The sequence below is a fragment of the Paenibacillus oryzisoli genome, assembly GCF_001653565.1.
In the GTDB taxonomy this organism is placed as follows: Bacteria; Bacillota; Bacilli; order Paenibacillales; family NBRC-103111; genus Paenibacillus_E; species Paenibacillus_E oryzisoli.
Genome location: NZ_LYPB01000046.1, coordinates 1 through 57,671 on the forward strand (window position 1 = coordinate 1; position 57,671 = coordinate 57,671).

At 45.8% G+C, this 57,671-nt stretch carries 42 protein-coding genes (1 of these 42 running past the window's edge); 7 read left to right on the plus strand and 35 right to left on the minus strand.

Translation table 11 applies throughout. The features are described 5' to 3' along the window. Positions 1–220: 220 nt before the first annotated feature. The 6 genes from A8708_RS03745 to A8708_RS03770 form a co-directional block, all read right to left on the minus strand. Complete coding sequence (locus A8708_RS03745; protein ID WP_068662180.1) at positions 221–1,030, minus strand: transporter substrate-binding domain-containing protein; 810 nt, start codon at positions 1,028–1,030, stop codon at positions 221–223. Between the two features lie 181 nt (positions 1,031–1,211). Continuing rightward, positions 1,212–5,183, minus strand: coding sequence for an Ig-like domain-containing protein (locus A8708_RS03750; RefSeq protein ID WP_068662181.1), 3,972 nt, complete (start codon positions 5,181–5,183; stop codon positions 1,212–1,214). Between the two features lie 129 nt (positions 5,184–5,312). After that, the gene (locus A8708_RS03755; RefSeq protein ID WP_068662182.1) at positions 5,313–6,407 is read right to left on the minus strand and encodes a SurA N-terminal domain-containing protein; all 1,095 of its coding nucleotides are present in this window, start codon (positions 6,405–6,407) and stop codon (positions 5,313–5,315) included. 833 nt (positions 6,408–7,240) lie between these two features. Beyond that, positions 7,241–8,938 carry a type 2 periplasmic-binding domain-containing protein gene (locus tag A8708_RS03760; RefSeq protein ID WP_068662183.1) on the minus strand — a complete coding sequence of 566 codons (1,698 nt, stop codon included), beginning with the start codon at positions 8,936–8,938 and terminating at the stop codon, positions 7,241–7,243. Between the two features lie 113 nt (positions 8,939–9,051). Further along, positions 9,052–10,668, minus strand: coding sequence for a response regulator transcription factor (locus tag A8708_RS03765; protein WP_068662184.1), 1,617 nt, complete (start codon positions 10,666–10,668; stop codon positions 9,052–9,054). 26 nt (positions 10,669–10,694) lie between these two features. Further along, entirely contained in the window at positions 10,695–12,407 is a 1,713-nt protein-coding gene (locus A8708_RS03770) for a sensor histidine kinase (protein WP_068662185.1), read from the minus strand. A gap of 114 nt (positions 12,408–12,521) precedes the next feature. Between A8708_RS03770 and A8708_RS03775 the strand changes: the two genes are divergently transcribed. The 3 genes from A8708_RS03775 to A8708_RS03785 all read left to right on the plus strand — a co-directional run bounded on the left by A8708_RS03775 (position 12,522) and on the right by A8708_RS03785 (position 15,316). Then, positions 12,522–13,472 carry an ABC transporter permease gene (locus A8708_RS03775; RefSeq protein ID WP_082927251.1) on the plus strand — a complete coding sequence of 317 codons (951 nt, stop codon included), beginning with the start codon at positions 12,522–12,524 and terminating at the stop codon, positions 13,470–13,472. A gap of 27 nt (positions 13,473–13,499) precedes the next feature. Further along, complete coding sequence (locus tag A8708_RS03780) at positions 13,500–14,378, plus strand: carbohydrate ABC transporter permease (protein WP_068662186.1); 879 nt, start codon at positions 13,500–13,502, stop codon at positions 14,376–14,378. 83 nt (positions 14,379–14,461) lie between these two features. After that, the gene (locus A8708_RS03785; RefSeq protein WP_068662187.1) at positions 14,462–15,316 is read left to right on the plus strand and encodes an EcsC family protein; all 855 of its coding nucleotides are present in this window, start codon (positions 14,462–14,464) and stop codon (positions 15,314–15,316) included. A 288-nt stretch (positions 15,317–15,604) separates the two neighbouring features. On the opposite strand, the gene A8708_RS03790 is transcribed toward A8708_RS03785, so the two are convergent. The 9 genes from A8708_RS03790 to A8708_RS03830 all read right to left on the minus strand — a co-directional run bounded on the left by A8708_RS03790 (position 15,605) and on the right by A8708_RS03830 (position 30,270). Further along, the gene (locus tag A8708_RS03790) at positions 15,605–16,405 is read right to left on the minus strand and encodes a serine/threonine protein kinase (RefSeq protein ID WP_068662188.1); all 801 of its coding nucleotides are present in this window, start codon (positions 16,403–16,405) and stop codon (positions 15,605–15,607) included. A 49-nt stretch (positions 16,406–16,454) separates the two neighbouring features. Beyond that, positions 16,455–17,660, minus strand: a complete 1,206-nt coding sequence (locus A8708_RS03795; RefSeq protein WP_239696518.1) for an MFS transporter — start codon at positions 17,658–17,660, stop codon at positions 16,455–16,457. A 166-nt stretch (positions 17,661–17,826) separates the two neighbouring features. Beyond that, complete coding sequence (locus tag A8708_RS03800) at positions 17,827–19,089, minus strand: MFS transporter (protein ID WP_068662190.1); 1,263 nt, start codon at positions 19,087–19,089, stop codon at positions 17,827–17,829. Positions 19,090–19,933: 844 nt separating this feature from the next. Beyond that, positions 19,934–21,142 (minus strand): SGNH/GDSL hydrolase family protein, encoded by a 1,209-nt coding sequence (locus tag A8708_RS03805; protein WP_167355847.1) that lies wholly within the window; start codon positions 21,140–21,142, stop codon positions 19,934–19,936. A 74-nt stretch (positions 21,143–21,216) separates the two neighbouring features. After that, on the minus strand, positions 21,217–22,872 hold the full coding sequence (locus A8708_RS03810) for a type 2 periplasmic-binding domain-containing protein (protein WP_420848527.1): 1,656 nt from the start codon (positions 22,870–22,872) through the stop codon (positions 21,217–21,219). A gap of 122 nt (positions 22,873–22,994) precedes the next feature. Further along, positions 22,995–23,891 (minus strand): carbohydrate ABC transporter permease, encoded by an 897-nt coding sequence (locus A8708_RS03815; RefSeq protein ID WP_068662192.1) that lies wholly within the window; start codon positions 23,889–23,891, stop codon positions 22,995–22,997. 14 nt (positions 23,892–23,905) lie between these two features. Continuing rightward, a complete protein-coding gene (locus tag A8708_RS03820; protein WP_239696519.1) occupies positions 23,906–24,871 on the minus strand; it encodes an ABC transporter permease in 966 nt (321 codons plus the stop codon). 652 nt (positions 24,872–25,523) lie between these two features. Further along, entirely contained in the window at positions 25,524–27,824 is a 2,301-nt protein-coding gene (locus tag A8708_RS03825; protein ID WP_068662193.1) for a helix-turn-helix domain-containing protein, read from the minus strand. A gap of 127 nt (positions 27,825–27,951) precedes the next feature. Further along, positions 27,952–30,270 (minus strand): glycoside hydrolase family 95 protein, encoded by a 2,319-nt coding sequence (locus A8708_RS03830; RefSeq protein WP_068662194.1) that lies wholly within the window; start codon positions 30,268–30,270, stop codon positions 27,952–27,954. Between the two features lie 421 nt (positions 30,271–30,691). On the opposite strand from A8708_RS03830, the gene A8708_RS03835 reads away from it, so the two are divergent. After that, the gene (locus A8708_RS03835) at positions 30,692–32,137 is read left to right on the plus strand and encodes an S-layer homology domain-containing protein (protein ID WP_068662195.1); all 1,446 of its coding nucleotides are present in this window, start codon (positions 30,692–30,694) and stop codon (positions 32,135–32,137) included. Between the two features lie 1,178 nt (positions 32,138–33,315). On the opposite strand, the gene A8708_RS03840 is transcribed toward A8708_RS03835, so the two are convergent. From A8708_RS03840 to A8708_RS03890, 11 genes are all read right to left on the minus strand, one after another. Then, complete coding sequence (locus tag A8708_RS03840) at positions 33,316–35,907, minus strand: glycosyl hydrolase-related protein (protein ID WP_167355848.1); 2,592 nt, start codon at positions 35,905–35,907, stop codon at positions 33,316–33,318. A 24-nt stretch (positions 35,908–35,931) separates the two neighbouring features. Further along, a complete protein-coding gene (locus A8708_RS03845) occupies positions 35,932–36,687 on the minus strand; it encodes a glycerophosphodiester phosphodiesterase (protein ID WP_068662197.1) in 756 nt (251 codons plus the stop codon). Positions 36,688–36,802: 115 nt separating this feature from the next. After that, positions 36,803–37,522, minus strand: a complete 720-nt coding sequence (locus tag A8708_RS03850; RefSeq protein WP_068662198.1) for a ThuA domain-containing protein — start codon at positions 37,520–37,522, stop codon at positions 36,803–36,805. 30 nt (positions 37,523–37,552) lie between these two features. After that, a complete protein-coding gene (locus tag A8708_RS03855) occupies positions 37,553–38,611 on the minus strand; it encodes a Gfo/Idh/MocA family protein (protein ID WP_068662263.1) in 1,059 nt (352 codons plus the stop codon). Positions 38,612–38,624: 13 nt separating this feature from the next. Beyond that, positions 38,625–39,671 (minus strand): LacI family DNA-binding transcriptional regulator, encoded by a 1,047-nt coding sequence (locus A8708_RS03860; RefSeq protein WP_068662199.1) that lies wholly within the window; start codon positions 39,669–39,671, stop codon positions 38,625–38,627. Positions 39,672–39,705: 34 nt separating this feature from the next. After that, positions 39,706–40,275 carry an HAD family hydrolase gene (locus A8708_RS03865; RefSeq protein ID WP_239696521.1) on the minus strand — a complete coding sequence of 190 codons (570 nt, stop codon included), beginning with the start codon at positions 40,273–40,275 and terminating at the stop codon, positions 39,706–39,708. After that, positions 40,268–41,287 (minus strand): ABC transporter ATP-binding protein, encoded by a 1,020-nt coding sequence (locus tag A8708_RS03870; RefSeq protein ID WP_068662200.1) that lies wholly within the window; start codon positions 41,285–41,287, stop codon positions 40,268–40,270. The genes A8708_RS03865 and A8708_RS03870 overlap by 8 nt, the downstream gene beginning before the upstream one ends. Next, on the minus strand, positions 41,280–42,335 hold the full coding sequence (locus A8708_RS03875) for an ABC transporter ATP-binding protein (protein ID WP_068662201.1): 1,056 nt from the start codon (positions 42,333–42,335) through the stop codon (positions 41,280–41,282). The genes A8708_RS03870 and A8708_RS03875 overlap by 8 nt, the downstream gene beginning before the upstream one ends. A 23-nt stretch (positions 42,336–42,358) precedes the next feature. Further along, a complete protein-coding gene (locus A8708_RS03880) occupies positions 42,359–43,504 on the minus strand; it encodes an ABC transporter permease (protein WP_082927254.1) in 1,146 nt (381 codons plus the stop codon). Between the two features lie 2 nt (positions 43,505–43,506). Further along, positions 43,507–44,568, minus strand: coding sequence for an ABC transporter permease (locus A8708_RS03885; protein WP_239696523.1), 1,062 nt, complete (start codon positions 44,566–44,568; stop codon positions 43,507–43,509). Positions 44,569–44,603: 35 nt separating this feature from the next. After that, entirely contained in the window at positions 44,604–46,604 is a 2,001-nt protein-coding gene (locus A8708_RS03890) for an ABC transporter substrate-binding protein (RefSeq protein ID WP_239696525.1), read from the minus strand. A 417-nt stretch (positions 46,605–47,021) separates the two neighbouring features. Between A8708_RS03890 and A8708_RS03895 the strand changes: the two genes are divergently transcribed. Further along, positions 47,022–47,615: a TetR/AcrR family transcriptional regulator gene (locus tag A8708_RS03895; protein ID WP_068662202.1), complete on the plus strand. Its 594-nt coding sequence runs from the start codon at positions 47,022–47,024 to the stop codon at positions 47,613–47,615. Positions 47,616–47,637: 22 nt separating this feature from the next. Here A8708_RS03895 and A8708_RS03900 read toward each other — a convergent pair whose 3' ends face one another. The 4 genes from A8708_RS03900 to A8708_RS03915 all read right to left on the minus strand — a co-directional run bounded on the left by A8708_RS03900 (position 47,638) and on the right by A8708_RS03915 (position 50,907). Then, the gene (locus A8708_RS03900; RefSeq protein WP_068662203.1) at positions 47,638–48,654 is read right to left on the minus strand and encodes a DJ-1/PfpI family protein; all 1,017 of its coding nucleotides are present in this window, start codon (positions 48,652–48,654) and stop codon (positions 47,638–47,640) included. Between the two features lie 13 nt (positions 48,655–48,667). Then, complete coding sequence (locus tag A8708_RS03905) at positions 48,668–49,309, minus strand: DUF2306 domain-containing protein (protein WP_068662268.1); 642 nt, start codon at positions 49,307–49,309, stop codon at positions 48,668–48,670. A gap of 364 nt (positions 49,310–49,673) precedes the next feature. Further along, a complete protein-coding gene (locus A8708_RS03910; protein ID WP_068662204.1) occupies positions 49,674–50,516 on the minus strand; it encodes an RMD1 family protein in 843 nt (280 codons plus the stop codon). 76 nt (positions 50,517–50,592) lie between these two features. Beyond that, positions 50,593–50,907, minus strand: coding sequence for an RNA polymerase alpha subunit C-terminal domain-containing protein (locus A8708_RS03915; RefSeq protein WP_068662205.1), 315 nt, complete (start codon positions 50,905–50,907; stop codon positions 50,593–50,595). Positions 50,908–51,122: 215 nt separating this feature from the next. Here A8708_RS03915 and A8708_RS03920 point away from each other — a divergent pair, with 215 nt between their 5' ends. Further along, the gene (locus A8708_RS03920; protein WP_068662206.1) at positions 51,123–51,446 is read left to right on the plus strand and encodes a hypothetical protein; all 324 of its coding nucleotides are present in this window, start codon (positions 51,123–51,125) and stop codon (positions 51,444–51,446) included. 104 nt (positions 51,447–51,550) lie between these two features. Here A8708_RS03920 and A8708_RS03925 read toward each other — a convergent pair whose 3' ends face one another. The 3 genes from A8708_RS03925 to A8708_RS03935 form a co-directional block, all read right to left on the minus strand. Further along, positions 51,551–51,730 (minus strand): aspartyl-phosphate phosphatase Spo0E family protein, encoded by a 180-nt coding sequence (locus tag A8708_RS03925; RefSeq protein ID WP_068662207.1) that lies wholly within the window; start codon positions 51,728–51,730, stop codon positions 51,551–51,553. A 153-nt stretch (positions 51,731–51,883) separates the two neighbouring features. Further along, the gene (locus A8708_RS03930) at positions 51,884–54,154 is read right to left on the minus strand and encodes a polysaccharide lyase 8 family protein (RefSeq protein ID WP_068662208.1); all 2,271 of its coding nucleotides are present in this window, start codon (positions 54,152–54,154) and stop codon (positions 51,884–51,886) included. Between the two features lie 266 nt (positions 54,155–54,420). Beyond that, on the minus strand, positions 54,421–55,257 hold the full coding sequence (locus A8708_RS03935) for an AraC family transcriptional regulator (RefSeq protein WP_068662209.1): 837 nt from the start codon (positions 55,255–55,257) through the stop codon (positions 54,421–54,423). Positions 55,258–55,408: 151 nt separating this feature from the next. Here A8708_RS03935 and A8708_RS03940 point away from each other — a divergent pair, with 151 nt between their 5' ends. Beyond that, positions 55,409–56,542: a glycoside hydrolase family 88/105 protein gene (locus tag A8708_RS03940; protein ID WP_068662210.1), complete on the plus strand. Its 1,134-nt coding sequence runs from the start codon at positions 55,409–55,411 to the stop codon at positions 56,540–56,542. Positions 56,543–56,850: 308 nt separating this feature from the next. Here A8708_RS03940 and A8708_RS36730 read toward each other — a convergent pair whose 3' ends face one another. After that, complete coding sequence (locus tag A8708_RS36730; RefSeq protein ID WP_275667864.1) at positions 56,851–56,979, minus strand: hypothetical protein; 129 nt, start codon at positions 56,977–56,979, stop codon at positions 56,851–56,853. A gap of 24 nt (positions 56,980–57,003) precedes the next feature. After that, positions 57,004–57,671, minus strand: the 3' portion of a protein-coding gene (locus A8708_RS03945) for an ABC transporter permease subunit (RefSeq protein WP_068662211.1). 127 nt of this gene lie beyond the right edge of the window; 668 of the gene's 795 nt are visible here — the last part of the coding sequence; its start codon lies beyond the right edge, outside the window — the gene reads right to left on this strand; the stop codon is at positions 57,004–57,006.

Sequence of the window (57,671 nt, forward strand, 5' to 3'; positions counted from 1 at the left end):
TAGCTACAAAGGTGGCCTGGCCCCTCCCTTGGTTGGACTTTCACCAACTAGATAATGCGTGCCTCTGGGCACGCCACACAAAATAAACGGCTACGCCGTCCTTTGAAGGACAGGAGCGTTTATCTAGAAATTCAGCATAATTCAGTAAGTAAAACATATAAATTCTGATATTTTAAAAAAATAGCTTGCCGATTTCTCGGCAAGCTATTTTCTCATATGATCAAGTCTCATGTTGCAAGTCGTGTTCCACTTCTTTTTTGATTTTATTCGGCATCATTTTGGGTTTGCTCGTGAACCACTTCGTATACAGGTCTTCGTAAGTGCCATCTTTGGATACGGATTGAAGCGCCTCGTTAATTCTTCCGATGTACTTGTTCTTCTTTTTGGCAAGAATAGCAAGACTATCTTTGTTGAACGGCTCTCCAACTATTTTCACGGCCCCTTGCGCTGTGTTCTTCATAAAATCCTGGGCATTGCGTTCCTCCACGATAACGGCGTCTGCTGTATGACTTTTTAACTCGGCATAGGCATCGGAGATTTTTGAAAAACCGTGGATTTTCGCCCCCTGAATTTCACTCGCATAGTAAAACCCTGGTGATCCATTTTCGGTTGCTATCGCTTTGTCGACTAAGTCATCTTTCCCTTTGATAACCGAGTTCTCGGAAGCGGTCAGAATCACTAAGTTTGTTTGAAAATAAGGATCCGAATACTCAAGATCATTACTGCGTGCATCCGTAATTGTCTTCCCCGCAATCGCCAAATCAATAGCACCAGACTTCAATCCTTTATTCAATTCCCCCATTTCCATGGGAACTAACTCATATTTCAATTTCGACTTTTCGGCGATCGCTTGCCATAAATCCACCTCAAAGCCCTTCTTCTCGCCTCCATCAATAAACGTATAGGGGCGGAAATTTTCCTCGATGCCGACTTTGACCGTTTTATTCTGCGTGCATCCTGAAGCGATCAGGGCGATTAATAGGGTGATCCAGAGGACAATTCCTCGTTTACTTCTCCAGCCTTCATTCATTGCATCCATACCCTCCTCATTAGGTAAACATAGGTATTATTTGTAAATAGGCGGAGGGTTATACAGCTTCTTCACTCGGCTTTAGCGTTTTCAAAAAGAGGCCGATTGCTCGTACACGTTCATGTACATGCAATCAACCTCTTCTGCTTACTCATTCATTGTTGCCATGCACTGAAACAGATCAAGGACTGACCTGAACAAGCTCCAAGTCATCAAAATAAACTTCACCAGGCACGACATGTTTGTACATAAATATCGTCGCACTAGTATTCGTGCTTCCTGTAGTGAACGTGTATTCTTTCCTTGTATAATCCACAGAATTCACATACACCTGACGTTGGTAGCTGCCGAAATTTCTAACGCCGAACTGCGCACTGCCCCCATCCACTATTTTGGCCCATGCTGAGATTGTATACGTTGTGTTTGGCGTTAGTCCCGTTACGATTTGCTCGATCCCCCCGTAAGCAGTTGCCAGTTTGGCTGCGTATGTCCCTGTGTGGGTGTTCGTATTCACAATGGCTGATTGGTTAAAATGCGATGGCCAACTCGTGAAATCCCCAGACTCAAATCCAGGGTTGTTCAGCAGATTAATTGCTGGAATTGCAGGCACAACCTCCACAACGCAAAGGGCCGTTTTGGTGCCATCAACAGTCGTCACGGTAACCGAAGCAGTTCCCACGCCAACAGCCGTTACGACGCCACTCGCATTCACAGTCGCCACTGTAGGATTGCTTGAGCTCCAGCTTACCGCTTTATTAGCAGCATTGGCAGGCGCAACAGTAGCCAACAATGTAGCTGCCGCGCCGATGTTGAGACTCAATCCAGTATGATCCAGTGAAACCCCGGTTACCGAAATGGGTGGCGGCGTAGTCGGCGTGCTATTCTGGACAAGTTCGAAATCGTCAAAATAGGCTTCGCCAGCAGCTGCACGTTTGTACATGAGAATGGTCGCGCTTGTGTTTGTGGCTCCTGTCGTAAACGTTATTTCATTCTTCGTATACGCCGTCGAATTAATATAGACCTGGCGTTTGTAACTGCCGAAATCCCTGACGCCGAACTCACCATTGATCCCCATGGACCATGCAGACAGTGTATACGTTGTATTTGGTGTAAGTCCGGTTACGATCTGCTCGATCCCGCCGTATGCGGTTGCCAACTTGGCAGCGTAAGTTCCTGTATGGGTGTTCGTATTTACAACGGCTGCCTGGTTAAAATTAGATGGCCAGTTACTGAAATCCCCTGCCTCAAAACCCGGGTTGTTCAGCAAGTTACTCGCAGACACAACCTCTACGAAACAAACGGCCGTTTTGTTACCATCTACTGTGGTTACAGTAACAGAAGCTGTTCCCTCACCCACAGCCGTGATGATACCAGCCGCATCCACCTGCGCTACGGCGGCATTGTTCGAGCTCCATGTCACCGCTTTATTGGCAGCATTAGAAGGAGATACGACTGCTGACAATGTGGATGTGCCGCCGACTTTCAGACTCAATGCCGATTTATTCAACGTGACGCCAGACACCGCGACAGGTATAGGCGGCGGTGGGGGCGGCGGTTCCGTTATACCGCTAGTTGCAATGTGGAAATAGTCAAAGTTCGCAGTAAGTCCAGTTCCACCACAGACAATGAGACCGATTTTGGGATCATCAAGACTAGTAATTACGGTGTTACCTATCTGGGTATAAGCTACTCCGTCTACCGAATAATAGCCGGCATACTTATCTCCGTACTTAACAATGCGAAGATGGGATACCGTCGACCCGATCGTATCGGGTACCTCCATATGCGTACGCACACCGCCAACCTTAACGTCAAACTGCAACTGATTGCCGCTGCCATACAACCGGGTCATCCGGATATAGGTATCGTCATTTACATAGACGACCAGTCCGCCTTGCGACCATTGCGAATTCGGCTTGCCTTCAAGCTTCGTATCGATCGCCCAGTTTCCTTCAGGCGCACCTGTTAGAAGGATGTTCTTGGCATCGGCACTTCCGCCCGCGATGTCTCCGTTCTCACTGACAATTCTCATATAACCCGGGTTCGTGCTCAGCGACCATTTCGCTGGGTTCTCTCGGGTCCAGTGCCATTGTGAATGGAGTTCGGCCTCATTAAACTCATCATCAGAACCTTCCGTATAGACGGGATCAGGTTCAACAGGTCCGCCTGGCGATGCGCTATACTGGATTAATTCCAAGTCGTCGAAGTAAACGTCCCCGCCGCCACCGCTTTTATATAAATATATCGTAGCGCTTGTGTTGGTACTGCCCGTCGTAAACGTAAGCTCTTTCCTCGTATAACTGGTAGCGCTCATGTGCACATCTTTGGAGCTGCCACCATAATTTTTGACGCCAAATACGGCATCACCACCGCCAACGCTCTTGCCATTTCCATACAATTTGTAGATCGTATTCGGATACAATCCACTGATAGTCTGCTCAACGCCCGCAGTATTCCCTGTCAGCTTAGCTGCATAAATGCCCGTCAGCGCATTGTTGCTCTCAATAGTAACCCCATTGTAATGGGTAGGCCAATTGGTGAAATCTCCTGTTTCAAATCCCGCATTCTTTAATAGATTCTCTTCAACTGGCGGCGGTGGGAGCGGAGGAAGATTGTTAGGATCCAGTCCTGGACCTTGGTAAGCGCCAATGTTCGGCACTTGCACGGCCGACACCGGGTTGCCGAAGTAGTCCTTGCCTCCATTGTTCGACATCAATTTGCCCGCTCCAATAGCCGGGGATGTAGAAAGAAGCTGGTATCCGACAACCGTATCTTTCCCTATACCTCCCGAACCCGGAGAGGCAAGCAGCGGATCCGTGATAATCTTATTCGCATCCGCCGGTTCGCTGGCTGGATGATTGCCATAGAACAGGTTGTGATCAAACACATTATTCGTGCTCCCAGCGAAATTGTAACCGCCCGTTCCGAGATTCGTGATGATATTGTTGGTGAAGTACGTATTCTTGGCATACCCGCCCCAGTTTAAATAATCCACCACTTTCGCGTTCGAATATCTAGGTAGATATACCGTGTTGTTATAGATATGGGTAGTATCCGGGGTTCCGCTAAAATTGAATACGGCACCGCTGTCATTCTGGCTAATATTATAGCGGATTGTCGTGTTGGTATTGGCGTTGCTCGCAACCGTACCATCATTGACAACCAAGAAGGCACCGCCTGCATTGTTATGGCTGTAGTTATATTGAATAATGGTTCCGTCGCTCTTATAATCCGCATCATAAGCCATAGCGTCTCCGCCCGGCGCTGTATTGTAGACCTCATTATTCTGAATCAACGCATCCTTAGCTGAGAATACCCACAGCGGAACATGATAGCCGCTGGCTCTTACATGCGTGTCATGCACGATGTTGTTTTCGATCAGCGCATTGGTCGTATCCAAGATGAACGCGCCATCAGCGCCAACATCGTAAATGACGTTGTTGGTCACTTTGGAGTCAGCCGAATATTTCTTCTGCGCCCCGTAAATGTAAATGCCCACGCTGTCTACGGAATAAATCTTGCTGTTATTCACCACAACATCGGATACGTGATAATCCCAATTCGTTCCCCAGACGATAATACCGCCATTATGGGCGTAATCGGTTGCCGTATCTCCCTTCACATTGTGGATCTCCAAATTTTCAAAAAGAAAATGCTTAAACACTCTAGGATTGCTATAGCCACCACTGGTGCCGTCCACATGGATTCCTCTGCGTACTGCCTTCGTTGCCGCATCATTGGTGATTTCCAGATTTCGGACTTCCCACTGCTCCTGATTGTTGAAATAGACAGCTGCTGCTGCGCCAGCCCCGGCGATCAATGGCTTGCGGCCGGTACCATACATGTCGATCGAAATGGGATTCCCCTCTGTCCCTGAGCCTTGGGGAGAAAGCGTACCTGTCCATACACCGTCTGCTTTGAACATAATAGTGTCGCCAGGCTGGAAGACGGTACTGTTAACTTTACTCAGCGATTGCCAAGCTGATCCAGAAGCCGTTCCAGCATTCGCATCATTGCCGTCTATCGCATCCACATAATAAACGGAGCCTGATGCATAAACCGTTGCTGGTGCGGCTACTGGTACGAATCCTGCTACCAAGATAATGATTCCCAGAATCAAACCTACAAGCCTGAATCTTTTCGTTTTCTTCATTACATATCCTCCTTATCATTGATTTAACCAAACTAATCGCATGAGAATAGTACGGTTAATATTTATCTTAAAAAACGGCCACTTCCCTCGAGTTCAAGTAACCGCTTCCAAGAATGATGTGAAAATCGTTCAATCCATGTGAATCTTTTTATAGGCGCTCGCATCGATCTTCACTTTCGCTTCTCGCATGCATGTATCCAAATAGTCACCATAGACGGTGTCCACATAACTCCTCCACACATTTCGTCTGCTCTCTTCATAACTTTGATAGCCGCCAATTTCCCTATCCACCACCTTAACAAGGACGTATTCTCCCTGCATAGTCTCATCGAAAACAGAGCTCACCTGATTGATACTCATGTGATGAGTAAGTACGGAATAGAGAATGGCTTGAGACTTGAAATAGGTGCCGGCCGTATCCTTATTCAAATTCTCCTCGGTAAAGCGAACCACGAACGGATCCTTCTCATCTTGCAGGTTGCTAATGACGCTCCCCATCTCTTCCCCTTGATCCAAAAGGAGTTTTATGTCTTCCATCCGTTTCTGGATGGCTTGCTTCTTTGAATCGTTCACGTTTCCTTGTTCATCTTCCCTATACGAAACGGAGACTTTTTGAAATCTGATCCTGTCCTCTACGGTAAACAACGTATCCTTGAGAAGCTCGTAATGCCGCTTTAGATCCTCTTCCGTCACGTTCAACTCATTCTCGGATAGCCTCTCCTTCAATTGCATCCGCAGTTTGCTTATGTAATCGTTCATAAACGTGCTCTCATCCAATTGGACAGGCCCGTAAATGGGTTCACGAGCTTGCACGGCGGCCAGCCTTCGCTTATTCTCCCTATCCATCTTATGGAGCAAATCCTCATAAGAGGTCCCTTGGATCAGACCCTGCCGCTCGGCAAGTTCCAGTTCAATCTTAAGCCTAGTAATTTCATCTAGGGCTCTCTTCTTTGCTGTCTCTTCTGGATTCTCGCCCTGGTACTCCATCTTCCAGAAATTTCTACCATAGGCCACACCTTTTGACCGATAGAAATAGTCGATAACCGGTGTTCTTTGTTTCTCCAACTCACGCTTGAATTCTTGCATGGTGATCACGCTGCCATTCACCGTCGCAATTGAAGTCTGACTCGAATCAGCACCCACTGAAGCATACAAGACGACGGCTCCGACAATCGTGAGAACTAGAACCGTCACTACAACGATTATCCTCTTCGTAAACTTCACTAGGATCACCCCTACTTCATCTTATTACAGCGCTTACATGTGAGATAGAGATAAAGTTTTAAGATGACCTAGGAATTTGTTAAGATTTCCACATAATGAACGTTGCCCCCATTTGGAGATTAACTGGATTTCCTACATCTATTTCTACTTCTGATACTACTTTTACCTCTACCTTCTGAGCACAAACTCTCCACCGCCACGAACAAATTAGATGGATTTTATGTTATTATTTCTGCTGATTTCCGCCCATTTGAAGCAATAGATGGATTTTCTACAGCTAATTCCCTCTACAAGCCACCAATACGATAATCTATCTTATATTAGATGTACTTTTTCCATTTAATTACTAAATCCCCGTCAAAACGGCTAGATTAGCTGCATTTTTTACATCTATTTGAAAGCTATCTACTCAATTGAGCACTACTCCTGCTCCTGCTACCACTTTTACTTCTACCTCTACCTCTACCTCTACCTCTACCTCTACCTCTACCTCTACCTCTACCTCTTCATTCTAAGCACAAACCTTCCTCCACCACCCCAAACAAATTAAATGGATTTTATGTTGTTTTTTCTGCTGATTTCCGCCCTTTTGGAGCAATAGATGGATTTACGAGTCAATTTCAGAATTTGAAACCTTTGACACATAAGGACTTTTTGGGTTAAAAATATTATCACCTCCCCAATAGCTAACTTCAGGGTTTCATAAACAAATGATTAGCCAGCAAAAAGATGCTAAAATTATCGATTCTAGTGGATAACTTTATCTGTTGAATAATGAAATTAGCTTAAGCGGGCGCCAAAAAGCCCGCTGATTACCAGCGGGCCCCATTCAACTATTTCTTCATTTTTGAATACCAATCATTAACTTCCTTGGTCATATCATCGCCGCCTAGGCTCTTCCACTCTTTCACGAAATTATCGAATTCCGTAACAGGTTTCTTGCCATAAATAATATTGATAAATGTATCCCCCTCCAGTTTGACGAGAATACCACCCTTGGATTGCATCGCAGGCGTATTCGCACCTGTATACGCTTGAGGAATATAGATGCCGGCTTTCCAGCCATCATCGACAATCTCAGCAGCCTTCAGGCCATCCTGACCGCTAACTGCAATTTTCTTCTCACTCGGCGTGACTGGCGCTTTCCCTCTGCTTACGTCTGCTCTTAATTTCATCCCGATAAATGGATCCTTCGGTTCGATTAGCAAATATTTAGCTGGGCTTACTTTGCCTCCCGGAATATCTGCTTCGGTCACAGAGTAAGTGCCATCCGCTTTGATTGTATAATCGTAATCCTTCGCCCACCCATTCACAAACTCGCTGCCCTCTTCAGGGTTTACAGCACCAAAGATCCGATTCAAGTATAGGAATAGCGCATCAACATGTTCGAAATCCTTTTTAACTAATAAGCCGCCTCTTAAGTAAGTCGTGTCACGGGCTTCAATTTTGCCATTCAGCGTTGGCAGCGGATACGGCTTCATGATGGATCCCGCCACGTTCTTCTGCATGTCCGTGTTCGGCCAGCCTGACATCCACGAAGGAGCCACGACGATACCTACGCGACCTTGAGCAATCAATTCCGCTAATTTATTCTCGTCATGAAGGCCCGCTTCTTTGGAAAGATAGCCTTTATTGTACCAGTCCCTAAGTTTCGCCAAACCATCTTTCATCGCTGGAAACGTCGATCCGTGGACCAATTTCCCATCCTTCACCAACCATTGATAAGGTACCGTGCCTAAAGCCCCGAACACCCAAGAAGTCTCTCCAAGCCAGCTAGTGAAGGGATTAGGAGATGAACCACCAGAACCTAGGCTTGCTCCAAGCGGAATCACATTGTCAGATCCGCCAGGCTTTTTGTCCAAGAATGCTTGCATGACAGCTTCCAGCTCTTCAAATGTCTTAGGAGCCTTCATTCCAAGTTTATCTAACCAATCCTGTCTAACCCACATGACCGGGTTGTCATTCCCAGCAGTAGCAAAGTTCGGAATGGCCATTTTCTTACCGCCGTATGTGACTTGGCTCCAATTCAATGGATTCGAGTTGTAGATTTGTTTCATCTTGGGAGAAGCATACTTCTCAAAATCTGCTGTGATATCTCGATACTTGCCCGATTGAATCAATTCGTCCAACAAAGTCATATCCTGCGTAGTCAGCACATCAGGCAATGATTCATTGGCTGTCAGCATCAATCTCAACTTCGTATTGAATTGTTCGCCAGGTACTTGCCACAGAACTTTCAGATCCACACCTAATTGATCGTGTGCCCACTTGGTATGCACATTGTTCTCCATGGTCTCACCGTTCTTGAACTTCATGGTGGCGTCAGTGGCTTTGACCGTCGTAATCGTTACCGGTGTTTCAAACTTGTATGTTCCCTTTTGGATGGCGTCGGCAGAAGCGCCCTTCTGCGCTGCAGACGTTGGTGAATTTTCCGCTCCCTTTTCACCGGAGTTGGCGCTTTGCGAACAAGCGGTAACAAGAGAGAACACCATCATCCCTGCAAGAGCAAGTAGATATCGTTTTTTACTCATTTTCTATCAAGATCCTCCCTTTAAGCTGTATTACGTTGCACCTTTATATTAATACAGCGCTTTCAGCGGGGTAAGTGATAAAGTTTTAAGATGGTGTATGAAATTGTTAAGATTTAGGTGATGTGCCGATCCCGGTATTCTTGTGGCGTAACCCCGTAATAATTTTTGAACAGTTTGCTAAAATAAGGCGGGTTTTGGAAACCCATTTGACTTGCTAGCTCGTAAATTTTAATATCTGTTGAACCCAGCAGAACGGCTGACTTTTCCATCCTATACCGCATGATGAAATCACTGATATTTTCTTTCATTTCCTGTTTATACATAGAGGACAGGTAGACTGGATGCAAAGTCACATGATCTGCGATCGTTTGCAGTGAAACATCTTGTGCAATATGTGTCTCAATAAACCGATGAATCTTTGAAATTAGCTGGTTTTTACCGTCCTTGAATTCGCGTATGCTGCCAGATTCCATGCTTTCCAGTACGCCTTCTGCCCACGCCATGACTTGGTCCGCTCTGTATAACATTCGTGGATCTGGCGACACGTCCGCCTCCATCCCCGATACTTCCATCAATGTTTTGCCTTGTAGATGCGCGATATACAGAAATGCATTCATCAAGGTATAAGTAACTTCCATCATGTTTTCTTCCGTATCCATTTTCTTGGCGTTCATTTCTTCAAAGACATCACGCAATTTCGTGCGCACATCCCCCCACCGTCCAGCTTCTAATAGCTGTTGAATGCTTGGCGGACTATATAAGGATTGCAGAGACCTTGATTGCACGCGAGGCTTCCCGGACATAATCATGACTTCCCTGTCGCTTCGCGGAACTTTGCGAAATTCATTCAATGATTTGCGGTAATACAGCGCGAGTTCATCTGGAAATATCCCCTCATCGCTTATCAAGACGGATACTTGCCCTTTCAGAAAGGCTGATACTTTCAACTGCAGCTCATAAGCCGATTTCTCTAGCTTTTGATCACCTACTGGTTCGAAAGATCCTCCCATGCCTTTGTCCTGCACCAAAAAGCATAAATACCCGAAGGTATCCCTACAGTACCAGACGTGGTAATTCGCTTCTAAAATCTCGCAAGCGATATTATGAACGGCATATTCGAATAACAAAGAGTCAGCCTCCGCCTTATCCCCGAATCCATCATCCATTCTCACTAGAATAAAAGAACAGTCCTTTCCCGGTTCAAATGGAAGCTGGTACTCTTTCATTCGTTCAGCGAGTGTAGAAGAAGACATGGAGCTCCCCGTTAACAAGTTAATTAATAAATTGGATTTTAATAACGGCAGGTGAACATGAAGTGTCTGACGAGCCCTTTCCAAGGAGCCTACATGCTCCCATTCCTGCTGGAAGAGCGTTTTGACACGGGCAACCTCATCCATTAACTCTTCGTCCTTAATCGGTTTCAGCAAATAATTCACCGTGCCGTACGTAATTGCCTGACGCGCGTAGTCGAATTCACCGTAGCCCGAAAGTAGAATGCATTTGGTCCGGGGATAGTGATCGCGTATAAATTTACATAATTGCAGCCCGTTCATGCCCGGCATCCGAATATCCGTTACAACAATATCAATGGGTGTTTTCCCCAGCACATCAACGGCTTCCAACCCAGAGGCTGCCTGAAAAACAGTTTCCACACCGATATGTCTCCAATCATTCTCTACCATGCTCTTTAATAACATGGGTTCATCGTCAACCAGCAGAAGCTGAACCATCGCTACCAAGCCTCCCTACTTTCTTCTCATTTCCAACGAAGTGCTACGCTGAGACCTGACAACTGCTTGGAAGAAGTTATGCTAATGCCTGCATCAGGACCAAATCGTTGAACTAATCGTTGATTCACATTCCACAGTCCGCAGCCTGTATGTTCATCCATAGGACGTTCTAAACTCTGCACATAGTCCGCGATCTCCAGATCCGTCATTCCCACACCGCTATCTTCGACAACAAGCACATTCCAATCCGACTCCCGATGACCCGAGACCATGATCGTTCCTGGTCCTGGTTTGGGTTCAATGCCATGTACAATCGCGTTCTCTACAACTGGTTGGAGAATCAGCCTCATCACAGGTTCATTCAACATATCCGAAGGAATATCAATCTGATAATCCAGACGTTCAAGCCTTAACGAATAAATGTTCAAGTAGTGATTGACCAGATCAACCTCTTCTTCTAACAAAGGCATCTGATTCTCTACTCTTGTGGTATAGCGATAATAATCACCTAAATGATACGTCATCTGTTTGATGGTATCGGTATAGCCAGCTTTCGCGCAACCAGCGATGAATGACAGGCAATTGTACAGAAAGTGTGGATTAATCTGCGATTGCAGCTGTTTTAACGTTGCTAGGCGGGAACGATTTTGTTCTTCGTACACATTGGTAATCAAATGTTGGATCTCATTCCCCATGTCATTGAAGCGCAGCATCATGTAATCAAATTCATTATGAAACCGCTTGTTGATACGGAATGAATAATCTCCCATCTCCATATGTTTGAGCCCTTTCATGATATAAGAAATCGGCTTCTGCACATGAAGATACAAGAGATAGGAAGTGGCGAATCCAAGGAGAACCAGCACGAACATACTGATATAGAACAGGTTTCTGCTCTTAATAATCGGTGCGTGAAACGTGTTTAGAGGCACATAATCTATGAGATAAGCTTCGATACTTGGCAGAAAGGTATAGCTCAAATAAGCTTTCTGTTCCTCCAACTGTATGCTTCGATGCCCGCCTTCGTTTAAGCCCTCCTTCAGAAGTCTTTCACCCAGCCTCTCTAAGTCAGCATTACTTGAATCAGAAGCCGAGAACACCTCGCCAGTGCTTGTTAACAAAAACGAGTAACCTGGACTATCTCGTTTGTATGAACGTAGCATTTTTCTAATATTATCTAGTCCAAAACGCACCTCATAAATCGCACTTACCGTCTGTGGACTGCTTTTGGAAAAGTACGGATCCCAGATAAACAGTTGATAGTACGACGTTTCGTTAGATCCTCCAGCATGGAATTGCCACTTCCCGTTGTCGGCCGTTTCGAGGACACTCTGATCATAGCGATCATTGGGGTTGGTCGATATTCTTCGTTGGGTATCGGGCAGATAGATGGATAAATCATTGCTCCAGTTGCTGGAGAAGCTCTGAAGAAAGAGTTTTTCTTTTACTTGGGTTTGGAAGTCAATCATCCCATAGTAATCTTTCGTCAAGATGCTCGTCTGAAGCTTCAGAATGGAGGAGTCACGCGCCAAAACACTCGAGGAAAGAGATAGACGCTCTGCCCCCACTTCAATTTGGTTTTTCAGGAACAGCAGCTGGCTTTCGTTATACGCCGTGATCTGTGAATCAATGACTTGGAAGCTGGTTCTGCTGAAATACGAGAATAGAATGACGATAGGAATTAAGAGAACAAGGATGACACCGTTGATTTTCAGGAATATGGGCCAGTGCCGCTTCATTGCACAACCTCCTTAAGATATTGACAGTCACCTTTAATATGTATTCTATACAAAAAAACGCTTCCATCCTAAGATAAATAAACAAAAGATTGAAGTCGAGGAGGAAAATAATGTATGAAAGATACCGCCATTATAACATCATCGCCACCCGTAACGGCAAGAGCAAGAGCGAAACGAAATCATCCCCTTCGCAAAACATGGAGGCTTCATCTCATGCTGCTGCCTGCAGTATTGGTTGCTTTGATCTTTAAATACGCCCCCATGCCAGGCATCATCATGGCGTTCCAGGACTTCAAGCCATGGCTTGGCATATCTGGTTCCAGGTGGATTGGTTGGGATAATTTCCAACTTATTTTTACAATGAAAGGCTCCGTTCAAGTCATTTGGAACACGTTGATTATTTCTGTTTTGAAAATAATATTTGGCTTGGCTGTCCCCGTCACTTTCGCCTTACTGATCAATGAAATCCGCAATATGAAGTTAAAACGCTCGCTTCAAACCATGGTGTACCTGCCGCATTTCATGTCATGGGTTATATTAGGGGGTATCTTGTTGGACGTGCTTTCACTAGACGGTGTTTTAAACCGGTTAGTTGCAGCCCTTCATATACAGCCCATTATGTTTCTGGGCGAAGCGAACTGGTTCCGTTTTACCGTTATCGTGAGTGATTTATGGAAGGAATTCGGCTTCTCAGCGATCGTCTTCCTTGCCGCCTTATCTGGTATCAATCCAGATCTGTATGAAGCCGCCGAAATCGATGGTGCTGGGAGATGGCAGCAGACCATTCATATTACACTTCCTTCGCTGCTTCCCATCATGGTGGTCGTGTTCACATTGTCCCTAGGCAACATGCTCAATGCCAACTTCGATCAAATCTATAACCTGATTAACCCCCTTGTCCTTGAAAAGGGAGATATTATCGATACCTTTGTATTCCGCAACTTCCAAGGCGGGCAATACAGCTTAGCTGCCACGGTTGGCCTATTCAAATCGGCTGTCGGGTTCATCCTAATCAGCGCCGGCTACTACATTTCGCACAAATGGACGAATTACCGTGTATTTTAAAAATGACGAATCTCGGAGGAACAGGCTATGTATTATAAAAATCCATCCTATAAAGTGTTTTATTATACGAATGTAACACTTCTAGTCCTTGTCTCCATTCTCTGTATTTTACCGATGCTGCATATCTTTGCTGTCTCTCTCAGTGGAAAAACAGCCGCCGAATCGAATCTGGTCACGCTGTTCCCCATCGATTTCAATCTGGACAGCTATGTGAAAACTTTTCAAAATGATAACTTCCTGCATGCCATTCAAATCTCCGTATTGCGGAGCTTAATCGGTACGGTTCTGGCGATGATGGTAACTGTTCTCGCTGCCTTTCCTTTGTCCAGAAGTACTATCGAATTCAAGCCACGCAACTTCTATGTCTGGTTCTTCCTGATCATTATGATCTTCGACGCCGGACTGATCCCTCACTACCTGCTCATACAAAAAATCGGATTGGTCGGTTCGTTCTGGGTTTACATTTTACCCCATCTGCTCAATGTCTGGAATATCATTCTCATGATGAATTTCTTCCGTGCGATACCCAAAGAATTGGATGAGGCGGCTACCATGGACGGGGCAAGCTCATTCCGAATTTTCTTCTCGGTTTACTTACCGATATCCATGCCTGCCCTGGCAACTCTCTCCCTATTCACACTGGTAGGACATTGGAACAACTGGTTTGATGGCATGTTATATATGAGATCTCCCGAACAGTGGCCGCTGGCCACGCTTCTGCAGACCATCGTTGTCGCACGCGACCTCAGTAAAACAGGTATTGATTTTGAAGATCTAGAATTGTTGTCCAATCGGAGTGTAAAAGCCGCACAAATCTTCATCGCAATGATTCCGATTCTCGTCGTCTACCCGTTTCTACAACGCTTTTTTGTTAAAGGCATAGTCATCGGAGCCGTTAAAGAGTAATTCAACAGCGATTAGGAATGATACTCATCTGCATCCAAATGCGATTCCACACGTATACGATGTAGAAAGGAGTTGTTTACAACATGAACAATCTTGATCGCAATCACCCTCCAGAAACGGCAAATGAGCTCCAACAAGCCCTTCATGAGATAGAAGCCTGGGAAGCTGAACAGAAAGACCTGTGGTTCTGGGAGAAGCTGGGACGGCTGCCTTTCCAAGTACTGGACCGATTAACGCCGAAGTTTTTGAATAAAAAAATAGGTGAAGCCTTAGATGAGCTCGGCAATTATTTGCAAGCAGGAGGGCAGTATCTCATTTCGGAGAAGGGAACCTTGCGACAGGTTGAGGACGTGTATAAGCGAGGTGAGCAAGATGATCTTCCTGAGGCGATTACGATTGCATCCGTGGGCTCATTGCCGCTGAAAGTGCTCGATCAAACCGCCGATGAGATTGTGCTGAATCGTTCTAAAATCGCTACCTTGCAAGGCGCCACGACAGGGATTGGCGGGATTCTAACGCTCGCTATCGATATTCCAGCCATCCTTGGACTGTCTTTGAAAACCATCCAAGAAGTGGCTATCTGCTATGGCTATGATCCCAAGGATAAGCAGGAGCGGATCTTCACGATTAAAGTTCTGCAATTCTCATCCTCCGACATCGTCGGCAAAAAGGCCATTCTCGAAGAGCTTGGGAACTACGCCGCTGCGGACAAAGAGAAGGTGCAGATGATCTCTCAACTCCAAGGTTGGCGCGAAGTATTCGCTACGTACCGCGATAATTGGGGGTGGAAAAAGCTATTCCAGCTCATCCCCATTGCGGGTATTCTCTTCGGTGCTTGGATCAATCGCGGCACGCTGAAGGATGTTGGTGAAGCTGCGAAAATGCTGTATCGCAAGCGTCGTATACTCGAGCGGTTGCAGGCCCAAGTCAATGATTAGCTGAAACCATCCCTCTCTCTTATCGTAATAAGGAGTAAACCGCGAAAGGGGGAATGTATGGTGATCAAATATTTACTACGTAAACTATTAGGATCTCTTCTGCATTCCAGACGAGGACGACACTATGGTCATCGACATAGCAGCTCTAATCATAGGGGGTATGTAACCCGGCGTTACTCGTCAAGTCACCGGGGAGGATACGGACGCAGCCATCATGGTCATGGGTATTATAAAAATAGAGGTGGAAGCTCCAGTTAAACCGAAGCCGCGAAAGTGGCTTTTTTCTTTTTATACGAGTACAACGTCTAATTCCTCCATACAAACTTGAACATTCGCAAAAGGTGGATCGATTTGCAATAATTTGCGGATAATGCGCTTTGTATGGGCGGTTATCGGCAATTCTTGCTCCCATCCTCTAGCTGCCTCCTCCTGCTCTTCTTTCAACTCATACGTCGAATACAACATATACAGTAAGAAGTGGCCAATGGCATACAGATCTGACGTGACATCTACGGTCCTTCTTCGAATTAAATCTTCATCGGCATCTAGCGCTAATCGGGCTGGCTCACCTAGTCGAGCGGCTAGACCGAAATCGATTAGACTCATACGGTCACCCTCTAAGATGACATTCGGAATGCGAATATCCAAATGCACGATACCTTCCTCATGAATGAATTGTACAATGTTCAATAACTGTCGAATGAAGCGTAAAGCGTCCTTTTCTTCAAATCGAGCTCCCTCTTCAAAAATCAAATCCTCTACGGTCCGACCTTGGATATACTCGGTTATCATATACAAACGGTTCGATTCTTTGAATGATGTGTAACATTTGGGAATAGACGAATGCTCTAACTGACTCATGATAGCCATCTCCCGGTGCAATAGATCTTCGCCCAATTGTCCTTTACTTGGTTTCGCCTGCTTCGCGACGACCTCTTGACCGGAGTTCTTGTCCAGACACAAGTAAGTTAACCCGTAGCTTCCCATACCGAGGAAACGTTTGATCTGATATTGGCCTCGAATGACCTCTCCCTCTCTTCGGGGAAAGTCAATCCATGCTTCGTATACCCTTTTTAGATAAGCTATCACCGTTCGGTCTCCTCGTTCCATAGTAGGCTTCTAATGGCTTAAGTGAATCTTAACGGGGCAATGCTTGGGGCATTTCTTTCTTATCTTTTTGCAGCAAAAAAACTACTGTTCCTATGCACCCGCAAATGGCTGCCGCAATTAATATCCCGGAGATCGGCATGTAATCGGATAAACCCGTGCTTATTATTGGTGCGATAGAGCCGCGAATGCCAAACAGCATTAAGTGCAAGCCGAACACGACGGCCTCTCTTCCAGGTACAACACGGAAAATATAGGCAAGAATACCAATATCCCAGATGGCATCTCCGATTCCCTGAATTCCGCTACCAATAATGACGGCCGGATAATTCCCGAAAGTCCCATAAAGCAAGGGAACAATTGTGAACGCTGCCAGTCCATAGACCAACGTTTGCTTCGCAGAAAATCGATCAATTACCCAACCAACAACGAAATAGGCCACTAATAAACACACATAATAGGTCATACGTGCCAGTGCAATTTCAATGTTGTTCAACTGCAGTTCTTTAACTTGGATAATCTGATATAGGGGACTCGCTAATATGTTGCCAAAGCCCGTTAATGTCGTCGCGGCAAAAAAAACGAGCAGCTCCCGGTGATTTCGCACAAGCTTGAGTTGTTCTCTAAATGAAGATTTACGTGCTGATATCGACGCGGATGGAGCAATTTCCCTAACGCGGGCTAGGAAAAGAATCGCTATAACACCTGTTATGGATGCGGTAATTAGGGGTCCACTCGGGCCTGATTTATCCGTCCACGCACCGACTATGTAAGCAAGTGGAATCATCATAGCTCCCATGGCAACCCGAACATAGCCCATGAGTCGGCCACGCAATTCTGGCTGATACATACGTGTAATTAGCGCGGGATAAGCTGGTGCTTGTATGCCCATTAGAAAGTAAAAAATGATAGCCGTCACCACATAGACGCTGGGAGCACCAAAGAACGCCGGAAACAACAACAGAGCTCTACCAATGATATTGGGGATAATGACAAAAGGTTTGGGACTTGATTGTTCAATTTTCCCTGCCCAAATCGGCGAGAACAGCAGGCCAATTGCCGGAGCGGCTGCGAGTATCCCAACTTCCAGATTCGTAGCCCCTTGTCGAATGGCAAGTGCGATATAGAACTGGTTAAAGACCACATTAAAGAGACTAAATAAACACGCTGCTCCAAAATCACTATACAAGTTGTGCTTAGTTGCCGGGCTCATTTGTAAGCCTAGTTTTTGAAACATTTTGTTTGCTAGCATGGCTTTACTTCCCTTCCTACTTCTCTCATTCTAAGCTCACTATTAACTTCATGATAGCAGGTTTTCAACGCAAAGCTAGCATTTGCGGACATAATAAAGAGCTCACCTTATTTACAAGGTTGAGCTCTTTATTTCTACATTCACAGCTCGATCATGTCTGAGCTTGCAGTCTCTGATCCAGCTTCCCTTGCACGAACCAGACGTACACGACATACCCGACAAGCAAAGCACCCGCAGTCAGTAGGAAGAGCATCGAATCATGATTGCCAGCCAAAATGTAGCCCGCCCAGTACGAGGCAATCGTATTCCCGATGCTGCGGGAGACGGTTCGCATGCCTGCGAACAGGTTGCGGTCTTCTTCGGCGACAGCTGACATGCATTGACTGTCCATCAAGTTGTTCAGCATCGTGAAGCCCGTTCCGCGAATGAGCAGCAGCATGGCAAATACGGTGGCTGGCATCGCCACGGCCATGAGCCCCACGACTAGGATGTTATAGAGAAACAGGAACACGAACGTCCTTCGGCTGCCCCATCTCTCCACAACGTAAGGCATAACGATCGAGCCGATAAAGAAGAAGAATCCGGATAACGCGAGTACACCAGAGATATTCCCGTCCTCCATTTGAAATCGGAATTTCAAGATGACATTCAAGAACGGACTCAGCAGTCCGAACGTAAATCCAGAGTTGAAAATCAACAGAGAAAGCAGCAGCAAGAAATAAATCCCATGCCGTTTCTTCGGCTGGTGGGAAGGTTTCGCTGCTTCGCTGCCTTTCTGTTTCTCTGCTGCGGTGACGTTGCCTTCTTCGGTCTTGGTATGGTTAGCCGGCAGCAGAATTCCTCGCAATATGCCTGAGAGACCTAAGCACCCGCCAGCAACGAAGAAGGCGTATTGGTACATGGTTGTCTGTCCCGGTATCCAATCGGGTAAATATCCACCAAGCCACGTGCCTAGACCGGTGAATAGCGTAAAAATCGCGAACAAGAGCGAATAGGCACTTGTTTCTTCCCTTTTCGTGCGGCAATATTGGAAAATCAATTGAATCTCAGAGTTCACAATTGCCGTAATCCCGAGTGAATACACCAACTGCGCGACGGTTACCGCGCCAATACTAGTCCCGATACCGAAGAGGACTAAGGACAGGAAGGCTAAGAGCATGCCGATGACGAGCATCGTTTTGCGTCCGATCAGCTTCACGATGAACCCTGCCGGCAAACTGGCCAAGCCAACCGTAAGTGCCCCAAGTGACGTTATTTTGCCGATATCGCCTTTGGAGAAACCAAGGTCTAATAAATGTAAGTTAAGGATCAGGCTTGAGATCCCGACTCCGATGCCAAACAAGCTTTCTGTCGCAATGAACCGCTTCACGTTAGGCGATAAATCACGAATCAAATTTGCAGTATACGTCCACATAGATCCTAGATGCACCTTCTTCTTGTTGTTATGTGCTCTATCTTACATGGCGAGGGCATCAGGAGCAAGGAAATAGGGCACTATGCTCCTTCTTTTCTGCTTGGGTTTTTCAGAGCTCACAGGCTAGGCATCAGCACGGGCGGCAGTGCTGGCACCCAGAAATAGCATCAGCCCAGGATACAGGGCTGGCCTCAGTGCAGCCACCCAGAAATGGCATCAGCCCAGGATGCCGTGCTGACCTCAGTGCGTGCATCCAGAAATGACATCAGCCTAGGATGCAGGGCTGGCCCCAGTGCGGGCATCCAGAAATGACATCAGCCTAGGATGCAGGGCTGGCCCCAGTGCGGGCACCAATTAGATGGAAAAACTACAGTTAAATCCGCCAAATCCAGCTGATTATTCCATTTAGATGGAAAAACTACAGTTAAATCCCACCATTCCCGCGAATAACATACAATTGGCCAAAAATAACTGGAGGTTTTCCAGTTATTTACTTAAATCAGCTAAATTTGCTCGAAATAGATGTAGGTTTTCCAGTTAATGCTTTAAACTTGAAAAGCCCCGCAAGTCGATTTGACTTGTGAGGGGCTCACTTCAGGAACATTTTAGCTACTTTAAACTCTTGCTACTCTATTGCTACTCTTGTTACTCATCCTACTTCTTCTACTACTTCTACTACTCTTACTACTCACACTACTTCTACTTCTACTACTCTTCTACTCAAGCTATTTTTGCTACTTCTGCTACTTCTACTCTACTACTCAGGCTACTTTTGCTACTCACACTACTCCTACTACTCCTTACACTTCCGCCAGCTACTCTTAGCTCACTTCAACTTGCTGCTCTAATTACTCAACAATTTCAAAATACGAAGACTCGTCCCCGTGCTCCGCGCATCTTTCTTCCCTGTGTGACGGATGGTAATTTGTCTGCATTTCCGCTCCGCATGAATAGGAAACATAGCCATAATGGGGCGATATGCTTGTAAACACCAATGATCAAATAGATCAATTGGCTGAAACGGTTCGTCGTCTATGGCGTATTCGAACACCCCCGAGTCCGGCCCGCACAGCAGCAATATGCCAGCACTCTGCCCGTACACTGTGAAGGGAAACGAAGCATGGAGAGTATCCGTATACAGATGTCGAGTGTCATAGCGCCAGTTCATCAATGGCTCTGTAGATAACGTCACCCATTCCAAACCTACCAAGCCATCCGTCAGTTCTACCTCAGACATCTCCGCATATTCGTAATTATTGTGATTAATTGGAGGAGGGAGGGATACATCATCGTCTAGGCACGCTTTCGCACCTTGCACTCCATCCCGCTTCACCTTTGCACTTACTGTTTCATCCAGGTACTCCTTTGCTCCTTCTACTCTACCCAAATACTCATTTGCACCCAATACCCCATCTAGGTACTCCTCCAAAAAAGCAGCATACAAGGCATGCCCCGCATCATTCGGATGTACCCGATCTGATGCAAGGTCTTCCCACCGTACTTCGTCTGTCTGTATCATGCTGTATACCCTCGCAGCAAAGTTAACGGAAGGGATGTTATAGTGCGTTGCGACTTCTTCGTGGACAGCGATGTTGAATGGCAGGCTTTCGGTCAAATTTTTATCCGCTCCCGTGTAGATATAACAGAGATCTGTACGAGGCGATAGCCGCCGACATTGTCGTACAATCCCTTCCATACCTCTGATCGATTCCTCCCGATCCTCACCGTCATTCACACTGAACTCAACGAATAGTAAGTCAATTTCACCTTGAGACAAAACATGCGCCTGCAGCCGATGAGCACCGAACGTAGACGTCGTTCCACCAACGCCCGCATTGATACACGTCACCTTTTCAGATGAAAAACGTTGCACTAAATAGCTTTCCGTTAACGCACGCCAGCTGGTGGCATTCATGTCCGATGCCCCTGCACCCTCTGTTATAGAACCGCCAAAGAAAGCGATGACAATCGGTTCATTACGGAGTAATTTCTCCTTGATGTGTGGCAGCCCTCCTCGCTGGTTCACCCAACGGTCAGCCCATGTATCCGTCATTTTCTCTTCTCCCTTCGTAACAAAAAAATCAAGTGCTCTATGTTTGAACATAGGGCACCTGATTCTCTCTGTTCCTATTTTTTATAGGCAGAACTGTCGTACGCCTTTTGCAAAATTTCCAGATAACGGCCAATCTTCAAATTATCCAGTCCTTTCACATAAGCATCCCAATCTTTCGTCAAATCTTTATTTCCCGTGATGAATTGCAATGCGTTCTGATCGATATAATTTTTGAGATTCGTTTGGAGAATACTCGCTTCATCCGTTTGTGCCGGATCCACCCATACGGCCCAGACAGGGTAAATCTCTTTCGGTTCATGGCCTTGGTACAAGAGCGTTGCATTATATAATCTGCGTTCATAGTTCGCGGAATCATACACATCTGTTCCTTGAACAATGCTGTCTCTGTACTCGCTTGGTTGGTAGAAGTGTCCCATTCCGCTCCAGCCTGCATTATGTGGCGCTTCTCCTTCCACAGCTGGAATTGATGCCATGAGTGGTTTCACACCTTTACCAAGAGCGACCTCGCCTTCTTTGGGTTTTCTCCAGTCAATCCCTTCCATACCTGATGCAGCATTCGTCTGACCTTCAAAAGTAAACATATAATCTACCATTTTGATTAACGTGATTTGCTCTTCTTTAGTAGCTTTGTTGGTAATGACGAATTTCGCTCCTGGCGTCAAACCACCACCATCATGCGTTGCAAGGGAACCGTTTGGCCCTGTAAGCGGTGGTACTGGGTTGTAATCGGCCGAGTTTTTATTTCCTTTATCAATGTTTACGAAAATAGCAGGATGCATGCCGGCGCCAGCACCAAGAATTTGCGTTCCTGCGTTCTCGCCAATTTTCTTGAACGCTTCCGCATTTTGCGTAAATGCCCCTGGATCAATTAACCCTTCGTCATACAACGATTTAATATATGCGAGGCCTTCTTTCCATTGCGGCTTATTCGCTGCTGTATCGACCTTGCCATTCGACATCGTCAGGTAATTGCGGTCATCATCATAGATGAAACCATTCATGAGAAACGGAATGATATGCACGCCGAAATCCTCTGTCGATCCACTTAGCGGAACTTCGTCTGCTTTGCCATTCCCATTAGGATCACCCTTTTTGAAAGCTTGAAGAACTTTCTTGAAATCCTCCGTCGTTTTCGGCATCTCGAGATTCATTTTCGATAACCATTTCGTGTTGATCCACATTTTGTTCGGATAGGAGCAATGGAAACATTGCGTATAAGAACCTAGTCCATAGATTTTGCCATCCGGCGCTGTACTAAAGCTCTTCAATGTAGCGTCCTTAGCCATAGCTGCCTTAATATTCGGGGCATACTGATCAATCAGATCATTCAAAGGAATGAGAATACCTTGCTTACCGTATTTCAGAATATCCGCTTGTGAGAATTGGTCGATCCAAGCCGTCAACATATAGGAATCCGGATAATCACCGCTTGCCAGTGAGATCTGTCTCTTCTCTTTGGCACCATCAAACGGGATGATTTCAAAATCAAACTTCGCATTGAACTTCTCTTCCATGAATTTCGTGAATTTATTCGTCTTCAAGTCAATCGCTGTATCTTGTTGTGCAAACATGCTAATCGCGACAGGACCACTTTTCGTAGCTCCCGTTGCTGCTGGTGATACGGATGCTGTGTCATCCTTCGAGCATGCGGCAAGAAATAAACTACCTACCATAATGACCATTAGTGCGCTTACAAGACCCTTTTTCACATGTATCGCTCCCTTTTTTCATACATTTAGTATAACCCCGAACGTAGATCGACGACCAGCATTACCTTTAAACGAATCACCCCTTTCAATGGCCTCCATCCTTCACATGGCGGGGCTGCGGCTTACCCTTTGACAGAACCCACTAACATACCTTGCACGAAGAACCGCTGGACAAACGGATAAATAATCAACACCGGCAATGTTGTGACGACAATGAGCGAATATTTCAATGCTTCCGCCAACTGCTGTCGCTCAACTTGCTTCAAGGCATCCGTGGCATTCGAGCTGTTGTTGAGAATGATAATACTGCGCAAAATCAACTGCAGCGGGAACAAACTAGCCGATTTGAGATAAATCAAAGCATCGAAGTACGCGTTCCACTGGCCGACAGCATAAATGAGTACAAGAACGGCGATGATTGGTTTGGATAACGGGATGACGACACTTCTTAGAAATCGGAAGTCACTGCAACCGTCAATTTCACTAGCATCAAACAATTCATCCGGAATCGCCGTTTGGAAAAAGGATCTCGTGATGATTACCTGCCACACCCAAATCGCATTAGGGATGAGCAGCGCCCACCTCGTATCAATCAGTCCCATTTGCTTAACGACCAAGTAAGTCGGAATTAACCCACCGCTGAATAGCATCGTAAACGTGATTAGCATCATGAGCACATTTTTGCCGAAGAACGTTTTTCGAGAAAGTGGATATGCAATCATAATCGTAAGAACAACACTAATAATGGTTCCAACGCCTGTATAAAAAAGGGAATTCGCATAACCTATCGTCACTTTCTCGTTATGAATCAGGGTATTGTACCCTTTGAGTGACAGCTCTACAGGCCACAGCCATACTTTTCCGGAAGTGACAGCAGCTGGACTGCTGAACGAGCTGCTAATGACATAAATAAGCGGATATAAAACAACAACGAGTAATAAGCTCAGAAGTACGTAGACGGCTATTAAGAAAATTTTATCACCTAGCGAATCTTTTACCTTTGCTTTGATCGTAGACATAGCTGCACTCCTTTTTACCAAATACTATGATTCGAAAATTTCTTAGCCATGCCATTAACAACAATTAGCAAGATCAAATTGATGACCGAGTTGAACAATCCGACAGCTGTAGCGAAGCTGTAATTCGCATTCAGCAGTCCCACTTTGTACACATAGGTCGCGATAATCTCGGAATTGACCGTATTCAGTGGATTTTGCAATAAATACACTTTTTCGAAGCCTATCGCCATCACATTCCCCACATTCAAGATAAGGACCACAATAATGGTAGGCAAAATGCCTGGCAAATCGACGTGTATAATTTTCTGAAAGCGCGATGCACCGTCTACTTTGGCCGCCTCATACAGCGAAGGATCCACGCCTGCTAAAGCAGCTAAGAAAATGACCGAATAATAACCAGCCGTCTGCCAAATGTCAGACCACACGTAGATCGAGCGGAACATGCCCGGCTCTCCGAGGAAATTAATCGAATCCATGCCGAAATGATTCATCACCACATTCACAAAGCCAAGTCGAGGCGCCAGAAACAGCATAATAATGGACACCATCACAACAGTAGATATGAAGTAAGGGGCAAAGGAAACCAGTTGGACAAGCTTCTTGAAGCGCTGATTGCGTACTTCATTAATTGCCAGTGCCAATAAAATAGGGATCGGGAAACCAACAATCAGCAGATAGCCACTGATTAATATCGTGTTTTTCACTAATGTCCAGAACAACGGATTTTCAAAAAACAACTGAAAGTTTTTAAACCCTACCCAGGGGCTCCCCCAAATACCTTTCGTGACATTGTAGTCCTTAAAAGCAAGCACCGCGTTTAATATCGGATAATACTTGAATATGAGGAAATACAACGCTGGTGGAATGATGAGCAGATACAGCTGCCAATGCTTCTTGAAGCTTCGAGTCGCTGCCTCCCTCAAACCAGGTCGACTGCTTTTGATCAGCGATCTCTGACTGGTGACTAGTCCTTTATCCAAAACAAAACCCCCTAAGATCATCTGTCTCACAAATGTTTGCGCTTTCTTGAGCCTTATTTTAGGGGATAATCGGCCGTTTATAAAAGGTACAATTGCGTTATTCCACGTACAATTGGCGGTAAATCGAGGGTACATCTGTCGTGTGATCATCCCCGTTCGCTCAATGTGGCAGCGTTAGTCCGTAATGCGGGTAGTGCGGTCAAATCCAATTTCAAATAAGGGTCTGCCATAACGCTCTCTGCAATATCTGGGGTTACTGGTGGGGCGGAGTGGCTGGGATAGCTGGTGTATTCCTCTAAAAACCCTCCCACCAAGTCACCCTACTCCTGTCAAAAGTGCAAAAGAGCACTTTTCCAAAGAGATTCCCCCTTCTTTTATTGGAAAATGATGCAAAAAGGCATCTATTCCGAGTGATTTCAGGAAATTATGATGAAAAACGTTAAAAAGATTGCCTATTTGCACGTATTTACCAGTACTAACCATAAATTAGCCAAAAAGGTTGTATTTTTGCACTTTTGAGAGACAAAACGGGAGAGTAATCCATCCAATAATCCGCGCTCCACAACCTCGACATCCATCGCCGCCACCTCCACCACCACTCAAAAAAGCGCAAAAAGAGCTAAGGGCATCAAGCCGCTTAGCTCCTTAATCCTCATTCCGTCGTAGACTGCCGATACGAACTCGGCGAAACACCGAGCACTCGCTTGAACGCTCTGCGGAAAGAGTGCGAACTATTGTATCCGACACGGGCAGCAATTTCATCGACCGTATACGTATCGCCTTTTAACAAATTAGCCGCTTGATCCATCCTTACCTGTTCCAAATGATCCGATAAATTCTTCCCTGTGACTTCTTTGAACAGGTTGGAGATATATTTCTCTGGACGCTCGACCTTTTCGGCCACCCGGTATAAATTCAGATCAGGATCACTATACATCTCAGCGATATACATCATCACTTGCTCTATGGTTTTATTGTGATGATCTGTCTTTTTATTGGCAATCAGCCCGCATAGGGATGCCATAATGCCGTCGATATTGTGCCGAATCGCATCGATTTCATCATTGGCCTGGATGTCAGCAACGCGATTTTTCACGGTTTCGAAAATGTCGGACTCCTGAAATGTTTTCTGGTACAGCAATTTCAGGAACGTGCCCTTCAACTCCCCGACAAGCTGATGCTTCATCTCGATGGACAGCTCACGATTCTCGATGTTTTGTGCCATGATCGCATCCAGAATTCGTCTCGCTTCGTCGAGATCTCCCGCTCTGATCGTACTGATCAAACGCAGTTCAATGTCGAGCGGATAATAGTAGGTGTCACTTTCCAACCTTGCATCTGAGAACCACAAGACCCCCTTGCGATTCATGTGCAGGGCATACTCTAACGCCTGAGTAGCTTGCTCGTACGTGTGGCTAACCTCCATTAGCGTGGTAAATGGATTTCCCATCGCTGCGATAATCGTAATTTTGTATTCCGTAAATAAAAATTCAGCAAGCTCATTCAGAATTCGCTCAACCTCTTTATTCGTGGTCTCCGTGTCTTCCGTAGAAGCAATCCCTTCAAAAATGACCGCAACCCGATCCGCACCGAGATCCGTCATATGAACAAACCAACCAAGATCGTGCAGCGTCTGTTTCATGATGAACCTGGCCGCACTTAACTCGTTCAGAATGTCAACGTTGTCCATACCGGAGTATCCTTTAATTTGCAATATACCCGTATATCCCGTATCCGCTTGAAGCCCTGTATTGGCCTGCTCGGCAGCCGCAGAAATCTCTTCCAGCGAGCGAAACTCGCCTGCGATAAGCCTTTTTAAGAAAGCATCCCGAATTAAGGGGAGCTGCCTGTTCAATTCATTTTCGAGACGCTTATTGTTAGAAATCATGTTCGAGATATTGCCCTGTAGAAAGTCATACTCGTTGCGTCCTATGGCTGCATCTTTGCCAAACTGCTCTTTCATCGCATTCAGCAATCTATGCATAGGATAACTATACCGGTAAGCTTGCCACAGCCCCACCAACAACCCCACCACCAGAGCGGCGCTTGTCACAGACCACGTAATATACTTGATTTTATTCGCATTTTCCATGAGAACATGTCTAGGAATTCCCGCTCGGTAGACCCAACCTGTGGTCTTGGATCGTATGGTAATAACCAAATCGTCATTATAGAATTGACTTGCCTGCGATTGATTGAAGCTGGAGTCTGAGGCCAACTTGGCAGCATCCGTTTCATTCATACCAAGCAAGCTTATCGTATGCCCTTGGGCATCACTGATATGAGACCAGCCACCGTATTGATCCTGGAGATCCGATAAGACGCTTGAGATAACTTTTTCATCAATGAGAACAACGACAGTAGCACGCGCGGCTCCACTAAAGCTGTCTAGCGGGAGCGATTGTATATACGTAATCACAGAGGTTTGCACACCATTCGTGACAAAGGGTTTCAGCGGTATGATTTCCCTGTTGTGCGTTTGCTCTAGTAGTGTTCGTTTCCATTCATCCGGGGCTAGATCCTTGTAGTGAAAAGACTGATAATACCGTTCCGGTTGGAAATAGGAAGATGCCGGCGTTAAAAGCACATTATAATTATTTAAGTAGATAAAAAATTGCTGTAAGAAATCATTCGTCTGGCTCCATGCTTTAATATCATTATTGACCTTCCAAATACCATACAGATTAACTTTCTCATCCATTCCCTTCTCATTCATAAGAACGTTCAGCTCTTGATTCAGAGCCAACTGCCTCGTGAAACCCTCGACCTCAGCCATCCTCCGCTCCAGAATATCCTGACTCTTCCGAAGCTGTGTTACGTTATTCTCAATAGATACGGATTGCGTCACTGCAATTGCGGTACGGTAAGACATATATCCGGCAATACTCGGAATAACCAAGATGATGATATAGGAGATCAGAAATTTACGGAATAACCGTGAGAACTTCGGCATGAACCCTATCCCCCTTTTTGTAAGCGCTATCTAAAGTGTGTTCTATTATACCATGTCGTTTTGCAAAAAAACAAAGGAAAGGCAACTACTTTTATGCTGACTGTAGCTGCCTGGGTCTACTCGATATTTAGATAAGTTTCACGCGTAAGGTACTGTCAATGTGGTACGTACAGCCGGGCTCCAGGGCCATTTCAATCTTGGAGTCTTGATAACGAAGGAGCACACGACTTGGGGAAAATGATTTGAAGACCGCCTCGACCAACTGGCCGTTTGCCCAACTCACATCCACCTCCACGTTCCCTTTGGCCCGTAAACCTGTAACCCTCCCTGTTTGCCATTTGGCCGGAAGCGCCGGCAGCAAGTGAATGCCTCCTACATGGCTTTGCAGCAGCATTTCACCAATAGCCGCCGTACCGCCGAAATTACCGTCGATCACAAATATATTCGTTTCGGCCCCTGCGATCCCAGCCTTGGAGAAGGTTAATCCATTGTCAAAACACAAATGACCAATTAAATGTCTAAGGTGTTTGTAAGCATTCTCCCCGTCGTGCAATCTGGCAAAATTGGCTGCAAACGCGGCTAACGTAAACTCAACATCCTCTAACATCTCACGTTCCATGCGATTCACCAAGGTTACTCTTGCTGCTTCGCTCAGTTCTGGCGTCCCTTCAGGCGTCACCTGATTCCCAGGGTATAAACAGAATAAATGAGCGAAATGGCGATGGTCTGGCTGCGCCTCTTCATAATCCTCCAGCCACTCCTGCAATTGTCCTCGACGTCCAATCATCAACGGCGGCAATATGGCGATAGCTTGTTTCAGCTTCCGTTGCAGCTCTACATCCACTTGCAAATGCTCAGACGCTTCTAGGCAAAATACAAACAAATCGCGAACCAGCACTTGGTCCAGCGTAGATCCCATGGACAATGGGTACTCGCTTCTCTGCGGATCATTCACATAGAAACTATTTTCAGGCGAATTCGAAGGGCCTGTTACTAGCCAACCATACTTCGGGTGTACTGTCATATAGTCGAGGAAGAAGGCAGCAGCTTCTTTCAGCACTGGATATGCTGTCTCTGCCAGAAACTGCTGATCGAGGCCGAATTCATAGTGCTCGCGAAGATGTGTGGCAATCCACAAGCCTCCCGTTACGTTCAGCCCCCACGATGTTTCCCAGCCTGGCGACGCGAATCCCCATGCATTGGTAAATACGTGAGCGACCCATCCCTCACACCCATAGAAATGCTGCGCTGCCGCTCTTCCGCTCTCCGCTAATTGCGCAATGAACCGCATTAAGGGACGATGGCATTCCGCCAAATTGCTCCCTTCCGTTGGGAAATAATTCATTTGCGTGTTGATATCCAAATGATAATCGCAGCTCCACTGCATCCGATTGGCTTCCCCATCGTTCCAAATGCCTTGGAGATTAAGCGGCAACGGAGAATCAGCCCTAGACCCAGCAATCGTTAAATAGCGGCCATATTGATAAAATAAGGCAAACAAATGCGGATCATCATCCTGCCCCTCGAAGAACAGACGTATGCGTTCATCCGTTGGTAAACTAGATTGACTTGATACGCCTAGATCTAGATATACTCGATCGTACAGCTGCCGATAATCCGCCACATGCTCCGCTCGAAGCTGATCATATCCCATTGTAGTGGCGTTCTCCATTTGACGCAGCGACTGTAACTTCCACTTGTCATTATTGCTGCCATAATCCGTGTTCGCTGCTACATAGATGACTACATCATCTGCGTCGTCGATCCTAATGTGACCAGCATCCCTATCTGCGGTCACGCTGCCGCCACTCGCGATGACTTTCAACATGCCTTGGCAGCATACACCACACTCTCCGTTGCTGTGCATATTTTCCGTTGCTTGCCCCTCAAAAATAAACGTATCGTGACCGAATAATGTTGCAGTGAAGCGATCTGTTCTTCCGAGAAGGCTCAGCGTGAATGAAATCCCACCAGGCTGATCGCTTGATAATCTCGAAGCCACGATTCCGCCTGGATGCGAAGCCCAAACCTCTCTTGTTCGTGAATGTCCTCCTGAGGTGTAGGTTGTCCGCGTACAAGCATGCTGAAGATCCAACTCACGAATCAACTCATCGCCTTGATGAGCAAACGTAAGTTGCACATCGCACATCGATAAGTTCGTGCCGAAATTCCCTTTTTTTGGCTGCAGTAACTCTTTTGCCAGCTCATCTCCCCGCCTATAATCCCCGGCAAAAAAATGCTCGCGCATCTGATCTAGTTCTGCTCTCGTGTTGGATTGGCTTGGAATGGCTTCCGACTTCCCTGACCAATAGGTCAGTTCTGTTATACTCCATGTTTCATGTTCTACACCACCGTAAATCATGGCACCTAATCGGCCATTTCCAATAGGCAATCCTTGCGTCCAATTCGAGGCTGGACGATTATACCATAGCTTCATTTCATTCATACGTGTAATTCCCCCATAATGGTTACGCTTTCTCTATGCTCATTGTAGGGGATATTTCTCCTGTACGGATAGGTACAATTGCGGTAATCCACGTACAATTGCCTCCATACATAGGGTACATCTCTCATTCGTGCATCCATATTTACATGACCATGAAAACAGCTGAATGCCTATTGCGTATTTCAAAGAATATGGCTGGAATCCTGTTGCGAAGGACCTTTGTGAACAGTGTTGCTGCTCCTGTTGCGCAGAGGTAGTCTACGAATTCTTTCCCTAAGCTAGCCGTGCTTTAATTCGCTATAAACAGTGGATTTTCGCGCGGAGTTTCAAGGAAAATTAGCCCATTTCACTCATGACAGCGAACAAGTTGCCTGTTATGCTAGCCTCAAAATGCTGATTCACGGTATAAGGGAGGCTAGGCATGTATCGATTGTGGAAAAAAACTTCGCTGCTCCTAACGGCTAGTGCATTGTTATTGACAGGTGTAACCGTTGGGGGATCTAGAGCTGGCGCAGAAGCAAATATTTATAGCATGACTTTGAAGTTAACAGGCGGAGTCTGGAATGATTGGATTTCATATGTAACCGCAGAGATTCCCTTCGTCATTACGTACAATACAACAAAGGCTGTGTCCACAACTTCAGACGATGCCTTGTTCTATTCGCGCGACAACGGAGTCAGCTGGATTTCACTCACACGCGGGGAAGGCGGTGCGCTAACACTCCCGATCGATCCCAGCCTCACTTCGGTTCGCTTTCGTATTCACGCTTGGTTCGATCCTTTGGTAGGCAGCAACAGTGAAGACGACTTTATATCGCAGCCATACCCCGTAAAGCAGCCTGGAGGCCCCACCGATGTGAAAGCCACAGCCAATGCCAATGGTTCCGTGACACTAACTTGGCTGGATAATTCGAATATGGAATCCCGCTACGACATCACGCGAACAGGACCTGATGGCAAGAAGACTTTCACCCTTGCAGGCAAAACCGATTCTATCGGCCAGGTATCCTACACAGATACACAAACTAGTACAACCCAAGACACTTGGTATGTGTACCAAATCAAACCCATCATTGACCAATATGCGATTCCCGAGTATCTGATTCCTGGAGAAGCGGTAACCATTGTGGAAACTTCAGCTCCTCTAAGCGGAATTAATGACATCGTTAAAACCGATACGCCTCTGTTGAAGGGATCAGGTATACAACCTATACTGAAGCCGGGCAAAACGAAAGTTAACATCCTTGATGATATTGCCCAGATCAAGGTTTCATCTGATCTTATTTCCAAAGTGGACGGTGTGATTACGAATGTGCCGGACATCTTTGCTGGTGCCAGTTCGTGGGCACTGCCTGAATTGAAACAAGCGTTCGGGCTCGGATTGACCACCAGTGAAACCTTAAGCAAGTATTCAGAGGCCATTACGAGAGAGGATTTTGCCGGTCTTGCCGTTCGACTCTATGAGAAGCTGACTGGGAAAACACTAGCGCCTGACTATAATCCCGTGTTCAAAGACACGAATAATATGCAGGTGAACCAAGCATATCGGTTGGGCATCGTGAATGGCTTGACGAACGATACCTTTGGGCCTAAGAACCCGATCACTCGCCAAGAGATGAGTGTCATGCTGCTGCGGACGGTGAAGTTGGCGAAGCCAGGTGTAGCGCTAGATACAACTATGAAAACAACCTTCAACGACTCGGGCTCCATCTCAAGCTGGGCGGGGGATGCCATGAACTTTGTTGTGAACTACGGCATCATGAATGGCATTGCCGGCAACAAACTCGATCCGCACGGCAACACCACGCGGGAGCAAGCGATCCTTCTCTCACTGCGCACGTATTTGGCAACCGCGTTGCTAAAATAGAACGTAGCTGCATGCTGTATCGCAGTTTCACCAGTAGTAAAAAAGGCATTCACTCCTAGGAGTGAATGCCTTTTTTACAAGCCCGTGGCTGGGTGAATCGATGGGATTCACGCGGGGATTCCTGCTGGATTCTCCATGGATTCCCGACGGTATTCCCTCGCGGATTCCTCTCGCTATTCTCGCGCCGATAGATCGCCACGCTGCATCCCCAACTGTGTATGCGCTGCCGTTGCTGCCAACTCCACTAGCTATCAAGCTCCACATGAGGTACCGCGCTGCAATAACTGGAAAACCTACAGTTATTTCAGGCGCATGTAGCTGGCTGTAGCAAATAACTGGAAAATCTACAGCTATTCTCAGCCATTTCCCCGCTTTTCGCCAGAATAGTTGAATTTAACTGTAGTTTTTCCATCTAAATGGAAAAATCAGCCGATTCTGGCGGATTTAGATGTCGTTTTTCCATCTAATTGCGGAAGCAGTGCCTTTCGGCTGAAAAGCTGGGTGAACCGATGGTATTCCCGACGGTATTCATACGGGTATTCACGCGGGGATTCCACCCGCTATTCTCGCGCCGATAGATCGTCACGCTGCATCCCCAACTGTGTATGCGCTGCCGTTGCTGCCAACTCCACTAGCTATCAAGCTCCATATGAGGCCCCTCGCTGCAATAACTGGAAAACCTACAGTTATTTCAGGCGCATTTAGCTGGCTGTAACAAATAACTGGAAAATCTACAGCTATTCTCAGCCATTTGCCCGCTTTTCGCCAGAATGGTGGAGTTTAACTGTAGTTTTTCCATCTAAATGGAAAAATCATCCGATTCTGGCGGATTTAGATGTAGTTTTTCCATCTAATTGCGGAAGACATTGCTGTGGGCTGAAAAAGGGGAACCGACAGATGATCCCGCGGGCTCCCCCAAGCTTGTATGCACTTCAGTTGCTGCATGCTTCACTAGGCTGCTTCATTTCCCACAGGGTGCTGCATGCTTTACTGTTTATGCATACCCCACCTGGGTTGCTGCATTCCCTACTATTTATGCTCACCTCACTGGGTTGCTGCATGCTTCACTGGGGTGCTTCATTCCCTTTTGTTTATGGATACCCCAATGGGATGCTATATTCCTTATCGTTTACCTACCACCGGTGGTCTACTTGCTCATTGAGACGTGCCCAATCACTTCAAGCAAGCCACAGCTTCATCGTTTTAATTTCATATGGGTTCATCGTCACGGGCAGATGATCTCGGTCAAATTCTACGTTCGTGTCCTTCGTACGTTCGACTAGGTCGCATTCCTTTGCATCTACAAGGTACTCTGTAAATGACAGCTTCACCGCCAAGCGCTCATCTTTCAAGTTTTGGAAGCGTAAGATGTACGCATCACCTTGCTCTGCCTTTTTGAAGGATAAGATATGAATCCCCTCTGCGCCTTCTTTCAGGAACTGATACTTTGCGGGTCCTGCAGGATTCCAACCTGCAGTAACCTGAGGTGGCATGCATGCTTCAGCAGATAATTGCTGTACATGTCCTGTCCTCCAATCCCCAGCATGTGGTGCAAGGCGGAATGCATATTGGAAGCTGCCACTGATCCACTGTGGGAAGTTCGTCCCCCATTGGTTGTTAAACAAGTTGAAATGAAGCGTTGGCTGCTCGGGTACATACACTTGGGAATATTGATATATCCCCTTCTCACCAATAGAGAATAAAGGTGTATCGAAGGGAATGATCATCAGTCCCACTCCTTCATCCTGTACATCAACCCATTGACTAGCGCAGTGAAGGCGAGTATTCGCACCTTTCTCAATATCTGTAAGCGGATTGACGCTACTCCCTAATTTTTGAAAACGATACGCCGGCTCACTTGCGTTCAGCGCAAATGTGAAGTGCCCACTCTCGGCGTACGCCGTAGCGGCTTTACGATGAACCGTTACTCCCATATCCGCATAGGGCTGATTGGCATCCAGACGAATCGATAAGCAGATCTCTTCGCCATTTCCAAACGCCTCATAACTTTCATTCGGTGTCGTGAACCTAATGGCAATGCTGCCCCAGCCTGCGCCATTGGATATCTGAACATCTGTAAGATGCAGTCCATATTGCTTGTGCTCGATCCTTGGATAACCCGGCTTACCGAAATCGTTCACATACCAATCCATGAGGTCATAGCTGTATGTTTTGACAAAATTCAGAATCTCCTCTTTGCCGTACACATCGTATTCGTATTGCGCAAACCTTCCATTAACTGCCCATTCTTTCCCATTCCGCTTGTCATAAAAGCTGGTTACCCAGCCTGAGCGCCTGTTCACCACGATGCGGATCGCATCGTTCTCCAGCACAGCGTTCTCTGCACCCTCCACTGCAATCGCATTATTTTCCAGCATCGCACTCTCTGCGCCTTCCACTGCAATCGCATCATACTCAAAAGTCCGATACCCCATCGGTGCCAATTCACCAATATAAGCCTCACCCGCTTCATTAACGGAATAAGATTTCCCCGTTTCTCTATCTGTCAGTGCACCGCGCTTGTGCGTGTCCAATGTGATCTTTACATGCTGTCGTTCCCAAGCCAGCGGGTTATATACACCAATGATATTCGAATCCCTGGTTGTAAAAGGTTGAACCTGACTTAGCGCTTTCTCAGCTTGATCCACATAGTTCGTCTGTTCGGCCCAAGAAGCCTCTGTCTTCAGGTAGGAGTCTGGAAACATCGCTCGGTCTTTCTGAATCGCGGCCTTCCCGAAAGCACGCTGGCTATTGCGGCCAGGCAATAAATTCGATTTAATATCGATTCCCCACGTATGTTCGCCGAATAGCAGCGTGTGTTCATACGCATCTGCGATATCATTCTTGTGATCATCTCCACGGAATCCTTGCAGCTGCTCTAGGGTTGCTAAGCTTTCCCGTGCTGCAATCTCCGAACGCATCCGCCGTACACGGGACACTTCTTCTGGATAGGTGCCGATCCCATGGATCCACGTATCCGCCAAATCCTTGCGAATGACAGGGATATCCTGATAATCTCTAGCCACAAAATCGCGTGCAAAGTCGTCCATGGTCCCGATTTTCACCTCGGTATCCGGATACGTACTCGCAATCTCATCCAACAAATCTTGCACCACAGAACCATCCTGTGGGCCATAGTTGTCCTGCGTTTGCAGCAGTGCTATCCAAATCGGATAAGGCCAATCCTCTGGCGGGGTCAGGTCTGTGCCATAAGCCCCTTTCGAATAATAGGTTAGGACCCTGCTGCCATCCGGACCTTCCCAATGAAATAAACGGGGCAGGTCAACCGGTGACGAACACGCATTAACGCCCAAATGCAGAAATTCAATGCCTGCATTCTTCAATAAGGTAGGCAGCATCCACGTATGGCCGGGTACGTCCGTCATTTTAGCTGAAATGGCGGTATGCCCATATTGTTGACGTAGCTTTTCCGAAATGTAGAGCCCTCGAATATATTCTTCTGTGCCGCAAAACTCCGTATGTGTCGTAAAGGGGAGCCCATGCCAACGCAGTTGTCCGTTCGTAATTAAAGCTTCTATTCTTTCTTTTCTCCCTGCATCCGGTGTATCCAAACATTCCTGCAGCATCCATGCCGGCAGTGTCCACACATAGTGATGGTCTGGTCCATCTTTCTTCGTGTCTTCACAGACAGCCATAACGTCGTTCATCATCTCTTCCTTATATTGCGAAATGACATTGCTGGCCAAGTCCGTGAAGCCCAAGTCTACATGCGTTTTAAAAACAACATATATCTTCTCTAGTTTCCTCACTGTTCTCTCCTCCGTATCCATCCTCTAGCTCTCTCCCTCCCTGACTTGCACCAATGCTGAAATATTGCGAGAAGTGATCGATGAGACACCCATCTCCATAAAGTACTTCATCTCCGCTTCTGTATGGACCGTCCAGATATAGACATCCAGCTTATGACGGGCTGCTGCCTGCAAGAGCGCTGGCTCTACAACACGATAATTCACGTTAAGACCGAAACAGTTCGCGCTCAACGCTTGTTGGCAACTGATTTGAACTCCCTCCATGTAATTCCCTGTTTGAAATAAGGAAGCGTCTGCGTTCAGCAGTTTGCGTAAGCGTGGATTGATGCTGTTTACATAGTGAGCCCTTACGGACTCACAACCGCTAAGGAATACCTGATCGTAGAGTCCGTTTATATCAACGAATCGAGAAACAGGCTCAACACTGTCATCCGATTTCATATCCAGATTGATTGTCTTGCCTGATGCCAGCAAAATTGGCATAACGGATGCCAACGACAAGATCCTTATTGTCTCATTACCATCAGATGACCCGTTATGCGCCTTGACAGCCAACTGGCTCAATTCCCCATAGCTCATTTGGGAAATCCGGTATTCGGTGCCATCAACCGTGTACACGTTGTCATCATGAGCAAACACAAGAACCCCATCTGATGTGATCAAGATGTCTTCTTCCACAATATCTGCCCCACTGAGAAGCGCCGTTTCAATGGAAAGCAAGCTATTATCTGGTGTGCCCATACAACCCGTATGTGCAGTTAGCAATGGATTTCGCTTCATCGTCATTCACCTCAACTAAAATTCATATTGGCGATGCCAAGGCTGTATAGGACTGAATTCGCAAACCAAACAGCCCCTTTCAACTTGAAAGAAGCTTGTATTTGCCATGAGCTCACTACTTCTTGATTTCCTCAAGCGGTGCGTGATGCCCATAAAATGTCTTTTCCCTTTGAATGGGGGCTGTCCATTTCACGGCATTGGCAATGACGCGCTGCACATCTTTGTTGTGATAGGTAGGATATGTCTCGTGACCTGGACGGAAATAGAAGATTTTCCCTTGACCTCGACGATAGGTGCATCCGCTGCGGAACACTTCTCCTCCCTGAAACCAACTGACGAGAATTAATTCCTCTGGTGTCGGAATATCGAAATGCTCTCCGTACATTTCTTCCTCTTGCAAATCGATATAAGGTCCAATTCCCGCTACGATGGGATGAGAAGGGTCCATCACCCACAGACGTTCTTTCTCGTCCGCTTCTCGCCATAGCAGATCGCAAGAAGTGCCCATTAGTTTGCGGAATAATTTGGAATGATGACCTGAGTGAAGTACAATCAGCCCCATGCCCTCATGCACACGTTTACAAATGCGATCAACGACGTTATCCTGAAAGCCTTTATGTTCAACATGTCCCCAATAAATAAGAACATCCGTCTGATCCAGTTTTTCTTGGGTTAGCCCATGCTCAGGTTCATTGAAAGTTGCACAGCTAATCTCGAATCCCTCTTGGCTGATGCCATCAGCAATAGCGCCGTGCATCCCTTTGGGATAGATCCGCGCAACCTCTTCTTTTCTCTGCTCCTGTAGGAATTCATTCCAAATTGTTACTCTGATCATACGAGCCCTCCCTTACCTAGTCGAAAGCATTTATAATCTTCTCGTTATGCCGTCTTGCGCTGAATCTATAATAGCTTGCAGCACTTGTTGATTACGATATCCATCCATAAGCGTCGGAAGTGACGATGAGTTCCTCTGTTCCAAGTAATCTACAAAATCTTGCAGCATCGGCTTTACTGATTTCTCATCCAAGTGGATGACAGACTCGGTCAGTTGTAGATTCTCGCCAGATCTGAGCGTCAAATGAACCTCATTCGGCTTTTCCACGGACATCCGTACCGTCCCCAAATCCCCAAACAAAGTAACGTTGAATTGATTCCCCGTCCCAATTGCATTCTTATGGGTATAAAAGGACCCCATCACGCCGCCTTCTAAGACAGATTGGAAGCCTGTAAAGTCATCCACATCCACTTGGGCGTATTCGCCTGTTCGCTTATTCAATCGGCGATCCGTGAACGTGGTCATCATACCTGACACCTGCGTAAATTCGCCTACAAAGAAGCGCGCCGCGTCCACCATATGGGAACCTATATCGGCTAATATGCCAGAACCCGCCATCTCTTTATTGAAACGCCACGTGTATTCCTTGTTAAACATAGGGGCGTTTTCTTCTTGCAAGTAATGTGCAGCGATATGCCGTATACGGCCTAAAGTACCGTCCGCAACGAGCCCCTTCACGTACTGAAAGCAAGGTCGATACCGATAGGAGAACCCAATCATGCAGGGAATCGGATTGGCTTCATATAATTGAAGCAAGTCATCCGCCTCCTCAATCGTTCGCGTAAAGGGCTTCTCCGAGAAGATGGGTTTGCCGCAGGCAATAGCCGTTTTCAAGATATCATAATGGAATTTATTGGAGACTCCGGAAATAAGGAAGTCGATGTCAGGGTCGGCTATGATGGCCCGATAATCCGTATATCGCTTCGCTGCTGGCAAATGCAGTCGATCTCCGACCCCCTCCACCGCTTTCGCATTCACGTCACAGATAGCCCCAACGCTTGTATTGGTAATTTTGGCAAGATTGTTCATATGGTAATCGCCGATACCGCCAAGGCCAATAATACCTACATTCCAATGTTTAGTACTCATCAGGTTCGCTCCCTTATTCGCGATCTTCATCACTACCAATTGTAGAAACTGAATTTCGTTCAATAATTTTGCCTTCAACGATGATGTTTTCTTCGTACTCCCCTTGCAGCACGCCTAATTGATGCATTAACAATCGGACGGACTGTGCACCTAATTCGGACGGTTGCAAATCCATACTAGTCAGAGACGGGTTCGATTGTACCATCATCGAGTTATCTCCGCATATGACGAAGATAGAGACATCCCCGGGCACGCTCAGATTAAGATCCTTAACAGCGTTAAGAACACTGAATGCAGTTCGATCATCATCGGCAATAATCGCCGTCACTTTCTTCTGCTGCTTACCCAGAATATCCATCGTCTCTTCATAGCCGTAGTCCATATATTCGCTGGAATTCAATTCTGGCTTATGATGAATCATGTGTTCCTCTACGTCTAACCCATGCTCCTTCATCGCCTCAACGAAGCTAGCCCTGCGATCGATCGATACGGTCATATGCTCATTCGCATTCAGAAACATAATATCTCGATGGCCCTTGCCAACTAAATACGCGCAAATATTGGACATCATCTGTGCATTATCATTATCTACGCTTGTAGAATGCTCGATATTTTCATTCATCACATGACCAACTGTCACAAAAGGAATCTGTCCCATATGCATGAGCGTGATACGTTCATCATTCGCTGTAGGCCTCATCACAACAGCGCCATCGATGGGATAACTCGTCAGAAAGGGCGTTTTCACCTCATGAACCGGAATGATATCTAGCAGCACCCTATACCCATAAGAAGCTGCTTCCAGAATGACCCCGTTAATAAACTGTGTATGAAATGCGCTAAAGAAGAAGCTGCCATGCGGTATGGTTAGGCCAATCGCCATCGTTTTCTTGGTAACTAAGCTCCGCGCAGTATGATTAGGAACATAATTCAATTGTCTGGAAACACTCATCACACGTTCTCTGACTTCGTTGCTCGTCGGTCTTTTTTGGCTAAAAACGTTAGAGACCGTCCCTTTGGAGACTTTCGCTAATCTTGCTACATCATCAATTTTAGCCATAGTTTGATATACATCCCTTCATTACAATGTCCATTTATGCCAATTGTGCATGAAGCTCCTCGACCAAGTCAATTAAATCTATCGGATTGCTGATCGTATAGTCGGGCTTTTGACTTTCGTCTTCATGCACTTTGGGATATCTTGGTGTCCAGCTCAAGAAAACGCTCGTGAACCCCATTTGATTCGCACCTTTCACATCTCGGCTTAAGTTGTTACCGACCATGACTATTCTTGAGCAATCCTGCTCCGTAAGTTCTAACGCTCCCATGGCCGCTTTGAACATGCGCGGACTAGGCTTTGAGTCTTTAATCGTTTCGGAATAAATCATCGTCGTAAAATAATCATATAACCCATGATCTGTTAACATGTTCTTGAAGGATTGCGCTCTGCCGTCGGCTACCAACGCCAATATATAACCACGCTCGGCGAGCGTCTTCACCATCACATCCGCCCCTGGGATTAGATCTGCTTTAATGACGATATCATGGTCATCCCGAATTTCGGTGCCTTCATCAATGATCGTATCTCCGCAGTCTAGAAAAACGATAAGCTTCTTCGCATTAGGATCAATCGGCATATGATCTTTCGTTGTTGGTTTATACATGAGCAGCGACACCTCTTAAGTTTAATTGGTCAGCATAATGACAAGCCGTGTAATGCTTGTTGCCTACATCCTGCAACTTCGGTTCTTCCTTCACGCATTTGTCAGTCTTGTACATACATCTTGGATGAAAATGGCATCCACTTGGCGGATTAGCCGGATTCGGCACCTCGCCTTCAAGAATGATGCGGTCCTTCTTATAATCAGGGTCAGGTTCAGGTACGGCCGACAGCAGCGCCTCCGTGTACGGATGCTTAGGTGTTTGAAATAGCGCGTCTACAGGTGCTAACTCGACAATCCGCCCCAAGTGCATGACCGCCACACGGTCCGAAATATTTTGCACAATAGATAGATCATGCGAGATGAAAATATACGTAATCTGAAGCTGCTTCTGCAGATCCTTCAACAAGTTAATAATTTGCGCTTTGATCGACACATCCAAGGCCGATACCGCTTCATCGCAGACGATGAGTCGTGGCTGAGAAATAAGCGCCCTTGCAATCGCGATGCGTTGTCTCTGCCCGCCGGAGAAGGCATGTGGATATCGTTTGAGATAGCTGACATTCAGACCAGTCTTTTCTGCAATTAAGGTAACTTTCTCATCCAGCTCCGCTTTCGTTAACTTAAAGTTGGCGAGCAGCGGCTCCGAAATAATGTCATACACACTCATTCTCGGGCTTAGTGACGAATACGGATCCTGAAAGATCATCTGAATATCTTTTCTGAACTTCTTGAATTCTTTCCCCCGAAGACCTAGGAAATCGACCTCCTCATTGCCCTCCGTATGGTAAATGACTTCCCCAGAAGATGCATTCATGCCCCTGACGATACAACGGCCCAGTGTTGTTTTCCCACAGCCGGATTCGCCGACAATGCTTAGCGTTTCTCCCTCCATCAGCTCGAAAGATACATCATTCAACACACGAACGGATGAAGGCCTAGCAAACAACTTATTTTTATCTTTCACTTCAAAATTTTTGATTAAATGTTTGACTTTCAGAATCGGTTTAGACATATGCTTTCTCCTCACCTTCATTCGCGTAAAGGAAACATCGAACCATATGGTTATCGGATATTCGCGTTTTGGGCACGGCTTGTTTATTGCATACCCCTTCAATTCGATCCTTGCAGCGCTCATAGAATCCGCACATAGGCGGCATATCGATCGGCATCGGAACGGTACCTTCAATGGATTCCAACCGTTTGTTTCGGTTGCCAGCCAACTTCGGCATTGAATTGAGCAAGCCTTTGGTATAGGGATGTTTGGGATTGTTAAAAATCTCACCTACGGTCGATTGCTCCACAATCTTCCCTAAATACATAACAGCCACTTCATCGCACATCTCTGCAATAATGCCTAGATCATGGGTAACAAGTAGGATCGCCATGCCGAACTCTTTTTGCAGCCCTTTCATCAGTTCCATCACTTGGGCTTGAATCGTCACATCCAGCGCAGTCGTAGGCTCATCGGCAATTAACAATTCCGGATTACAGGATAAGGCCATGGAGATCATCGCCCGCTGACGCATACCGCCCGAGAATTCATGCGGGTACTGGTCGAATCGTTTCGCTTCATCCGAAATGCCCACTTTACTTAACATTTCAAGCGCGATTTTCTTCGCTTCTTTCTTATCTTTGGTACGGTGGATAAGGATCGATTCCATGATCTGATTGCCAATCGTATACATGGGTGAAAATGCCGTCATCGGCTCTTGAAAGATCATCGCGATTTTGCGGCCGCGAATGGATCGAATTTGTTTACCTCGCGTATCTAGCGATAGCAGATCCAGCTTGCCCAGCGCCTTCTCTGACGCAGAATGATACACAATTTTGCCGGAAGTTTCGCACTCTTTGGGATTAATGGAGATAATCGCTCTGCTGGTTAAACTTTTTCCACAGCCAGATTCACCAACAAGTCCCAGTGTTTTTCCTTTTTTTATATCAAAATCAACGCCATCTACAGCCCTCATTTCCCCATTATCCATCTGAATACGAATCTTGAGGTCTTGAACAGACAGTAGGGGTAGTTCGGATTGTGACTCGATAACAGCTTCTGATGTCATGACATTCCCCGCCTTACCTTGGTTTATTTCTTGTATGGATCGGCTGCATCACGCAAACCGTCGCCTAGAAAGTTAAACGTTAATACGGTAACAATGACAAATCCGAGTGGAATTAGTTTCCATGGATACAGGGCAATATTCTCAATTTGCTGAGCCTCCTGAAGGAGTACGCCCCAACTAGTTGCAGGTGAACGAATGCCAAGCCCTAGAAAGCTCATCGCCGTCTCCCCCAGAATCATACCTGGGATGGCTAGTGTCGTCGCCACTACCAAGTAGGAGATAAATCCAGGCAAGAGATGCTTGATAATGATCTTCGCGTCGCTGACGCCGGCTATCTTGGCTGCAAGCACATACTCTTCATTTTTTAGCGAAATGAACTTCCCCCTCGCAACCCTGGCTAGATCCGTCCAACCGATGAAGGCGAAGATGATGACAATATACAGATACATGGTTACGACGGGAACGCGGGCTGGTATGGCAGCGGATAAGGCCATCCAGAGCGGCAGCGTTGGAAATGAGCGAATGATTTCAATAAACCGCTGAATCACCGAATCAATCCATCCGCCGAAATACCCGGATATCCCACCGATAAATAAACCAAGCACAAAGCTAATTCCCACACCGATGAGCGGGATACTCAGGGATATTTGACTGCCTAACGCAACGCGTGATAGTAAATCCCTACCCATGCCGTCCGTACCGAATAGGAAAATACGGCCAGGCTCATCTACGCCAAAAAGGTGCGTACTCGTTGGGATCAAGCCGAGAAACTTGTAACTTTCACCCTTGACGAAGAACCGCAGCGGATGACGAACATTCTCGTCCTGCACAAAAATTTTGCGTAAGGTAACAGGATCTCTGCCTGATTTCAGCTCGTTGACAAAAGGTCTGAAATGAAAGTTCCCTTCCGCATCCTTGAAGCTCAATTTCGTAGGCGGAGCATTGACATATTTGCTGTCGTAGCTTTCCAAACTATACGGAGCTATGAACTGAGCAAAGAGCGCTACAAGATAGAAAGCAGCTAATATGATTAAACTAACACGCGCTAATTTATGCTTTTTCAATCTGCGGTATATAAGTCGCCACTGTGAGCTGTAATAGACATCGTTATTTTTCGGACGTTTGAAGGTCGTTACGAGTTGTTTGCCCACTGTTGTAATTGGTTTCATAGTCACACACCTCTGAATGCAGTGCGAATTTTGGGATCGAGCCATGCCAGCAAAATATCCGAAATCAATGTACCTACAACCGTCAGCACGGCCATAAATAATAACCACGTTCCTGCCAAATACATATCTTGGGCTAATAGTGCGTTATACATAACGGGACCTTGAATCGGCAAATTCAGAACAATCGCCGTAATCGTTGAGCCTGTAAAAATGGACGTTAATGACCATCCAAGGGTACTTACAATGGGGTTAAGTGCAGCCCGCGTCGGGTATTTCAGTAAGATCTTCGTTTCTGATAAACCTTTGGACCGTGCCGTTACCACATTCGGCTTATTCAATTCGTCTAGCATTTGCCCTCTCATGACACGAATAAGCTCAGCTGTGTTCGCCAACCCTATTACGATAATCGGTATGATCATATGCTTCAACAAGTCGAGAACTTTCCCCATCGACCATGCCGCACTTGCGTAATCGCTCGAGAATAACCCTAGTAAAGGATCACCAAAATACACATAGGATAGATACATGAGAATGATCGCCATAAGAAAGTGAGGCGTAGCCATACCAAGAAAACCGAATGCCGAGAAAATATAATCACCAATGGAATACTGCTTTACTGCACAGTAGATTCCGATCGGTATGGCCACGGCGTAGGTAAACACCATTGTCGCCAGAGAGACGATTAAAGTTAATGCCATAAATTGATTGATTACACTCAATACAGGTTTGTTATAGCTAAACGAGTAACCGAAATTAAAATCGGTAAAAATGTTTTTCATCCAATCCAAATACTGAATAAACCAATGTTGATCGAGCTTTAAGGCTGCTCGCATTTCTGCAATATCTGCTTGTGTCATGACCTCGCCGGCCGCTGACATTTTCGCCGCATACGATGAAACGTAGTCACCCGGCGGTAACTGAATGATATAGAAGACAATGATGGATATGACAAAAACGACGGGTATGACCATAATAATTCTTCTTAATATATATTGGAGCATCTCAATCCTGTCCTCTCCGGTTAATTCGATAATCCGCTTGATAGGGATACTGGGGAAATTCATTAATTCAATCTCCCCAGTATCCTGTTAACAACGGCCTATTGTTTGATAAAGAATTGAGAAGGATGACCATGACCCAAGCTGCGGAATTCATCCGCATAAATGAGACTCTTAGGCACATTGCCGATCTTGTTAGAAGCCACAATCAGCTTAGGCGTTGGGCCTGCATAACCAATTAGCCATTGGTTCTTTTGATTAAGCTTAATGATTTCATTGCTCCACTTCGTGATATCCTCTTTGGTTGTTGAAGATTTCACTTTATTCCAATAATCCAGGATTAACGCGATATCGCCTTCCGGCTTAACGCCGTCTTTCCCATTGGAAGATGTGTACAAGCCATAATTTCCGAGCCATGGTGTAAGTACACGAAGCGGTACAAGTGTATCGGGTCTAAAAGCTACATTAACAAGCGAGATATTCTCTGTCGTTACTGGAATCTTGTTCGCGTATTTCAGATCATTATGCGTACCGGCATCCACAACTTTGATATCTACCTTGATACCGACTTTTTCATAATATTTTTTGACTAATTCCAAGAAAGTAGCTGTATTCGTTGTGTTCTCAATCACCGTAATCGTGAGATCAGACCCATCCGCGTTTAAACGGAAATTGTTTTTATCACGTTTCGTTAATCCAAGTTCATCCAGAAGCTGATTCGCACGCGCTTGATCAAATTTACTCCATTGGTCGGCCCAGCCTTTTTGGTAGCCTACTAGACCTTCTGGAACGGAAGCTTGCTGCGGAGCCCCTAAGCCGTTCGTTACAATTTCTGAAATTTCTTTGCGGTCAACCGCTACCGAGACTGCTTCTCTGAATTTAATGTCTTGGAAAAGTTTCCGCAGATTAGGATCGCCAATCGTTTGATTGAATTGAAGCCCGGCACTTGACCATGCTGCTTGGGTCCAAGGCGTGACAGTGAATGCTGCTTTCTTCTCATTCTCTTTCAATACCGTGAAATCTTTAAAATCAAAATCAAGCAAATTATAATCGCCGGCTAATGCGCCAAGAACGCGTTGTGCGGGATCTTGTACTTTGGTAGCCACGAGACGGTCCATGTAAGGCAGTTGATTGCCAGCGCTATCCACTTTCCAATAATACGGATTACGTTCCATAATGAATTGATCACTATTCGGATCGTTTTTAGCTACCCAAGGTCTTAAATTAGGAATCTGCGGATTAATCCAATCGTAATAGCCTGTTGCGACCAAGAACGATTTCACATCAGCGAAGCCCCATTGCTTCGCAATTTCTAGCGCTTTCGCCTCGCCTACGAACTCAGGCAGGATTGTTTTCTGGAAATGTGCTGGTGCGAAGAACCATTTGTTATCAATGGCTACACGCTCCAGAAACAGAACGCTAGGATATTTATGCGTAATTTTGAACGTATAATCATCTACTTTAGTTACTTGTGCGAGTGCTTTTTCACCAGAAACAGGATCGATGGAGTAGTAGGCATCATAAATCTTCTTGCCGAACGTTTCTTTCGTCAGCATATGCTCCCAATAGAACAGGACATCATCGGCTGTAAATGGCATACCGTCGGACCATTTCATCCCTTTTCTCAAATGAATCGTGAACTCGGTTGAATCTTTATTCACTTCGAAGCTCTTGGCAACGTTAGGCTCAACTGTACTTCCATCTTTATTAAAACGGAACAGCGACTCCTCGGTCGGTGCGCCAACCGTCCAGCGATCATTCGGGCCTGCCCAAGGCATTTTCCAGTCGCCACCGTATTTGCCGATCTCATCCGTTACCTTTTCGACCATAACATCTTCCTTAACTGGCAACCGATCTGTTACAGGCTTAAGGGTTCCTGCAGTCACAAGCTTAGCTAACATCGGGGCTTCTTTGAATCCGCTTATCTGTGTAGCCGCTGATGCAACTGGACCTGTTGTTTCTTTCACTGCTGAACTTGCTTGTGGTTCACTATCACTCTCACATGCCGCAAAAACAACTGCAAAAATCAACATCATCATACCCATAAACAAACTGCTTCTTCTCAAGCCAATCCCCTCCATAATTGTAAACTTGTTCTTCATTAATCCCTTTCTCCTAGCTGGAAATCGGACCCCTTCACCTCCAAGGCAGAATATCCTTAAACCGGTTTAATAAGAAATTAAAAAAAATGAACCGTATGTTGTTAAACCGTTTTAACAATAATGTAAGCGCTTTACTTAAACGTATGCCGGAATACGCAAACTCATGTTAGTTTCCTATTCGAGTTTATTAAACCGGTTTAATAACATTCTTTGAAAGCGCTTGCTTCTCCGCTTATTTGTATCTTACATCGGAATTCCATCCTTGGCAATCTTTTTTTGGAAGAATGTGGGGGTGCAATGAAGGTTTCCTTTCCATAGATCAGGAATCAGCTTGGGTCCTTCAAAGATAATCAGGTGCGTGATGATGTGGTATAATTGAGGGAGATTGGTCAGATTGGTTAGAGAGGAATTATTCCCATGCGCAAAGGTGAACAAACGAAACTCCGGATTATCGAGAAATCGGCTGTTCTATTTAATGATAAAGGGTATACAGGTACATCCATGCAAGATATTATGGACGCGACTGGCTTAACCAAAGGAGCAATTTATCGCAACTTCACCAGCAAAGACGATATTGCCATTGAAGCGTTCCAATACGCTGGGCAAGTTTTATGGCAGCATTTCGCAGCGGCAATCGAACGCGAGGATACTTCCCTTGGCAAAATTCTAGCCATGTGCCATGTGTACCGTGACACTGTCCATAACCCTCCGATGCAAGGTGGATGCCCGTTCTTAAATACAGCGGTCGAAAGCGACCACTCTTTCCCTGTTCTTCGTGATCATGCTACACTAGCCTACACGCACATGCTAGGATTCATTCAATCCTTACTTGCTGAAGGGGTAAGCAGCGGAGAATTTCAAGCGGAGATTGAATTAGAGTCCCTTGCTTCCTTTATATTTTCAACCATCGAAGGCGCTATTATGGCCAGTCGGCTTACGCGGGATAACCGCCATGTCGCTTATGCCACCCAACATATAGAACGGCTGCTTATGACCTATAAGGCTCAGTAGCGGCCGTTTTTCTCTTCCCTTTTCAGTTCACTCGTCTACCTGTAACCTTCGATGATGGCAGCATTCCTGCTTTCGCAGTTCCACTCATGAGGTCACCTTGTACCGTTACTTCGAACTTCAAATTCAGTCTCATGGGCTTCCTCACCTTCTGCGTCCATGTCAATTGGCGACCATCCCATTCGGGGTTAAGTAGTTCGTCAACCTCATCGCCTTGCGTTGCTGTCCCCCTTATGGATCCATCCTTCGAGGAAATGTTCAGCATAACGGACATTTTACCAATAGGCGTTGCAATCATCATTTGCCAGGTGCCTTCTATCATGAAATTTCCAACGGGAGTCTCGGCAGCTAAAGGGATTAGCAGATCTTCATCAGATGCATCCGAACTCGCTGCAAAGTCAATCGGCACGATACCTTGTGCACGCCACACCGTTCCCCTCCGTTCATACTCAAATAATTTCTCCACAGCAGATGCGATTTGGGGCCCTAGTTCACGCTCTACCAAGTACAGGGCTACATCAAGTCCTGATGTCACACCTCCCCCACTTACCAACCGATGCCCATCCTCAACGACCCTGGCTTCAATCGGAATTGCACCCGTTGCTCCTAAGGCAGACATCCCCAAATGATTCGTGACTGCATATCGCCCCTCCAACAACCCCCCCATGGCAAGCACCAATGAACCGCCGCACACCGTTGCAACTGTGACAAGCTCATTCTCCAAAGCTCGTTTCATAAGCGTTGTTAAATCCGATTCCATAGCTAACCTTAGAATGTTAGGAACAGCATCTTCGGAATCGCCCGCTGGCTTGCCTGAACCTCCCGGAACAAGAATAATACCTGATCGACTCGGGTCTAGAGCAGCTTGAGCTTCGATCGCAGGTCCTCCCATGCCGCTCGGTACCGAGCGTTTCCCCTCTGCTGACACTAATTCCACCGTCATGGCTCCACCTGCATACATCGCCGCTGCGGCGAATACTTCGTATGGCGCTAAAGCGTCCATGAGATCGAATCCATCGAATAATACCACTTGAACATGCATAAGCGTACCTCCTTCAGATCATCGTGCTAGGTTTTCTAAAAACAGTGCGAATAACGATCTCAGCAGCTACCATGAGACAGACGATTGATCCATACACCGCTATGGTGTAGCTAGTCGTATAAGCAAGACCCACACCATCATGGAGTAGTGCAGTTATGGCATGAATCGTGAGATTCGTAAATACGAAAGCATAACTCCTCGTCATCCACTTACGATGCGAATTGACTTGTTTCTTCTTAATCTTAACGATGGCGACGATCGTCATTACCAGCCACACAATATTCATCAAGTTAAACCCCATGCTGCTGGCCTTCCCACCTGTCGCATAAGGCGCCATATAGCCGGAAGTGACGTCAACAATGAGCACAGAAATCAGATAGAAATAACCGTTCATTCGATGAAATTTGCGATGCTTTTGTAACATAGTCTTAGAGAAATTTACTGCTCCCGCAATCATAGCTGTACATGCGAAAAGGATATGCACATTCATCACCTTTAGCCATACTGTCGTGTTCAACGCTCGTTTCAGCGCAGTTTTATGGCTTAGAAAGACGGTTGCCTCCGGATCATGAACAAAGTTGGCGTACAAAACGTACACAATAAATAGCGCTGTAATGAATGACATGAATACATAAGCTTTTTTACTCGTGGACATACTTTCATCCTTTCCTAAGAAGAAGCCGATTGACAATATTGAAGACCTTCGAGCATGGGGATGCATATCGATCTCGCCGCTCTGTTTCAAGAATTCGAATGAAATGGAAAATGTACAGTTAGCATAATTTCTCTTCATTTTCAATTCAACTTTAGAAAATCCATTTATTCAAATGCCCACACCACCACCACTCCTCCGTATCGCAATTATCCATCCTCCGACCTATATAAAACCGAACCGTTCGGTCTCTTTTTTTATTATATTATAAAATGCAGCTGTTTACCTATACAATTGTTACAAAAATAGGAAGTCCTCTATAACGTGTGCACACAAAAAGAGACCTCCTAATAGAAGGCCGCTTTGGCTAATGTGAGGGAATCCAACCTATGATTTGCAAGACTGTTAAAACCACTTCAATAACGATTAGAATCACAACGATCCATTCCACGAACAGACCTCTAATGGAGTGACTAATGTTCGAAAAACCTTCCAAGATGTGATACAAAATGTCCGTTTTGCTTTTAAGAATTGTGTACCGATCGTTTAACTCGAAAAATTCTATCATCTCATCGTAAAAGTGACCAGCTGAGCTGTTTGACCAAGTCAAATCGGGTTTATCCAGTATCATAATATACGCCAAGGTGTTGTATTCATGACGAACGATTTGCGCTGTCGTTCTTGCCAATTCTTTGTTGCCTACGCGAAGCTTCCCTTTTTCAAGTCTATCAATCATCGTTTCGAGACTATCATGAATTTTCCCAAGCTGTTCCTCAATCTTTTCGAGCGCAACCGATTTGGCAAGAACAGTAGAGATTAATTCAGGGTAATAGGATTCAAACTCAGCCACTACTACATACTTGTCAGTTAATTCCATGTTATCGATTTGCTCGATATGTAGCCGGTAATTTTCTGTGTATTTCTCTGAATTGTGAAGATCGATCTCAGGTTCGAATGTCTGAAGAAACTTCAGGAAATTCGTTATTTCTCCCTTATTCACATGGTTAACAAAGACAACGCTTCCGAAAGAAAACACAAGCACTTGTTGTATACCAATGATCTCTTTATGGAGAATCTTAGAAAGAATTTCACCTTTTAACATTAAAGGCTGTTCCCACGTATATTTCTTGGGACTCCCACAATAGGTAGCGATTTTGTTTAAATCGATCTCATTCGTTATGGCCAAAGCTTTAAATGTGATATCCTGCATGTCCACCACTCATCTGCCTCAAAGCGTTTTACTTCTATTTTGGACAGAAAAAGTGTTCTTCAATCCTTACTCGTTGCTACTTCTGCTTGTCAATGGATTGCGGCTTGAATGCCAGCCCATTCGTCTGTAAAGCCGCTCGAAGTTTAGGTAACGAACCTGGCCCCATTCCGTGATAGGCTAAAATGTCCGCTTCGCTGTACTGGGACAGCTGCTGCACAGTCGTAATGCCATTGTTCTCTAATGCTCGTCTAGCCGGTGCTGAAAGCGTTGAAAGAAACCCCGATTCAGGCTCCAGCTCTTGTTCGCACGTCGGACAAGTCGGACAGTCGGTACTTTTATAGTATTTGTGACCTTTGTTACAAATTCTTAACGTTTTCTTCGAGGTAGCCAATCGTCAATCTCCTCCCCATGTCAAACCATAATGGATACAGACATTCTGTCTTTTTCACCTATTTTACCATAAACAAACCGCCTTCAACCTCATGACCTATGGGCATCTATGCTAATTTCTCTTGTAGTAAAAGTGAGAAAAGTATACACTTTTCTATGGATATAGTTTTCCATAAAGATAGACAAATTGAATGACTATGGGGAGGCAACGTAACGATGACACATACCGCTGAAATTAAAAGAGTACAAACCCTGCTTCGCCATGCGCAGCAACAAACTGGTGCTAGCAACCAAGCCGATGAACGAATTAAGAGTTTGAGCAGCAGACTTGAAGTGCTACAACAACTTGCTGGTGTGCCAGGAGATTCGAGTGAAACGGTAAGTGACAGTGTTGCGGCAGATGTAAGTGAAGAAGCAAGTGAAGAGAATGAAGTATCTGAGGCTGTAAATGAAGAAGTAGTTGAAGAAACGAACAATGAAGCGAATGATGAAGTCGCGGCGTCGGAAGAACAACCTGCTCCAGATCCACAAAATGAGTAGCTATCGTTATGACTGCCAAAGTATGTGCTAAATTTCTAATAGGCTGACCTGTGGTAGATTCCTCTACTTCAAGTCAGCCTACTTTATTGAGCGCCATGGATTCCTTAGCTGATTAATTTTAATTTTGCCCTTTTGATAATCAGTTTCTGGTACAACACGATGTATCTATCTAACAACTGGCTAACGGATACGACTTTCTCATGTGTCAAGCTACCATTGATTACCGCTTGATTGATCATTTCGAATCGCAAGCATTCAATTTTTTGCTGAAGTTTTGATTCCATCGTATCCATCTCCATTCAAATTATATCAATTAGGTATACATCCTATATATGTATAATAAATGAAGACTATTAGATTAATATTAGTAATTGTTTGTGAGAGTGTTAGTTTTTTACAGTGAACAATCAGCACTCCTTATGGGACATAGAGAAGAGTTAGCTCCAACTAAACGCGATCTCATAAGATCCTCCCGCTGCACCTGCAGGATCGAACATAAGCTGAATTGATCTTTCTTCTCTACTCAGAATTTGTATTCGTTCCGACTGGCGAAGTACACCGCTATCTGGCAATTCGATTACCATCTCAATCGTCTGCATTTGTTCATGGGTTGGATCAGCTACGGCCAGACTCCATCCGGTGTCGGTCATCTCCAGAACAATAGATGCCCTTCCGCTGCAGGAAATCAATCCACTCTTATGCCAAGCATTCGTCCAAAAATGTGCCGCAAAGAGACCCTGCTCTTCGTCCTCCACCGCATGACAGTGATCGTCTTGCGCCACGATACGGATCGGAGCACGTTCCGCAAACCTGACTGTTTGCCGCACCGTTTGATTAGGCAGGATCACATAAGCATAGTCACCCCCGCAATCCATCGTTGCTTCTCCATGATCAAACCACAGTGTCAAGAAGCTGCGGTTAATCGTTTCAGTCGAGCCTGTTAGATTGAGATCTCTCCAACTACCCTGCCGCATTTCTCGCAAAGCTTGTACGGCACTCGCCTTAGGGAACACATAACCAACATTAGACTCCGGAACACTACCCGTCAGATGAATCCAACGAGGGTGAATCGTTTCTACTTGCCCTAGGGAGACGCATATTGGGCTTCCATCTGCGAGAATAATAGGGTACCCCTGATCGCCAAGCTTGCGATTTTCTATAATGGTTTCAACACTTGATGGACTAAGGTTCGTGATATTCGAACCTAATGCAACTACGCGGTCACCTAACAAGAACCAACTTTTCAGCCCTGTCAGTACGTCATCTTCCTCATCCACCCTATCCGCTAATTCCATAGCGATAGCCCCATATTTATTGTGAAGCACGGCACCGCCTACAGAAGATCGTGTGCTTAGTCGACCTTTTCCTGCTCCATTCTCCCGTAACTTATCTGTCACCGTGGTACCAGGAAGCCGATAGGGATTGACTGTCGGCCAGTAAGCATCGGCATATTGACCCAAATCTCCATTGTACAGATAGGTCATCCCCTGCGCAGTATACCACCCCTTCAAGTTCTCCCCATTGATCGATTCATACGTGTACATACGGTTTGAGAACATGCTGACGGCAAAAACAAATCCGGGTCCCCGGAGCACAGCGCGGTCCATGTTAGCAAACATTTTGCAGAAAGCTTCTTCCGGGGCAGGCTGTATGTGATTATTCTCGAGCAGGAGTCGGGCTAACTTGGTTGTATCCGGCGGCGCGGTATAAAGGTAAGATTTATACGTATCAGTCAGAATCCAATGCTTTACCTCGGATAATAGCCATACCGCATCTGAGATATCCAACACATGAGAGAGTCGTAAACAGGAGGTGATCACGCTATGCCCGTTTTCATGATTCTGCGTATCTCGTCTAGATATTTCCCTACCGCTTGTCATATCAAACAGCATCCCTCTAAACATGAGCGGTACAAAAGAATGCTTAATCCATTGATACGTTAAAGAGACTGCTTCCTTCGGCAGTTCCCACTGTGTGCCATGAAGCCAGACCATAAGGCGGGCAGTATCGTGCAGCAGCCCTTTGCCATATCCACCCGTATAGGCATATTTATTATGCTGAATAAAGGATCCGTCTTCATAGAAGCCATCCCCTGTCTCGGTATAACAAAATACTGGCAGCAATGCGCTTCGCGCTGTATGCAGCTTATGCTCATCTCGCTGAATGGCCGCGCTCAGTGCAACGGCCGTTACTTTCCAAACGAGGTTCGCACCCGTCGATGGTGGGGGATCAGGTCTAAACCACTGCGCATGGAACGCCGGGTCACCTACGTATTTATCTACTGGGCGAAGCAGTTTTTCGATAAGCGTCGTCGTCGTACTCAGCATGTTCAATCCCTCGAGTGCGATGATCGTTTCAAGCAAGGCAATCGGTACACCGATCTCCCAGTACCACCAGTTTCCATACGGCTCGCACACTTCGTTATATCTATGTTCATATATCCATTCCAATCCGAGCACGAGTTGACTCAGCAACTTACTGTCTGTGTAAGAGGGAGAAGTAGGTGTACTCACGACAATCGCCATTTCACGAAGTCGAGCCATGATGATATTCAAATCTGAGGCGTCGTCTTTGTAAGGAACATCCTGCCACAGCAATTCCCTATTGTGCAGCATCGTCCTCTGATACTCCCCAACCTGTTGTACAGCTTCAGGACGGATTGTGTCACCAGCTATATACTTCCGCCACATTTTCGTTAGTTGGCGCATTCAGAATCCCCTCCTTGCGTAATGAAATACATCTATCCATTCAGATTACTCCACTATAGTACGGCATGCAGGTCATTACGATGATCTATTCTTGCATAAAGTAGGACTTAAATTCGTCAAAAAGGAAACCAGAAACACACCTAAGCGTCTTTGTTTTCCTTTTTTATTGAACCAATCTTCTAGGTGTTTACCGCCTTTTTTCATCTCAGAAATGTGGATTTTTTCCAAAACTTGCACAACCGCAAAGGACGCCCCGCGAATACCTTTTACTTATCCTTCCTATAATACAACGGGGCATGTCCCGTCACTAATTTGAACACGCGCCCGAAATGCGTAACGCTGCCGAAGCCAACTTTCTTAGCAATGAGACTAACTTTCATTGAGGATTGCTCTAATAGTTTCTTGGCTTCCTTAATCCTTACACTATTCAAATACTCCACGAACGTAAACCCCGTCGCTTCTTTAAAGAACCGGCTTAAATAATAAGGACTTACATAAAATTTCTCCGCCAGCAGATGCAGCGGCAGATCCTGCATATAATGGGTGTTCATATAACGAACAACCTCCAAGATCCTCTCATGCATAGGACTAGGGGGCTCCTGCAGCTCCAGCGCATTGTGTTTGGCATGTCGACAGCAAATAATTAGCAGTTGCAGCACCAACGTCTGAGCAAACATCTCGAAGCCAGGCTTCTTCTCCTGCATCTCCTGCATGATGCTTTGCGCTAGCGATTCGATTGCGAGCTTATCTTGCAGCGGACATTTAATAATCAAGTAGGCTTGCTCGAAAAGGGGCTGAAAAATGTCACGATAAGCATCATTAACTGAGGCCATATAGCTTTCATGAATATTCACGATGAGCCGCTCATGCTTGGGCATTTCGGTATTCGTCGTCCGATGCAGGATATTCGGAGAGATGATGACGATATCCCCCTCGTCGATAATCATTGTCCTATCTTTTATAAAAAAAGTCCGTTTGCCGGACATCAAATAGAAAATTTCAAATGTGCTATGAAAATGGTTGACTGGCATATTGTGACTTAACGCCTTCCGATAAGACATTGAGAAGGAACCTTCCTGGTTATTGAATTGAAAATCATCCATCCACTGCTCCGCCTCCCATCTCATTTGCCATTTATTATACGCCTCTGCCGCGATACCGCAAGATATAAGAAGAAAATAGATATTCTCGCAATAAATGTACATATTCCTCTGATAAAATAAGCTTAAGTACATGAAGGAGGACTGAACCCAAATGCAAGCTTCTGAACGTAATATCCAAGACAGCACCACGACAACCAATCATGTAAAATCCCCTATTCAGTGGGCGGAGGCTGCGTGTGAGGCGCTGATGGCCAAATTTGAACCAGAACAGCTTCCACCCGATCGTTTCCACTATCATCAAGGTGTCTTTCTTTCCGGTATGGAAAAGTGCTGGCGGGAGACAAACGACGATAAATACTATTCGTATATCAAGCGTTGGGTTGATAGCCAAATTCTCCCTGACGGCAGTATTAAGAAATATAATCCAGAAGAATTAGATGATATTCAGCCAGGCGTTCTGCTATTTAATCTCTATGAGCAAACTGGCGATGAACGATATAAGAAAGCCCTGCATACATTGGTTCCCCTTTTAAAATCATGGAAAACGAACCCATCTGGTGGTTTCTGGCATAAGGAACGTTACCCGAATCAAATGTGGCTGGATGGCTTATATATGGCTGGACCGATTGCTGCGCAGTTCGGTAAAACCTTTGGTGAAACCGACTATTTCGACATGATGACCTATCAAGCGATCCTCATGGAAAAGCATACCAAGGACCCTAACACTGGCCTGCTGTATCATGGATGGGATGAAACTAAAGCAGCTGCTTGGGCTGATCCTGCAACAGGTTTGGCACCGGAATTCTGGGGCCGCGCGATCGGTTGGTACCCAGTGGCATTGCTGGAAATGTTCGAATACCTTCCTGCGGACCACAAAGATAAAGCGGAGTTAACGAGCATCCTTCAAGACCTGCTCCTCGCCCTGCTACCATATCAAGATGCCGCCACAGGTTTATGGTATCAGGTTGTCGATAAAGGCGACCTGGCGGACAATTGGCTGGAAAATTCCTGCACGGCACTGTATGTACACGCCATTGCCAAAGCCGTGCGTTTCGGCTATTTGGATCCTAAATATTTGACCTATGCGTGGAAAGGATACCAAGGGGTCATTGATACCCTGAAGTTCGATGAGAATGGTCATGTCATCATTGGCCAGATCTGTATTGGTACAGGGATTGGCGACTACGCCCACTACATCGCCCGTCCTACGAGCGAGAACGATTTGCACGGCGCTGGCGCATTTATTCTTATGTGTGTAGAAATGAGTCTAGCTCCCCAAGCGTGACAGATCAAAAACCAGTTAGCATTCCAATGGGAATGTGAACTGGTTTTTTTGTTACAACTGCCACTTCACCCAATACCGTCTTGCTTTCCCCGCCGCTCCCAACAAAATAAATGGATTTCATGTAGCTAATTTTGTTGATTTGCTACTTTTACGGGCAATAGATGGATATCCTACAGTTAATTTCGGCGATAATCCACTAAACGGACAAACTCGCCCAGATTAGCTGTACTTTTTCCATCTAATCGCAAAATCACAGGTGATATAAGGAAATTAGCTGTACTTTTTCCATCTAAATGAAAGCTAGCTACTCAACTGGGCACTACTTCTACTTCTACTTCTACTTCTACTTCTACTTCTACTTCTACTTCTACTTCTACTTCTACTTCTACTTCTACTACTACTACTGCTAATTCAACTACTACTGCCACTTCAACCAATACCGTATACTCCTACTCCTCCCCCTACACGTGTACATCCCGCTTACCAAAAGCGGCATACGTGACCACGGTCAGACCGACGATGACAACTGCCGAAATGATCACATATACAGCCTCAAACCCACCGCCATACATGATATTCTTCGCCTCATAAAATTTAAACGGGGTTACATATTTCAAGAATGCCAGCTTACTATTGAAGTCAATGGCAATGGATAAGATGAATGTAATGAGCATGAAGCCCGTTGCTAGTGAAGCTGCTTGTTTGGCATTTCGATGCACGGCCGCAATGGATGTGCCAATGACCAGAAAGAGCAGCTGCACAATCAACATACCCAGCATGACGATGGAGATATCTCCACCAACGGCCTCGCCTTTGCTATATGCCCCAACAATCAACATACTAGACAGCCAGGACACGAGGTTAAAAATAAGGATGTTCACTACAGCACTTAGCAGCTTCCACGTGATGATGCCGTGCCTCGACAAAGGTTTCACAAATAGAAACTCTGCTGTCTTATCCCGCTCTTCTTTCGCAATAATATTCGCCCCAAGCATCGCCGCATGAATCGTTGCCATTAACAAGAAATATAGCACTAGAATGCCGAAGTAGCCGCTAGCCTTCGATAAATCTAACGCGCCACCACCCATGATCACTTGGAGGGACTTCGGCATTTCTGCCATCAGATCAT

What these genes read in the sequence shown, in the direction of transcription:
- A8708_RS03745 (WP_068662180.1), bottom strand. Translation starts at nt 1,030, where the DNA reads ATGAATGAAGGCTGGAGAAGTAAACGAGGAATTGTCCTCTGGATCACC.
- A8708_RS03750 (WP_068662181.1), bottom strand. Translation starts at nt 5,183, where the DNA reads ATGAAGAAAACGAAAAGATTCAGGCTTGTAGGTTTGATTCTGGGAATC.
- A8708_RS03760 (WP_068662183.1), bottom strand. Translation starts at nt 8,938, where the DNA reads ATGAGTAAAAAACGATATCTACTTGCTCTTGCAGGGATGATGGTGTTC.
- A8708_RS03765 (WP_068662184.1), bottom strand. Translation starts at nt 10,668, where the DNA reads ATGGTTCAGCTTCTGCTGGTTGACGATGAACCCATGTTATTAAAGAGC.
- A8708_RS03770 (WP_068662185.1), bottom strand. Translation starts at nt 12,407, where the DNA reads ATGAAGCGGCACTGGCCCATATTCCTGAAAATCAACGGTGTCATCCTT.
- A8708_RS03775 (WP_082927251.1), top strand. Translation starts at nt 12,522, where the DNA reads ATGAAAGATACCGCCATTATAACATCATCGCCACCCGTAACGGCAAGA.
- A8708_RS03780 (WP_068662186.1), top strand. Translation starts at nt 13,500, where the DNA reads ATGTATTATAAAAATCCATCCTATAAAGTGTTTTATTATACGAATGTA.
- A8708_RS03785 (WP_068662187.1), top strand. Translation starts at nt 14,462, where the DNA reads ATGAACAATCTTGATCGCAATCACCCTCCAGAAACGGCAAATGAGCTC.
- A8708_RS03795 (WP_239696518.1), bottom strand. Translation starts at nt 17,660, where the DNA reads ATGTTTCAAAAACTAGGCTTACAAATGAGCCCGGCAACTAAGCACAAC.
- A8708_RS03800 (WP_068662190.1), bottom strand. Translation starts at nt 19,089, where the DNA reads ATGTGGACGTATACTGCAAATTTGATTCGTGATTTATCGCCTAACGTG.
- A8708_RS03805 (WP_167355847.1), bottom strand. Translation starts at nt 21,142, where the DNA reads ATGACGGATACATGGGCTGACCGTTGGGTGAACCAGCGAGGAGGGCTG.
- A8708_RS03815 (WP_068662192.1), bottom strand. Translation starts at nt 23,891, where the DNA reads ATGTCTACGATCAAAGCAAAGGTAAAAGATTCGCTAGGTGATAAAATT.
- A8708_RS03825 (WP_068662193.1), bottom strand. Translation starts at nt 27,824, where the DNA reads ATGCCGAAGTTCTCACGGTTATTCCGTAAATTTCTGATCTCCTATATC.
- A8708_RS03830 (WP_068662194.1), bottom strand. Translation starts at nt 30,270, where the DNA reads ATGAATGAAATGAAGCTATGGTATAATCGTCCAGCCTCGAATTGGACG.
- A8708_RS03835 (WP_068662195.1), top strand. Translation starts at nt 30,692, where the DNA reads ATGTATCGATTGTGGAAAAAAACTTCGCTGCTCCTAACGGCTAGTGCA.
- A8708_RS03845 (WP_068662197.1), bottom strand. Translation starts at nt 36,687, where the DNA reads ATGAAGCGAAATCCATTGCTAACTGCACATACGGGTTGTATGGGCACA.
- A8708_RS03850 (WP_068662198.1), bottom strand. Translation starts at nt 37,522, where the DNA reads ATGATCAGAGTAACAATTTGGAATGAATTCCTACAGGAGCAGAGAAAA.
- A8708_RS03855 (WP_068662263.1), bottom strand. Translation starts at nt 38,611, where the DNA reads ATGAGTACTAAACATTGGAATGTAGGTATTATTGGCCTTGGCGGTATC.
- A8708_RS03860 (WP_068662199.1), bottom strand. Translation starts at nt 39,671, where the DNA reads ATGGCTAAAATTGATGATGTAGCAAGATTAGCGAAAGTCTCCAAAGGG.
- A8708_RS03865 (WP_239696521.1), bottom strand. Translation starts at nt 40,275, where the DNA reads ATGTATAAACCAACAACGAAAGATCATATGCCGATTGATCCTAATGCG.
- A8708_RS03870 (WP_068662200.1), bottom strand. Translation starts at nt 41,287, where the DNA reads ATGTCTAAACCGATTCTGAAAGTCAAACATTTAATCAAAAATTTTGAA.
- A8708_RS03875 (WP_068662201.1), bottom strand. Translation starts at nt 42,335, where the DNA reads ATGACATCAGAAGCTGTTATCGAGTCACAATCCGAACTACCCCTACTG.
- A8708_RS03880 (WP_082927254.1), bottom strand. Translation starts at nt 43,504, where the DNA reads ATGAAACCAATTACAACAGTGGGCAAACAACTCGTAACGACCTTCAAA.
- A8708_RS03885 (WP_239696523.1), bottom strand. Translation starts at nt 44,568, where the DNA reads ATGAATTTCCCCAGTATCCCTATCAAGCGGATTATCGAATTAACCGGA.
- A8708_RS03890 (WP_239696525.1), bottom strand. Translation starts at nt 46,604, where the DNA reads ATGAAGAACAAGTTTACAATTATGGAGGGGATTGGCTTGAGAAGAAGC.
- A8708_RS03895 (WP_068662202.1), top strand. Translation starts at nt 47,022, where the DNA reads ATGCGCAAAGGTGAACAAACGAAACTCCGGATTATCGAGAAATCGGCT.
- A8708_RS03900 (WP_068662203.1), bottom strand. Translation starts at nt 48,654, where the DNA reads ATGCATGTTCAAGTGGTATTATTCGATGGATTCGATCTCATGGACGCT.
- A8708_RS03905 (WP_068662268.1), bottom strand. Translation starts at nt 49,309, where the DNA reads ATGTCCACGAGTAAAAAAGCTTATGTATTCATGTCATTCATTACAGCG.
- A8708_RS03910 (WP_068662204.1), bottom strand. Translation starts at nt 50,516, where the DNA reads ATGCAGGATATCACATTTAAAGCTTTGGCCATAACGAATGAGATCGAT.
- A8708_RS03920 (WP_068662206.1), top strand. Translation starts at nt 51,123, where the DNA reads ATGACACATACCGCTGAAATTAAAAGAGTACAAACCCTGCTTCGCCAT.
- A8708_RS03925 (WP_068662207.1), bottom strand. Translation starts at nt 51,730, where the DNA reads ATGGAATCAAAACTTCAGCAAAAAATTGAATGCTTGCGATTCGAAATG.
- A8708_RS03930 (WP_068662208.1), bottom strand. Translation starts at nt 54,154, where the DNA reads ATGCGCCAACTAACGAAAATGTGGCGGAAGTATATAGCTGGTGACACA.
- A8708_RS03935 (WP_068662209.1), bottom strand. Translation starts at nt 55,257, where the DNA reads ATGGATGATTTTCAATTCAATAACCAGGAAGGTTCCTTCTCAATGTCT.
- A8708_RS03940 (WP_068662210.1), top strand. Translation starts at nt 55,409, where the DNA reads ATGCAAGCTTCTGAACGTAATATCCAAGACAGCACCACGACAACCAAT.